52 protein-coding genes, 1 tRNA gene and 1 pseudogene (1 of these 54 running past the window's edge) are annotated in these 55,172 nt (G+C 65.4%); 23 read left to right on the top strand and 31 right to left on the bottom strand.

Translation table 11 applies throughout. The annotated features are described in order from the left end of the window. On the top strand, positions 1 to 1,147 hold the 3' portion of the coding sequence (locus B5D38_RS20355) for a sensor domain-containing phosphodiesterase (RefSeq protein ID WP_078710292.1). It extends 104 nt beyond the left edge of the window; 1,147 of the gene's 1,251 nt are visible here — the last part of the coding sequence; its start codon lies beyond the left edge, outside the window; it ends in the stop codon at positions 1,145 to 1,147. A 14-nt stretch (positions 1,148 to 1,161) separates the two neighbouring features. Here the strand turns inward: B5D38_RS20355 and B5D38_RS20350 are convergent, their stop codons facing one another. Next, positions 1,162 to 2,328, bottom strand: a complete 1,167-nt coding sequence (locus B5D38_RS20350) for an amidohydrolase (protein WP_078710291.1) — start codon at positions 2,326 to 2,328, stop codon at positions 1,162 to 1,164. Between the two features lie 146 nt (positions 2,329 to 2,474). Between B5D38_RS20350 and B5D38_RS20345 the strand changes: the two genes are divergently transcribed. After that, complete coding sequence (locus B5D38_RS20345; protein ID WP_116002875.1) at positions 2,475 to 3,755, top strand: D-alanyl-D-alanine carboxypeptidase family protein; 1,281 nt, start codon at positions 2,475 to 2,477, stop codon at positions 3,753 to 3,755. A gap of 84 nt (positions 3,756 to 3,839) precedes the next feature. On the opposite strand, the gene B5D38_RS20340 is transcribed toward B5D38_RS20345, so the two are convergent. Beyond that, positions 3,840 to 4,079, bottom strand: a complete 240-nt coding sequence (locus B5D38_RS20340) for a hypothetical protein (RefSeq protein ID WP_078710290.1) — start codon at positions 4,077 to 4,079, stop codon at positions 3,840 to 3,842. A gap of 418 nt (positions 4,080 to 4,497) precedes the next feature. Between B5D38_RS20340 and B5D38_RS20335 the strand changes: the two genes are divergently transcribed. Further along, positions 4,498 to 5,019 (top strand): GNAT family N-acetyltransferase, encoded by a 522-nt coding sequence (locus B5D38_RS20335; protein ID WP_078710289.1) that lies wholly within the window; start codon positions 4,498 to 4,500, stop codon positions 5,017 to 5,019. Between the two features lie 91 nt (positions 5,020 to 5,110). Here the strand turns inward: B5D38_RS20335 and B5D38_RS22290 are convergent, their stop codons facing one another. Next, positions 5,111 to 5,260, bottom strand: a complete 150-nt coding sequence (locus B5D38_RS22290; RefSeq protein WP_165690930.1) for a hypothetical protein — start codon at positions 5,258 to 5,260, stop codon at positions 5,111 to 5,113. Positions 5,261 to 5,529: 269 nt separating this feature from the next. Between B5D38_RS22290 and ppa the strand changes: the two genes are divergently transcribed. Together ppa and B5D38_RS21915 are read left to right on the top strand one after the other, a co-directional pair. Next, positions 5,530 to 6,081, top strand: a complete 552-nt coding sequence (gene ppa, locus B5D38_RS20330) for an inorganic diphosphatase (RefSeq protein ID WP_078710288.1) — start codon at positions 5,530 to 5,532, stop codon at positions 6,079 to 6,081. Positions 6,082 to 6,232: 151 nt separating this feature from the next. Next, the gene (locus B5D38_RS21915) at positions 6,233 to 6,379 is read left to right on the top strand and encodes a DUF1127 domain-containing protein (protein WP_245319424.1); all 147 of its coding nucleotides are present in this window, start codon (positions 6,233 to 6,235) and stop codon (positions 6,377 to 6,379) included. Positions 6,380 to 6,568: 189 nt separating this feature from the next. Here B5D38_RS21915 and B5D38_RS20320 read toward each other — a convergent pair whose 3' ends face one another. Both B5D38_RS20320 and B5D38_RS20315 read right to left on the bottom strand, forming a co-directional pair. After that, a complete protein-coding gene (locus B5D38_RS20320; RefSeq protein WP_078710286.1) occupies positions 6,569 to 6,880 on the bottom strand; it encodes a DUF167 family protein in 312 nt (103 codons plus the stop codon). 3 nt (positions 6,881 to 6,883) lie between these two features. Continuing rightward, entirely contained in the window at positions 6,884 to 7,186 is a 303-nt protein-coding gene (locus B5D38_RS20315; RefSeq protein WP_078710285.1) for a YggT family protein, read from the bottom strand. A 163-nt stretch (positions 7,187 to 7,349) separates the two neighbouring features. Between B5D38_RS20315 and B5D38_RS20310 the strand changes: the two genes are divergently transcribed. Further along, positions 7,350 to 7,425: transfer RNA gene (locus B5D38_RS20310), tRNA-Ala, on the top strand. 102 nt (positions 7,426 to 7,527) lie between these two features. Here the strand turns inward: B5D38_RS20310 and B5D38_RS20305 are convergent. After that, on the bottom strand, positions 7,528 to 8,316 hold the full coding sequence (locus B5D38_RS20305; RefSeq protein WP_078710284.1) for an AraC family transcriptional regulator: 789 nt from the start codon (positions 8,314 to 8,316) through the stop codon (positions 7,528 to 7,530). A 93-nt stretch (positions 8,317 to 8,409) separates the two neighbouring features. Here B5D38_RS20305 and B5D38_RS20300 point away from each other — a divergent pair, with 93 nt between their 5' ends. The 4 genes from B5D38_RS20300 to B5D38_RS20285 are packed head-to-tail and all read left to right on the top strand — an operon-like array spanning position 8,410 to position 11,916. Continuing rightward, positions 8,410 to 8,796 (top strand): hypothetical protein, encoded by a 387-nt coding sequence (locus B5D38_RS20300; protein WP_131829979.1) that lies wholly within the window; start codon positions 8,410 to 8,412, stop codon positions 8,794 to 8,796. Next, complete coding sequence (locus tag B5D38_RS20295; RefSeq protein ID WP_078710306.1) at positions 8,793 to 10,835, top strand: FUSC family protein; 2,043 nt, start codon at positions 8,793 to 8,795, stop codon at positions 10,833 to 10,835. Before B5D38_RS20300 ends, B5D38_RS20295 begins: the two co-directional genes overlap by 4 nt. Then, positions 10,832 to 11,041 (top strand): DUF1656 domain-containing protein, encoded by a 210-nt coding sequence (locus B5D38_RS20290; protein WP_078710282.1) that lies wholly within the window; start codon positions 10,832 to 10,834, stop codon positions 11,039 to 11,041. The genes B5D38_RS20295 and B5D38_RS20290 overlap by 4 nt, the downstream gene beginning before the upstream one ends. After that, a complete protein-coding gene (locus B5D38_RS20285; RefSeq protein ID WP_078710281.1) occupies positions 11,038 to 11,916 on the top strand; it encodes an efflux RND transporter periplasmic adaptor subunit in 879 nt (292 codons plus the stop codon). The genes B5D38_RS20290 and B5D38_RS20285 overlap by 4 nt, the downstream gene beginning before the upstream one ends. Before the next feature lie 29 nt (positions 11,917 to 11,945). Here B5D38_RS20285 and truA read toward each other — a convergent pair whose 3' ends face one another. The 3 genes from truA to def are packed head-to-tail and all read right to left on the bottom strand — an operon-like array spanning position 11,946 to position 14,183. After that, positions 11,946 to 12,689 carry a tRNA pseudouridine(38-40) synthase TruA gene (truA, locus tag B5D38_RS20280; protein WP_078710280.1) on the bottom strand — a complete coding sequence of 248 codons (744 nt, stop codon included), beginning with the start codon at positions 12,687 to 12,689 and terminating at the stop codon, positions 11,946 to 11,948. Between the two features lie 3 nt (positions 12,690 to 12,692). Beyond that, complete coding sequence (gene fmt, locus B5D38_RS20275) at positions 12,693 to 13,655, bottom strand: methionyl-tRNA formyltransferase (protein ID WP_078710279.1); 963 nt, start codon at positions 13,653 to 13,655, stop codon at positions 12,693 to 12,695. Between the two features lie 15 nt (positions 13,656 to 13,670). After that, complete coding sequence (def, locus tag B5D38_RS20270) at positions 13,671 to 14,183, bottom strand: peptide deformylase (RefSeq protein WP_078710278.1); 513 nt, start codon at positions 14,181 to 14,183, stop codon at positions 13,671 to 13,673. Positions 14,184 to 14,314: 131 nt separating this feature from the next. Between def and B5D38_RS20265 the strand changes: the two genes are divergently transcribed. Both B5D38_RS20265 and B5D38_RS20260 read left to right on the top strand, forming a co-directional pair. After that, the gene (locus tag B5D38_RS20265; protein WP_078710277.1) at positions 14,315 to 15,508 is read left to right on the top strand and encodes a DNA recombination protein RmuC; all 1,194 of its coding nucleotides are present in this window, start codon (positions 14,315 to 14,317) and stop codon (positions 15,506 to 15,508) included. A 323-nt stretch (positions 15,509 to 15,831) separates the two neighbouring features. Beyond that, complete coding sequence (locus B5D38_RS20260) at positions 15,832 to 17,298, top strand: trypsin-like peptidase domain-containing protein (RefSeq protein WP_078710305.1); 1,467 nt, start codon at positions 15,832 to 15,834, stop codon at positions 17,296 to 17,298. Between the two features lie 211 nt (positions 17,299 to 17,509). Here the strand turns inward: B5D38_RS20260 and B5D38_RS20255 are convergent, their stop codons facing one another. Continuing rightward, on the bottom strand, positions 17,510 to 18,760 hold the full coding sequence (locus tag B5D38_RS20255; RefSeq protein WP_078710276.1) for a lytic murein transglycosylase: 1,251 nt from the start codon (positions 18,758 to 18,760) through the stop codon (positions 17,510 to 17,512). A 230-nt stretch (positions 18,761 to 18,990) separates the two neighbouring features. On the opposite strand from B5D38_RS20255, the gene B5D38_RS20250 reads away from it, so the two are divergent. Further along, entirely contained in the window at positions 18,991 to 19,818 is an 828-nt protein-coding gene (locus B5D38_RS20250) for a lytic murein transglycosylase (protein WP_078710275.1), read from the top strand. Between the two features lie 27 nt (positions 19,819 to 19,845). On the opposite strand, the gene B5D38_RS20245 is transcribed toward B5D38_RS20250, so the two are convergent. Beyond that, positions 19,846 to 20,577 (bottom strand): glutathione S-transferase, encoded by a 732-nt coding sequence (locus B5D38_RS20245; protein WP_078710274.1) that lies wholly within the window; start codon positions 20,575 to 20,577, stop codon positions 19,846 to 19,848. Between the two features lie 279 nt (positions 20,578 to 20,856). Here B5D38_RS20245 and B5D38_RS20240 point away from each other — a divergent pair, with 279 nt between their 5' ends. After that, on the top strand, positions 20,857 to 22,380 hold the full coding sequence (locus B5D38_RS20240) for a globin-coupled sensor protein (RefSeq protein WP_078710273.1): 1,524 nt from the start codon (positions 20,857 to 20,859) through the stop codon (positions 22,378 to 22,380). Between the two features lie 40 nt (positions 22,381 to 22,420). Here B5D38_RS20240 and B5D38_RS20235 read toward each other — a convergent pair whose 3' ends face one another. The 4 genes from B5D38_RS20235 to B5D38_RS20220 form a co-directional block, all read right to left on the bottom strand. Further along, positions 22,421 to 23,209 (bottom strand): ATP-binding cassette domain-containing protein, encoded by a 789-nt coding sequence (locus B5D38_RS20235; RefSeq protein ID WP_165690929.1) that lies wholly within the window; start codon positions 23,207 to 23,209, stop codon positions 22,421 to 22,423. Next, positions 23,206 to 24,252, bottom strand: coding sequence for an ABC transporter permease (locus B5D38_RS20230; RefSeq protein WP_165690928.1), 1,047 nt, complete (start codon positions 24,250 to 24,252; stop codon positions 23,206 to 23,208). The genes B5D38_RS20235 and B5D38_RS20230 overlap by 4 nt, the downstream gene beginning before the upstream one ends. A gap of 60 nt (positions 24,253 to 24,312) precedes the next feature. Then, positions 24,313 to 26,493 carry a malate synthase G gene (locus B5D38_RS20225; protein ID WP_078710304.1) on the bottom strand — a complete coding sequence of 727 codons (2,181 nt, stop codon included), beginning with the start codon at positions 26,491 to 26,493 and terminating at the stop codon, positions 24,313 to 24,315. A 115-nt stretch (positions 26,494 to 26,608) separates the two neighbouring features. Beyond that, a complete protein-coding gene (locus B5D38_RS20220; RefSeq protein WP_078710270.1) occupies positions 26,609 to 27,316 on the bottom strand; it encodes an HAD family hydrolase in 708 nt (235 codons plus the stop codon). A gap of 188 nt (positions 27,317 to 27,504) precedes the next feature. On the opposite strand from B5D38_RS20220, the gene B5D38_RS20215 reads away from it, so the two are divergent. Then, a complete protein-coding gene (locus B5D38_RS20215) occupies positions 27,505 to 29,109 on the top strand; it encodes a bifunctional metallophosphatase/5'-nucleotidase (protein ID WP_078710269.1) in 1,605 nt (534 codons plus the stop codon). 221 nt (positions 29,110 to 29,330) lie between these two features. On the opposite strand, the gene B5D38_RS20210 is transcribed toward B5D38_RS20215, so the two are convergent. Then, on the bottom strand, positions 29,331 to 30,134 hold the full coding sequence (locus B5D38_RS20210; RefSeq protein ID WP_078710268.1) for a L,D-transpeptidase: 804 nt from the start codon (positions 30,132 to 30,134) through the stop codon (positions 29,331 to 29,333). A 228-nt stretch (positions 30,135 to 30,362) separates the two neighbouring features. On the opposite strand from B5D38_RS20210, the gene cueR reads away from it, so the two are divergent. After that, positions 30,363 to 30,758 (top strand): Cu(I)-responsive transcriptional regulator, encoded by a 396-nt coding sequence (gene cueR, locus B5D38_RS20205; protein WP_078710267.1) that lies wholly within the window; start codon positions 30,363 to 30,365, stop codon positions 30,756 to 30,758. A gap of 43 nt (positions 30,759 to 30,801) precedes the next feature. Beyond that, positions 30,802 to 31,293 carry an MmcB family DNA repair protein gene (locus B5D38_RS20200; RefSeq protein ID WP_078710266.1) on the top strand — a complete coding sequence of 164 codons (492 nt, stop codon included), beginning with the start codon at positions 30,802 to 30,804 and terminating at the stop codon, positions 31,291 to 31,293. 40 nt (positions 31,294 to 31,333) lie between these two features. Here B5D38_RS20200 and B5D38_RS20195 read toward each other — a convergent pair whose 3' ends face one another. The 6 genes from B5D38_RS20195 to B5D38_RS20170 form a co-directional block, all read right to left on the bottom strand. After that, positions 31,334 to 31,906 carry an ActR/PrrA/RegA family redox response regulator transcription factor gene (locus B5D38_RS20195; protein WP_078710265.1) on the bottom strand — a complete coding sequence of 191 codons (573 nt, stop codon included), beginning with the start codon at positions 31,904 to 31,906 and terminating at the stop codon, positions 31,334 to 31,336. 63 nt (positions 31,907 to 31,969) lie between these two features. Continuing rightward, on the bottom strand, positions 31,970 to 33,340 hold the full coding sequence (locus B5D38_RS20190; RefSeq protein ID WP_116002873.1) for an ActS/PrrB/RegB family redox-sensitive histidine kinase: 1,371 nt from the start codon (positions 33,338 to 33,340) through the stop codon (positions 31,970 to 31,972). Between the two features lie 77 nt (positions 33,341 to 33,417). Continuing rightward, the gene (gene hrpB, locus B5D38_RS20185) at positions 33,418 to 35,880 is read right to left on the bottom strand and encodes an ATP-dependent helicase HrpB (protein ID WP_078710264.1); all 2,463 of its coding nucleotides are present in this window, start codon (positions 35,878 to 35,880) and stop codon (positions 33,418 to 33,420) included. Then, positions 35,877 to 36,527, bottom strand: a complete 651-nt coding sequence (locus B5D38_RS20180; protein WP_078710263.1) for an ATP-binding cassette domain-containing protein — start codon at positions 36,525 to 36,527, stop codon at positions 35,877 to 35,879. The genes hrpB and B5D38_RS20180 overlap by 4 nt, the downstream gene beginning before the upstream one ends. Continuing rightward, positions 36,524 to 38,233 (bottom strand): ABC transporter permease, encoded by a 1,710-nt coding sequence (locus B5D38_RS20175; RefSeq protein ID WP_116002877.1) that lies wholly within the window; start codon positions 38,231 to 38,233, stop codon positions 36,524 to 36,526. The genes B5D38_RS20180 and B5D38_RS20175 overlap by 4 nt, the downstream gene beginning before the upstream one ends. Then, the gene (locus tag B5D38_RS20170; RefSeq protein WP_078710261.1) at positions 38,230 to 39,453 is read right to left on the bottom strand and encodes an ABC transporter substrate-binding protein; all 1,224 of its coding nucleotides are present in this window, start codon (positions 39,451 to 39,453) and stop codon (positions 38,230 to 38,232) included. The genes B5D38_RS20175 and B5D38_RS20170 overlap by 4 nt, the downstream gene beginning before the upstream one ends. 188 nt (positions 39,454 to 39,641) lie before the next feature. On the opposite strand from B5D38_RS20170, the gene B5D38_RS20165 reads away from it, so the two are divergent. Next, positions 39,642 to 40,397 carry an SDR family NAD(P)-dependent oxidoreductase gene (locus B5D38_RS20165; protein ID WP_078710260.1) on the top strand — a complete coding sequence of 252 codons (756 nt, stop codon included), beginning with the start codon at positions 39,642 to 39,644 and terminating at the stop codon, positions 40,395 to 40,397. A gap of 4 nt (positions 40,398 to 40,401) precedes the next feature. Here B5D38_RS20165 and B5D38_RS20160 read toward each other — a convergent pair whose 3' ends face one another. The 7 genes from B5D38_RS20160 to dnaK all read right to left on the bottom strand — a co-directional run bounded on the left by B5D38_RS20160 (position 40,402) and on the right by dnaK (position 47,231). Further along, positions 40,402 to 41,043, bottom strand: a complete 642-nt coding sequence (locus B5D38_RS20160) for a hypothetical protein (RefSeq protein ID WP_078710259.1) — start codon at positions 41,041 to 41,043, stop codon at positions 40,402 to 40,404. 23 nt (positions 41,044 to 41,066) lie between these two features. Beyond that, positions 41,067 to 41,639, bottom strand: coding sequence for an HdeD family acid-resistance protein (locus tag B5D38_RS20155; protein ID WP_078710302.1), 573 nt, complete (start codon positions 41,637 to 41,639; stop codon positions 41,067 to 41,069). Between the two features lie 199 nt (positions 41,640 to 41,838). Further along, on the bottom strand, positions 41,839 to 42,423 hold the full coding sequence (locus B5D38_RS20150) for an NADPH-dependent FMN reductase (RefSeq protein WP_078710258.1): 585 nt from the start codon (positions 42,421 to 42,423) through the stop codon (positions 41,839 to 41,841). Between the two features lies 1 nt (position 42,424). After that, entirely contained in the window at positions 42,425 to 43,045 is a 621-nt protein-coding gene (locus B5D38_RS20145) for a class I SAM-dependent methyltransferase (protein ID WP_078710257.1), read from the bottom strand. A 43-nt stretch (positions 43,046 to 43,088) separates the two neighbouring features. Then, positions 43,089 to 43,736: a class I SAM-dependent methyltransferase gene (locus B5D38_RS20140; RefSeq protein ID WP_245319422.1), complete on the bottom strand. Its 648-nt coding sequence runs from the start codon at positions 43,734 to 43,736 to the stop codon at positions 43,089 to 43,091. A gap of 202 nt (positions 43,737 to 43,938) precedes the next feature. Continuing rightward, on the bottom strand, positions 43,939 to 45,078 hold the full coding sequence (dnaJ, locus tag B5D38_RS20135; RefSeq protein WP_078710256.1) for a molecular chaperone DnaJ: 1,140 nt from the start codon (positions 45,076 to 45,078) through the stop codon (positions 43,939 to 43,941). A gap of 227 nt (positions 45,079 to 45,305) precedes the next feature. Next, positions 45,306 to 47,231 carry a molecular chaperone DnaK gene (gene dnaK, locus B5D38_RS20130; RefSeq protein WP_078710255.1) on the bottom strand — a complete coding sequence of 642 codons (1,926 nt, stop codon included), beginning with the start codon at positions 47,229 to 47,231 and terminating at the stop codon, positions 45,306 to 45,308. A gap of 245 nt (positions 47,232 to 47,476) precedes the next feature. Between dnaK and B5D38_RS22285 the strand changes: the two genes are divergently transcribed. Genes B5D38_RS22285 through B5D38_RS20115 form a run of 4 tightly spaced genes read left to right on the top strand, consistent with a single transcriptional unit; the run spans position 47,477 to position 50,016 of the window. Further along, on the top strand, positions 47,477 to 47,650 hold the full coding sequence (locus B5D38_RS22285) for a hypothetical protein (protein ID WP_165690926.1): 174 nt from the start codon (positions 47,477 to 47,479) through the stop codon (positions 47,648 to 47,650). 11 nt (positions 47,651 to 47,661) lie between these two features. Further along, positions 47,662 to 48,375, top strand: coding sequence for a hypothetical protein (locus B5D38_RS20125; protein WP_078710254.1), 714 nt, complete (start codon positions 47,662 to 47,664; stop codon positions 48,373 to 48,375). After that, positions 48,365 to 48,784 carry a phage holin family protein gene (locus B5D38_RS20120; RefSeq protein ID WP_078710253.1) on the top strand — a complete coding sequence of 140 codons (420 nt, stop codon included), beginning with the start codon at positions 48,365 to 48,367 and terminating at the stop codon, positions 48,782 to 48,784. Before B5D38_RS20125 ends, B5D38_RS20120 begins: the two co-directional genes overlap by 11 nt. Continuing rightward, positions 48,781 to 50,016 (top strand): hypothetical protein, encoded by a 1,236-nt coding sequence (locus tag B5D38_RS20115; protein ID WP_078710252.1) that lies wholly within the window; start codon positions 48,781 to 48,783, stop codon positions 50,014 to 50,016. Before B5D38_RS20120 ends, B5D38_RS20115 begins: the two co-directional genes overlap by 4 nt. Positions 50,017 to 50,098: 82 nt before the next feature. Here the strand turns inward: B5D38_RS20115 and B5D38_RS20110 are convergent, their stop codons facing one another. Further along, positions 50,099 to 52,393: a transglycosylase domain-containing protein gene (locus tag B5D38_RS20110; RefSeq protein ID WP_165690927.1), complete on the bottom strand. Its 2,295-nt coding sequence runs from the start codon at positions 52,391 to 52,393 to the stop codon at positions 50,099 to 50,101. A 288-nt stretch (positions 52,394 to 52,681) separates the two neighbouring features. After that, a complete protein-coding gene (locus B5D38_RS20105) occupies positions 52,682 to 54,643 on the bottom strand; it encodes a methyl-accepting chemotaxis protein (protein ID WP_245319421.1) in 1,962 nt (653 codons plus the stop codon). Positions 54,644 to 54,980: 337 nt separating this feature from the next. Here B5D38_RS20105 and B5D38_RS20100 point away from each other — a divergent pair. Continuing rightward, a pseudogene (locus B5D38_RS20100) lies at positions 54,981 to 55,172 on the top strand (hypothetical protein); the annotation flags it as partial.

Genomic DNA, 55,172 nt, shown 5'->3' with positions numbered 1-55,172 from the left:
GCGTGCCGTGCGGGCGCATCTGGGAATGGACGTCGCCTTCATCTCCGAGTTCATCGACAACGAGCGCATCTTTCGGCATGTCGACTCAGCGACCTCCCGAACACCCATCCACGCTGGCGACAAGCTCTCCCTCGACGAGGGCTACTGCAAGAAGATCGTGGAAGGGCTAATCCCCTCGCTGATCCCCGACACGTCTCAGCTTCCCCAGGCGCTCGCCATCGCCGCCACCCACGCCATCCCCATCGGCGCCCATCTCTCCGTTCCCCTGATCCTCCAGGATGGCCGCCTCTTCGGCACCTTCTGCTGCTTCAGCTTCGCCGCCGATCCCTCGCTCAACGAGCGCGACCTCCACTTCATGCGCGTTTTCGCCGAGCTCGTCGCCCATCAGCTCGATCGGGAGCTGAACGCCCTCAGGCGAACGGAGGAGAGCCGGCGCAACATACAGGCGCTCCTTGAGGAGAAGCAGCCATCCATCGTCTTCCAGCCGGTTGTCACCTTCCCTGATTTGAGGATCCGGGGTGCGGAGGCGCTTTCGCGCTTCCACACGACGCCGCCGAGATCGCCTGATCGCTGGTTCGGCGAGGCACGAGACGTTGGGTTGCGCGTCGAACTGGAAGTGCAGGCGATCCGTAACGCGTTCGACGCCTTCGCGCCGGTCTGGGCTCGTCGCCCGCTGCACCTCGCCTTAAACGCCTCGCCGCAGACGATCATTGAGGGCAATCTCCCGGCCCTCTTCGCAAGCGTGCCGCAACACCGCCTGATCCTCGAGATCACCGAGCATGAGCACGTGGAAGATTACGACAGGCTGCGGGCGGCCCTTGAGCCGCTCAGACGGCACGGAGTGAAGGTCGCGATCGACGACGCCGGGTCGGGCTACGCCTCAATGCGGCACATTCTCAATATTGTTCCCGACTTCATCAAGCTCGACGTCAGCCTGACCCGCTCCATCGATCGCGACCAGATGCGCCAGGCGCTTGCGAGCGCCCTTATTGCGTTTGGCAGCCAGACCGGCAGCGAGATCATCGCCGAGGGGGTGGAAACGAAGGCCGAACTCCAGACGCTCTCTTCTCTGGGCGTGCCAGCGGGACAAGGCTATTTCATGCATCGGCCGATGCCGGCGGCCGATCTCCTCTCCTGCCTCGGCTGAAGGCGGCGATCACCTTATTCAGCAGCAAGCACTATTTCGGCGAGCCTCGTCCAATAGGACGCGCCAAAGGAAATCGCCTCGTCGGAAAATTCGTAGCGCGGGTGATGCAGGCCGGCGCTCGGTCCGTTGCCGACGAAGATGAAGGCGCCGGGCCGGGCCTCCAGCATGTAGGAAAAGTCCTCTCCCACCATCAGCGGCGCCATGGCGGTGTCGACGCCCGCCGCGCCCACGACGTCCATGGCCGCACGGATGCACAGATCCACCTCCGCGTCGTGATTGCGCGTCACCGGATAATTGCGGTCGTAGGCGACGGTCGCGACCGCGCCATGGGCTGTGGCGGTGCCTGCCGCGATCTCGCCGATCCTGCGCTCGGCGAGATCGCGCATTTCGGACGTGAGAGAGCGCACGGTGCCTGAGATTGTGGCGCTCTCGGCGATGATGTTGTGGGTTTCGCCGGCGTGGATCTGCGTGATGGAGAGAACCAGCGGCTGAAGCGGATCGGCATTGCGCGCGACGATCAGCTGAAGCCCCTGGACGATCTGGATAGCGACGGCCACAGGGTCCACCGTGCGGTGTGGCATGGCGGCGTGCCCGCCGCGTCCTTTCACCGTGATCGCGAATTCGTCGGTCGAGGCCATGGTCGCGCCATGACGAATGGCGAAGCGGCCGACATCGAGCCCCGGCAGGTTGTGCATGCCGAAGACCTGGCTGATGGAAAATCGCTCCATCAGCCCATCCTCCACCATCGTCTTACCACCGGCTCCCCCCTCTTCGGCGGGCTGGAAGATGACGGCAACGCGACCGCGAAAGCGCCGCGTCGCGGCAAGGGCCCGCGCCGCGCCGAGGAGCATCGCCATGTGACCGTCGTGCCCGCAGGCATGCATTCGGCCGGGTATGAGCGAGGCGTGCGCAAGCCCAGTCTCCTCGACGATGGGAAGGGCATCCATGTCGGCCCTGAGGCCGATCGTGGGCCCCTCGCCCAGCGTTCCGGCGATGACACCGACGACCCCGGTTCGCCCGATGCCGGTCACGACTTCGTCACAGCCGAAATCGGCGAGGCGCTCGGCAATGAAGGCGGCCGTCTCCTCGACGGCGTAGCCGAGTTCCGGGCGCGAATGGAGATGCCGGCGCCAGCGGGCGACTTCGGGAAGGTGACTGGCGATGAGCTCTGGGATCAGCATGGCGAAACCTGAACGAATGCGGACAAATCGGTATCGGCTCTTTGACGGCCAAGCGGAAGAGGGTATCTTGCCATGAGCCGGCCACAAGCCGCGAATAGGGGGCTCCGGCAACGGCCATTTTTCAACCATTAGGTGATTCTGTGACGATGAGCGCGCTGCGACCCTCGTGCCTGCCGGCGGTTTCCTGCGTTTTGACACTGTTTCTTTCGGCTCTGGCGGCTCCGGCGCACGCCGAGGTTTCGATCGCCGTCGATGCGGCCACCGGCAAGGTGCTGGAGGAAAAGGATGCCAGCGCCCATTGGTATCCGGCATCGACGACCAAGCTGATGACCGCCTATGTGACGCTGCGGGCGCTCAAGGAAGGCAGGGTCGCGCTCGACACGCCGGTCGTGATGACCCACCGGGCGGCCACCGAGGCGCCCTCCAAGATGGGCTTCGAGCCGGGCTCCGTCATGCGCCTCGACATGGCGCTGCGCATGATGCTGGTGAAATCGGCCAACGACGTCGCCTATGCCATCGGCCAGACCATCGGCGGCGGTTCCATGGAGGAGTTCGTCGCCATGATGAATTCGCAGGCCGACCGCCTCGGCATGCGCGATTCCAACTTCGTCAATCCGAACGGCCTTCCCGAGGCCGGCCAATATTCCAGCGCCCGCGACCTCGCCCTTCTGGCGATGACGATCCGCCGCGAATTCCCCGATTACCAGGATTATTTCGGTACGGAGGCCATCTCCTTCGGCGGCAAGGTGATGAAGAACGGCAACAAGCTGCTCGGCCGCTTCGAGGGCGCCGACGGCATGAAGACCGGGTACATCTGCGCCTCAGGCTTCAACCTCGTGTCCTCGGCAACGCGCGACGGGCGGACGATCATCGCCGTGGTGCTGGGCGCCTCGGGTCCGATCGTGCGCGAGCGCAAGAGCGCCGAGATCCTCGCCAAGGCGTTCGAGACCGATCCCGCCACGGTGACGCGAACGCTCAACGACATTCCGCCCACCATCGGCGACGCCGCCGACATCAGCCAGGAGATTTGCTCGTCCAAGGGTCGCACGGAGAGGGCCAACGAACGCGAGGCCGAGGCCGACCGCGACGAACCCTTCGGCTCCCCTTACATGCACGACATGGCGCGCCCCGCGCAGGCGTTTCCCGTGGCGCTGGGCGGCGCGGCGGGAACCGATAAGATTGAGCCCGGCGTCTCACTGATCGCGGCCTACGGCATCCCCGTTCCCCGTCAGCGGCCCTTCCGTCCCGAGGACCTCATCGCGACGCCACCGTCCTTCCCTGGCCAGCAAGCAGCGCCCGCAGCCGTTGCCAGCGCCGAGGCAGCCACGGCAGGCAAGCGCATGGGCACCAGCGACGCCCGGGCGAACGCGCGCCTGCCAAAGAGCGATGTTCCGATTCCGCGCTTTGCGCAGCGGGCCGCCGACTGATCCTCGCGATCCGACCGCCTTTCTTGCGACCTTCAAGGGCCGCATGGTGCCGTCGCGCATCGTGCGGCCCTATTGCATCTGTCGTTAGCCGACTTCCTTTTCGCGCACGACCATTGCCATGAGGCTCGCCGGAGCGCCGCCTCGTTGCGGAAAGGCGATGTTGATCCTGGCGTGCAGCGCGGCCTCCGTCAGGTAACGCTCGACATACTCCACCGGCTCACCCGTCTCTACCGCGATCCTTTCGGCCTCCTGCTCGACTTGAAGAAGCCCACGCGATTCAATGACTCGCGCGACTGCGGCGCGGACCTGATCATCCACGGTCATGGATACCTCATTTCCCCTCCCCGGGCGCTTCGGCCACGGGCGATGCTTGCCGGGAGAGATGATCCCTGAAGGTGGCTAACGCAAGGAGATGAAATGGCCGCGACGCGAAATTCCGTTGTCGCCCAACGGCGCATCGCCGCATTTCCCGCAAGACCCGAATCGCTTCGCCGCGCTCGCGGGAAGGCCACCGCAGCCTATTGTTTGAATTGATCTTTTCAAGAAATCGCGACAAGCAAGTCGCAGCTGCTCGTCCAGCGCGGGCGCTCGGAATGGTTATGAAACGGTGGAAAACCGCCCCCCGCGCCGATCGGCGGTTGCGCAGATTCGCCGCATGGGCGACACACGATCCGACGATTGCGGCGCACCAATTTTTCGTGATGGGCAAGGATCGGTTTTGCGCATTCAGGGTTAATGGAAGATGAAGACGACCGTCGCCGACATCCGCCTTGCCGAACCTGAAGATGCGTCAGATCTTGCCGCGGTTCACGATGCGGCGTGGCGCAATGCCTACTCCGGGATCATCCCCAACAGAACGTTGAACGCGATGGTGGCGCGCCGGGGCTCGTCCTGGTGGAGCCGGGCGCTGAAGCGCGGCGCGGCGATCCTGGTTCTCGATTTCGACGGGACCGTTGCCGGCTACGCCACGCTCGGCCGCAACCGCGCCGAGGCGCTGCCCGTAGAGGGGGAGATCTACGAGCTGTATCTTCAACCGGAATTTCAGGGGATAGGATTTGGTCGGCGCCTCTTCGGCGCGGCGCGCCAGTTTCTCGCCCAGCGCGGCTTTCATGGCCTGGCGGTTTGGTCGCTAACGGAAAACGACCGGGCCATGGCCTTCTACTCGTCGCTCGGCGGCTACGATATCGCCGAGGGCGAGGAGCGTTTCGAAGATCGGAAGATGCGCAAGATCGCCTTCATCTGGCCGGAAACCGATCGGGCCTAACAGGCGGGGAAAGAAGCGTCAGATCCGATAGAGTATCTCTGACGCGATGCCGAGGATCAAAAAGAAGGCCGGGAGATCGACTCCCCAGGCCTTATTTCCAAGCCTGGAAACGCGAAGGATCGATGCCGAGTTCGCGAAGGTCGCGGGCATCCGGGTTGCGGCGGCACTCGATATCGCTGCTGACGCGGCGCGCGGCACCGAGGATGCGGCCGAAGCTGGCGATGCGGCTCATGGCACTCATGGAACTGATCCTTCTTGAAGCGGTGAACTTTCGCTGGAGAAGGTGGTTCTTTTGGTTGCATCGAGCAATACTTCAGGATGCAAGGCAGCCGTCGCGCTGGAGCATGGCATAGCTGCCCAGCGTTGCGACACCCTCAATCATGAAAGACTACGTCCAGATTGCGTCCTGCCGGCCTCTTGGCTAGAGCATCGGGCGGTCAATGCGGTTTTGTACCGTCCGATGCCTTTATTCTGGCCCGGATCATCCGATTCAATCGAAAGGGTTTCCTCATGCGTATCGATGCCATCCAGCGCGGAAAGAACCCGCCTGACGACGTCAACGTGATCATCGAGGTGCCGATCGGCGGACAGCCGATCAAGTACGAGTTGGACAAGGAGGCCGGCGCCCTGGTCGTCGACCGCTTCATCTATACACCCATGTCCTATCCGGGAAATTACGGCTTCGTGCCGCACACGCTGTCCGACGACGGCGACCCCGTGGACGTGCTGGTATGCAATCACCGCGCACTCTTTCCGGGCTGCGTCATCAACTGTCGCCCGATCGGTGTTCTCGTCATGGAGGACAACAGCGGCCAGGACGAGAAGATCATCGCGGTCCCCTCGCCCCACCTGACGCCGCGCTTTTCCGAGATTTACGAATACAAGGATCTCGCGCCGATCTCGCTGCAGCAGATCGAACACTTCTTCGAGCACTACAAGGATCTGGAACCCGGCAAATGGGTGAAGATCGGCGACTGGGGCGATGCCGCCACGGCCAAGCGCTACATCCGCGAGGCCATCGCTCGCTGGGAACGCCACCAGGGCGAGAAGAAACAGGGTTGAGGACTCACGAGAGCACGCGCAAAAAGAGCAGAACAAACGCAGTGGTTGCGTCATAACGTCGCGAACTAGCGTTTCTGCCGCTTCCTGCGTCAGATGGTGCCTTTATTTTAACCAGAATGCCTCATACATGGGCGCCAGAGAGAACTTTCTGGTGCCCACGATCATGCTCAACTTCATCATGCAGCGCATTCGCGCATACCGCCTCCACCGCCGAACGCTGGAGATCCTTCGTCACCTCGAAGATTGGGAACTGACCGACATCGGCGTTCATCGCGGCGATATCGGCCGCACGATCTGACGCTCTTTCAGGGGGCATCACGCGGCGTCTCCGGCCACACTGGGCCGGGAATGCGCATCCGGCCCTTCGGCGCGAGCATTGAAGACCGACGCTGATCACGCACGCTCGGCGTCGGTCTTTTCGTTTCCAGTGCATAAAGCAGCATGGGAAACCGCTCGCCGGCAAGCGCGGCAGCTCGACCACGCAGTCCTAGGCCGAAAAGCGTTCGAGCGTTGCGCCGATCGTGTCAGGGTCGCCCTCGAGGCTGACCGTCTTCAGCCGCGCCGTCTGGCCGCCGACCACCGTCACCGCCGAACGCGGCAGGTTCAGGGCCTTGGCGAGCAGCGCCTCGAGCGCGGCGTTTGCCTTCCCCTTTTCGGGAACGGCGCGAACCCGCGCCTTGAGGAAGACCTTCCCCTCCGCATCGGTCCCGATACCGTCGATGGCGTCGCTCGCGGCCTTGGGGGTTAGGCGAACGCGCAGCGTCACGCCCGTCCCGCTCACCGCGAAGAACGCCGCCATAGCTCAGAGGCCGGCGCGCATGATCGCCGGATTGACATAGGCGGAGATGAAGACCTGCAGGAACATGATCGCGAACAGAACCACCAGCGGCGAAAGATCAAGGCCGCCGAATGTCGGAATGACGCGCCTGATCTGGCGATAGACCGGCTCGGTCAGCTGCCACAGGAAGCGGCTGATCGCGTTCACGACCGGGTTGCCATAGTTGATGATGTTGAAGGCAAACAGCCAGGAGAGCACGGCAGACAGGATCACGATCCACCAATAAAGATCGAGCGCCCGTTGAAGGACGTACGTTACTGCGAGCATGGCCTCGGTTTTACCTTCTGCAGAGCGTTCATCGAACCTCCTGCCATGTAGCGAGAGCGTTTCGCCCGTGCAAGGCGAGAAGGGCGTCTTGTCGCGATTGGCGTTAAGAGCCCGCTTGACAGAGGACGGGCGGGCGACGTAAATGCGCCCCGTTCAGGTGGACGGGGCTGTAGCTCAGCTGGGAGAGCGCATCGTTCGCAATGATGAGGTCAGGGGTTCGATCCCCCTCAGCTCCACCATTCCACCGTCAAGAACAACCTGCCCCCTTGTAAGTCTGGAATATCAGCTCCTTGCCATCCGCTCTGCGGGACGCGGGGCGTGAAGCGGATCGCCTGTGCGCGTCACGGCTCGCCCAAGCGCCTCATATACTTCGCTGGCGACATGCCGAGGGCCTTCTTGAACATGGTGATGAACGCGGACACCGACTCGTAGCCGAGGTCGGCCGACACCTTCTGCACCGTCGCGCCTGTCGCCAGGCTCCTCAGCGAAACGATCAGCTGAAGCTGCTGGCGCCAGCGCCCGAACGTCAGCCCGGTTTCCTGCCGCACGAGGCGAGCCAGCGAGTTTTCGCTGAGCGCGACCCGCGCCGCCCATTCGGCCATCGTGCTGCGATCGGCAGGATTTTCCGCCAGCGATGAAGCGATCCGCCGAAGTCGCGGTTCGTCCGTCAAGGGCAGGTAAAGCTCCTGAACCGGCATGCGCGAGAGGACCGACAGCAGGAGTTGCGTCAACAAGGCGGCATCGGGCGCCGTATCTGCCGATCGGTCTGCCATCGCGACGATCATCTCCCGCACCAAAGGGGTCAGGGACAGGGTGCAGCACCGGTCGGGAAGGTCGGACGCTCCAGGCTCTACGAAAAGAAAAAACAGGCGGGCGTTGGCCGTCGCGACATTGCTGTGTGGCAGGCCGCCCGGCACCCAGACCCCGCAGTTTGGCGGCACCACCCACATCCCGTCGGAAACGCTGCACGTGACGCCGCCGCGCAACGCCATGACGAGCTGTCCCTTCCGGTGATGATGCACCGGCGCCTCCCGCTCGTTCTGCGACACGTCGATCCTGACCGCGGTGGCGGGCGCGGTGGAGCTGTCGAGATCCTGGGCGGCCAGGGGCCATGAGAGAGAAGGCGACATGAGGTGGAATATAGTGATTGATTGATTGTATATCTAAATTCATCGGCCGGGATTGTCGATAAGTAGTCTCCAAAACTCATGTTGGAGATGACGATGGCCGTTCGATTTCACGACCGCCTCGACGCCGAGATCATGGCAGACGGACATTCCGGGGCAGACTGCCAGCAGGGCGGAAGGTTGCCCGCAAGTCGGATGCTGAAACGCGTCGGCGCATCGGTCTATCAAGCCTGCTCGGCCATGGTTCGGCGGCCGTGCTCGCTGGCGCATCGCGTGGCTGGGCACATGCGGGCGCCCGCGCCCGCTGCGCCGGACGCTTCGAGGGTTCCGCCCGAGGAGGCTTATCTCAACGCCTGCCAGGCATCGCCCTTCTACGGCTATGTCTTCCCCGGCGTGTTCGGCCTTCCGGGAGTGTTCGGCCTTGGCGAGAATGCCGGGTGGATGCAGCCGGAGCCACCCTCGCGGACGGACGGCGAGGCGTGAGCGCCCGGTCCATCGTCACGGTCGACACGGTCCTCTTCTCGCTGAAGACGTTTTGCGCGGCGATGCTCGCCTACTTCATCGCGATCCGCTTCGATCTGCCTCGCCCGTTCTGGGCGGTGGCAACGGTTTATATCGTCGCTCATCCGCTGTCGGGTGCCATCGCCTCGAAGGCCACCTACCGTCTGCTCGGCACGATCATCGGCGGCATCGCGACGCTTGTTCTCATACCCAACCTCGTCAACGAGCCGATCCTGCTCTCGGCCGCGATCGTGGCATGGGTATCGGCGTGCACCTTCATCAGCCTTCTCGACCGCACGCCGCGCAGCTACGTTTTCCTTCTGGCCGGGTACACTGTGCTCCTGGCCGGCTTGCCGCTGGTCACGGCGCCGGCGAACACGTTCGACACGGTCGTCTCGCGCGTCGAGGAGATCGGTTTGGCGATCGTCTGCGCCTCGCTCGTCAGCCATATCGTCTTTCCGGTCCATGTCGGCAGCATTCTGGTCAGCCGCATCGACGCCTGGATGGTGAGAGCGCGGGCCCTTCTCGCCGCAACGACGGCCGGCGACGCCGGCCAAGCCACCGCATTACAGGAACGGCAGGCCCTGGCCGCGGACGCCGCCGATCTCAGGGCCTTCACGACCCATCTTCGTTATGACGGCTCGCGCTATCGATCGACGGTGGGGCTGCTATGGAGCCTACAGCACCGCATGGTCACGTTCCTTCCCATCCTGTCGGAGCTGGAGGACCTCCGCCACGCCCTGGCCAGGCTGGATACGGTTCGCTCCAGGCGGGCGCTTTGCCTGATGGAGGAGGCAGGCGCCTCGATCCGCGCCGGCGCGCCGAACACCGCCCTTCGCTTCCGTAAGGAAATCGACGCTCTCGCCCCCTTCGATGCGCCCGTCTCATGGGAGGAGGCGCTTCTCGCCAACACCGCAAAGAACCTGCGGGAGATCACCAAACTCTTCGATGCCTGCGTCGCTCTCCGTCAGGGCGTTGAAAAAGGACGAGTGCCGAAGAGGCTTCGGTCCCTGGTCTCGCGCGATCAGACGCCGGCCCCTCACCGCGATTTTGGCATGGCGGCCCTGTCCGCCGCCACCGTGGCGATCTGCCTGTCCTCCTCGATCTTGTTCTGGATTGCGACCGGCTGGACCGAGGGCATGACGCTGGCTCAAATCTCAGGGGTCCTGTGCTGCCTGCTTGCGACGATGGACGATCCTGTTCCCGCGATGCGTAAGTTTCTCGAGGTGACGCTGTGGGTGATCGTCGCGGCCTTCGCTTATGGCTTTGCCGTGCTTCCCATGATCGATGGCTTCGTGCCGCTCGCGGCCGCGCTCGGGCTGTTCCTGATACCCGCCGGCATCTGCCTCGCCGTTCCCTCGCTCGCCTCCGTCGGCATGGGGCTGTGCATCAACTTTCCGCTTCTCCTGACGCTTCAGGCGCGCTCCGAAATGAACTTCCTGACTTTTGCGAACACGGGCATCGCGACCCTGCTGGGCATGGCCTGGGCCATCGTGATCTGCAGCCTGTTCCGCTCCGTTAGGGCGGAGACCAACGTTCGAAGGCTCCTCGCCGTCGTGCACGAGCAGGTTGCGGCGATGGCTGGGGGCCGGCACTCGGATGCGATCGCCGCCCACCACCGCGTCATCGATCTCGCGGGCCTCGTGGCGCCGAGGCTCGGCAAGGTCTCCGAGGCGTCCGACGCGGCGAAGGCCGACCCGCTTCGTGATCTTCGCACGGGTTTGCACCTGATGTCGCTTCAGGACCTCTCCGGCGATCTGCCGGCCCCCTTGCGCGCCAGGATCGACAGCCTCTTGGAAGCCGTCGAGGGGCGATATCTCGCCGGGCCAAACGAGCGCGGCGCATCGGTAGATCCCATCCTTGCCGTCTTGGATCACCTGCCTTCGGCGGTAAGTGGCACCGTCTCGCGAGTCCCGGGAGAACTCCTGGTGAACTTGGCGGCGCTCCGCCTGAGTCTTTCGCCCGCCTCCACACCTTCGACCTTGGGACGAGGGAACTCACGGACAGGAGTGGCCGCATGACCGGTCAGGTCGATCTTTACGGTGTCTTCGTCCCTGCCTTCGGACTTCTGATCCTGTCAGCCTATGGCGCTTTCCGCCTCGCCGGCTGGGCGCTCCACAGTATCGGTTTCTACCGTCTGGTCTGGCACCGTCCCCTCTTCAACCTCGCCCTGTTTCTCGCGCTCCTCGCCGGGCTTTCTCTCACCATGCAGTGGTATCAAAGATGAAGACGATCAAGGCCGGTTTCGGACGCGTTCTGCTGACCCTCGCGATGGGCGTCTGCGCGGTCGTGCTGGGGCAGCATCTCTGGTCGTTCTACATGGACGCGCCGTGGACCCGCGACGCCCATGTCCGCGCCGATATCGTGCGCGTAGCTCCGGATGTTTCCGGGCTCGTCAAGGACGTCCTGGTCGCCGACAACGAGGCAGTCGAGGCCGGAGCCGTGCTGTTTCGCATCGACCCCCAGCGCTTCAAGCTCGCCGTGCGGGAGGCCGAGGCCCAGGTCGTCAATGCGCGGGTGTCCCTGGGACTCGCCCAGACGGAGTTCGAGCGTTACCGCAAGCTGGTGTCCAAGGAGGTCGCGAGCGTCCAGCAGCGCGACGAGGCTCAGAGCCGGGTTCAGCAGGCCGCCGCCGAGTATCAGTCCGCACTGGCGGCGCGAGACCTCGCAAAGCTCAATCTGGAACGGACGGACGTGAGGGCCCCGGTCGCGGGAACGATCACGAACTTTTCCCTGCGCGCCGGAAATTATGCGACGGCGGGCGGCGCCGTCGGGGCTCTCGTCGACAAGACATCCCTTTACGTTGCGGGATATTTCGAGGAAACGAAACTGCCCCGGATCCATCCGAACGCCCCGGTCCGGATCGAGATCATGGGCGAGCAGCAGCCGATCGAGGGTCACGTCGCGAGCATCGCCGCGGGCATCGAGGACCGGGAGCGGAGTGACACAGCCGGGTACCTCGCCAATGTCGCGCCGACCTTCTCCTGGGTTCGCCTGGCCCAGAGGATCCCGGTCAGGATCGCGATCGACAGGATTCCCGCCGGGGTGAAGCTGATCGCCGGCCGCACCGCGACTGTTTTGATCAAAACGGCCGATGATTAACGCGCCGAGCGAAAGGCGAAGCCCGCCGGTTACTCGTAGTCGACCCGAGTGAGATAGAGCCCGTCCGGCGGAGCGACCGGGCCGCAGCGCTTGCGATCGCGCGCCTCGAGGGCGGCGACGAGATCATCCTCGCTCCACCGCCCCTCGCCGATCAGCTTCAACGATCCGGCAAAGGAGCGGATCTGATTGTGAAGGAAGCTCTGCGCCGAGGCATGGATATGCACCTCCTCGCCCGGCGCGGCGACGACGTCCAGCCGCTCCATGGTGCGCACCGGGCTTTTGGCCTGGCACTGGCTGGCGCGGAAGGTGGAAAAGTCGTGGGTGCCCAACAGGCGCTTGGCCGCCCGGTCCATCGCCGCGACATCCAGCGGCTTTGCCACCCACCAGACCTTGCCCGCCAGGAGCGCCGGCGGCGGCCGGCGATTGAGGATGCGGTAAAGGTAGTGGCGCTTGCGCGCCGAAAAGCGGGCATCGAAGGTTTCGTCCGTCCTCTCAGCCAAGAGGATCGACACCCCTTCCTGGCGAAGATGGGCGTTGAGCGCGTCGCGCACCGTCTCCGTGTCCCAGTCGCGGGCGAGATCGACGTGGGCGACCTGTCCGGTGGCATGCACCCCGGCGTCCGTGCGTCCCGCGCCCTTCAGGGCGATGCTCTCACCGCAGAAGCCGAGGATCGCGCCCTCGATCGCCGCCTGCACCGACCAGCCGTTCTCCTGGCGCTGCCAGCCCACATAGGGCCGACCGTCATATTCGATGGTAAGTTTGAATCGTGGCATGGCTCAGGCAGGCGCGCCAAGGCGGGCGCCGGCAGGGAGCTTGGTTCCGCGCAGAAAGTCCTCGGCCGACACCGGCCGCCCTCCGGCGCGCTGCAGCTCCAGGACGCGCACGGCGCCTTCGCCGCAGGCAATGAGCAGGCGATCGTCGAGAAGCGTTCCCGGCGCGCCCGCGCCCGTCTCGACGCAGGCCCGGAGCAGCTTCAGCCGCTCCGGTCCGGCGCCGAAGTCGGCGCTGGTATAGGCGCCCGGCGCCGGTGAGAAGCCGTTGATGCGTCCTTTGACCGCCGCGGCGGGGGCCGAGAAGTCGATCTCCGCCTCGGCCTTCTCGATCTTCTTGGCATAGGTCGTCGTGCGGCCGGTGCGCGCCGCGATCGCCTCCTGGTCCTCGAAGGCAAGCGTACCGGCTTCCAGGCGGGAGAGCGCTTCCACCATCAGCCGTGCCGAGATCAGGGACAGCCGGTCGTGAAGGTCCCCGGCGGTTTCCGCCGCGCCGATGGCGGTCTCCTCGGCCAAGGCGACCGGGCCGGTGTCGAGCCCGGCCTCCATGCGCATCACCATCATGCCGGTCTTGCCGTCGCCCGCCTCGACGGCGCGCTGGATGGGCGCGGCGCCGCGCCAGCGCGGAAGCAGCGAGGCATGACCGTTGAGGCAGCCGAGACGCGGGGCGGCTAGGATCGGGCGTGGCAGCAGTAGGCCGTAGGCCACGACGACCGCGACATCGGCGCCAAGCTCGGCAAAGGCAGCCTGGTCGGCGGGGTCCTTCAGCTTTTCCGGGTGGCGGACGGTAAGCCCGAGACGCTCGGCCTCACGATGAACAGGCGAAGGCGTCAACGTCAGCCCGCGCCGGCCGCCCGGACGCGGCGGCTGGGTATAGACGGACGCGATCCGATGGCCCGCCTCGGCGAGCGCGGCGAGGGTCGGCACCGAGAAGGCCGGCGTTCCCATGAAGACAACAGTGAGCGCCATGCCACCCCTCCCCGGCTAGATCGCCCGCTTGGAGGCCTTGGTGAACTTCTTGACGACCATCTGGCGCTTGAGCTTCGACAGATAGTCGATGAAGAGCACGCCATCGAGATGGTCGATCTCGTGCTGAAGGCATGTCGCCATCAGCCCCTCGGCCTCCATCTCGTGCATCTCGCCGTCAAGCCCGAGATAGCGCACCCTCACCTTCGCCGGGCGCTCGACCTCCGCATAGTAATCGGGGATCGACAGGCACCCCTCCTCGTAGACGGAGCGCTCGTCCGAGGACGAGAGGATCTCCGGGTTGAGGAAGACGTGCGGCGCCTTCTCCTGCCCCTCGCCCGAGACGTCGATGGTGAGCATGCGCAGCGGCTCGCCCACCTGGATCGCGGCGAGGCCGATGCCCGGCGCGTCGTACATCGTTTCGAGCATGTCGTCGGCAAGCCGGCGCACCGCCTCGTCGAGATTCGCGACAGGCTTGGAGTGCTGGCGCAGCACCGGGTCCGGTAGAATGATGAGTGGCTTGATCGTCATGGCGCGGAGGTAGTCCTTGCCGTTTCGCCGGTCAATCCGGCGAGAGCCGCTTTCCGCGAGAGACAGCGTCGCGCCGTAGATGTTCTTGTTTTGATCTGGCCAAGCGGCGTGGTTTCGCCTATAGCTCGGCCATGGATCCCGCCGCCCTCACCACCTTTCTCGACCGGCCCCTCTTTCTGCTGGGTTCCGCGGCAGTCAGCATCGGCACGGCCCTCTTCATCCTGTGCGCGTTCGTCATCGTGCTGCTCTTGCGCCGGTTGTCGGCCGTCCGGAGAGAGCTTGAGGCGGAGCGGGCCGAGGCAGAGATGCGAAAGGGCGAAAGCGAGCGCCGCATCGAGGCGATCCTCAAGTCCCAGACCGAGATGACGGGGCGCATGCAGACGATGGCGGAAATCTTCGGCGCGCGTCAGGCCGATCTGACGCGCTCGCTCTCGGAGCGGATGGACGGGCTGACCAACCGGCTCGGCCAGTCGATCCTGGAGACGACGAAGGAGACGAAGACCTCGCTCTCCGCCCTGGCCGAGCGCCTCGCCGTCATCGACAGGGCGCAGGGCGAGATCGCCGGGCTCGCGGGAGAGGTGGTCCGTCTTCAGGACATCCTCGCCAACAAGCAGACGCGCGGCGCCTTCGGCCAGGCGCGGATGGAGGCGATCATCATGGACGCCCTGCCGCGCGGCGCCTATTCCTTTCAGGCGACGCTTTCCAACGGCAAGCGCCCCGACTGCCTGATCTTCATGCCCAACGGGGCGCCGTCCCTGGCCATCGACGCGAAGTTTCCGCTGGAAGCCTGGACGGCCCTTGGCGAGGCCGGCAGCGACAAGGAGGGACGCGCCTTCGCCCTTCAGCGCCTGAAGCGCGACATGGACACCCATATCCGCGCCATCGCCGAAAAGTACCTGATCCCGGGAGAGACACAGGACACCGCCTTCCTGTTCGTTCCGTCGGAATCAATCTTCGCCGGCCTCCATGAGGAGCATTCGGAAATCGTCCAGAAAGCCCATAGGGCGCGGGTCGTCATCGTATCGCCCTCGCTTCTGATGCTGTCGATCCAGGTCGTTCAGGCGATCCTCAAGGATGCGCGCATGAAGGCGGAGGCCGGTCGCATCCAGAAGGAGGTGCGCCTGCTCATGGAGGATGTCGGCCGACTGGACGCCCGGGTCGCGGCCTTGAAAAACCATTTCGGCCAGACAGGCCGGGACATCGATCAGATCCTCGTCTCCACCGGAAAGCTCATGGCGCGCGGCGAGCGCATCGAGGGCATCGACCTCTCCGAAGAGGAAAGGCAGGGGCGCGGCGGCGCGCAGGGCCTCATCGCCGGAATCTGAGGGGGAGCGCGCAAGAGGTGTCGCATCGGCTCTGTTGCGTCGAATGCGAACGATGCGCCCAAGGGATTCACAATTGCCTCTGCGTCATAGTTTCAAAGGCTGGAGACGGACAGGGCGCGCCCCGCGCATTCACCGCCAAAGGCCGAGAAGCAACGGCTTTTAACGGCTGGCGCAAGAATTCGTGAAGAAACAATTAACGCTGATTGGATCGATTCCGGTTTTACCGCGTTGATGAGCAGGTTTCGCGACTTCGATGGGGGCTCGACATGCGTGGGGGTATCGCAGCATTCCTGACATGCTTGGCAGTTCTGACGGCCCCGGTCATGACGACGGGCCGTGCCCAAGCCGCGAATACGCTATCGGATACGTACAACAGCCAGACCGAGCTTGATTTTCGCCAGGGTCTTCAGATGCGCCTCGCCTGGACCGGCGACTATGCCGGCCAGTTCGACGGCGATATCGGGCCGTCCACCCTGCGCGCCATCCGGGACTTTCAGGCACGTCACGGCATGACCGCCGATGGCGTCATGACACAGCCCTTCCTGCGCCTTCTTCTCGTCGAGAGCGACCGCCGCCAGAATGCCACCGGCTTTGCGCTGGTTCAGGACGAAGTGACAGGTGTTCGCGTCGGTCTACCGCTGGCAATGGTGCGTGACCTCGGCCAGACCGAGATCGGCCGCCTGTGGCGCGCGCCCGACAATAGTGTCGAGATCGAGACGGCCCGGTTCACCGATGGTCTGCGCACTCTGGCGGGCCTCTACGACACCGTTTCGCAGCCCACCGCCAGCCGCAGCGTGACATACAGAAAGTTCGGTGGCGATTGGTTCGCCGTCGCGGGCGAGGAGGATGGCCGCTCCTACTACCTTCGCTTCGCCGGACGCGACGGCGAGATGCGCGGCTTCTCGGTTTCCTACGACGCGCGCATCGAAAGCGAAATGAAGCCGTTCGTCGTCGTCGCCTCCAACACTTTCGATGGCTTCGCCTCCGCGCCCGCCGTCGCCTCCCTGCCCGCGCCTTCGGACAGGCTTGAGGCGACCGCTGGCACCTCTGGCCTCGGCATCGACGGAAGCGGAGCGACCGAACTTCGTCTCGGCCGATTCGATCAGCCGTCGGTTCCCGGCCAGAGTGACGCGCAGAAGGGCGTCGAATCGTCCGGCACGGGTTTTGTCGTCGCCGATGGGTGGCTCCTCACCAACGCCCACGTCGCCCGCGCCTGCAAGACCATCGTGGTCGGCGAGCACGGCTCGGCTGACAGCAAGATCATCGATGAGAACGCCGATCTCGCCCTTCTCCATGTCTCCGGTGAAAAGCTCGGCGCCCCGCTGGCCTTGGCGACCGGCGATCCTCGCCTTGGCGAAGATGTCCTTGCACTGGGATTTCCGCTGCGCTCGATTCTCGCCGACAGCCTCAACGTGACGCGCGGCAACGTCTCTTCCCTGAAGGGCCTGATGAACGACGCGCGCTACCTGCAGATCTCGGCGCCGATCCAGCCGGGCAATTCGGGCGGTCCTTTGGTCGATCTCGCCGGGCGCGTCGTCGGGGTCGTGACCGCCAAGCTCAATGCCGTCGCTGTCGCGGATATGACCGGCGACATTCCTCAGGCGATCAACTTCGCCATCCGGCCTGACGCGGCGGTCCGTTTCCTGCGTCAGGAGGGCGTCGCCTTCAAGGCCGCCGACACATCCTCGCCCCTCGGCTCCGTTCCGGACGCCACAGCGAAGGTCAAGGATTCCATCCTGACCGTCCTCTGCCTAGGTGCAAGAGAAGGCGTGGAGGCTGGAACCAACTGAAGTATTAGCAAGAATAAAATGAAAGACGTTCCGTGCACCGTCATGGTGCCGGAACGTCTGGACGCCTCCCGGCGCAATCCTGTGGCCGCCTGTCATTGGCTGCTATAGCAGCAGGATCGATTTTTCTTTTACAACGAACGCGGCGAATCTGGAAGAGGTCAGATCCTGCCATCCATATTAACCGTAAATAAAGTATTAATAGATGTTTAGCTTAGCGCATTAAATTCTTGAGGTCCGCGCTCGGCCAGCATGTGGCGGCGCGGCCGTTCTTCTCCTGCCAGGCTCCGATGGACCGACGCGTCTTGAACCCGGCGAGGCCGTCGGCGCCGCCAACGTCATAGCCCTGCTTTTGTAAGGCCGTCTGCAAGCGCGCCACGTCACCGCGCGTCAGGCCCTTATTGGCGACCCATCCGCCCTCGAAAGCCCTGCCCCCGCGCATCCGGTCGGCCGCATGGCCAACGAACAGAGCGTAGAGATCGGAATTGTTGTAGGCCTTGATGACGTAGAAGTTCGGCGTGGCTATGAAGGCCGGCCCATACCGTCCCGCCGGCATCAGAATGTTTCCCGGCTTTGAAAGCTCGTTCGGCGGGAAGTCTCGGCCACTGACGCGCGTCACGCCTTGCGCCACGAAGCGCGAAATCTCGCGGCGCCGGTCCGGTCCCTCCTCGGCACAGGAGATGCGGCTGGGAACATTCGCCTCGAAGCCCCAGTCTCGCCCCCGCTCCCAACCCGCATCCGCAAGATAGCGTCCGATGGAGGCAAGCGTATCGGGGGCGGAACTCCAGATGTCGCGGCGCCCGTCGCCGTCGAAATCCGTCGCGTATTTCAGGAACTTCGTCGGCATGAACTGCGGCTGGCCCAGCGCCCCGGCCCAGGACGAGCGCATCTCGCCGACCTTGAGGTGGCCGTCGGCAACGATCTGGAGTGCCGCGACGAGTTCGTCGAAGAAGAAGTCCTTGCGGCGTGAGAGATAGGCCTTGGTGCCAAGAACCTCGAAGGCATTGTAGGGAATCTTCGCCGCGCCGAAGCCCGACTCGCGCCCCCATATGGCGACAATGATCGCGCCCGGCACGCCGGTCTCGCGTTCGATGCGGTCGAGCACGCCGCTGTACTGCGCCATCATCTGCCGGCCACGCGTGACCACCGGCGCCAGCTTGCTCTCCGCGAAATAGGCCGCGGGGCTCTGGAACTCGGCCTGGAAATTGGTCTCCGGAACCGGCGCCGCCTCGCCCGGCAGAGCCAGATCGGGCAGGTCGAGATTGGGCTTCACGCCCGAGAAGGCAGCCTCGAAGACACCCCGCGGAACCCCCTTCGCTCTGGCGGCCGGCCAGACACTCTTTTCCAGGAACTCGCGAAAGCCGCTGTCGATGGCCGCGCGGTTGCTCGCCGCAAGGCTATCGGTCGCGGCAAGTCCCGAAAAAGCGAGAAGGCTGAGAAGGAGGGCGGCGAAGAAGCGTCGCATGGCAACCGGAGCTCTTATGGTGGACAATGCCCCTCTCTATCACGGCCGCCCATGAGGCGCGAAGGCGGCGCCGGTTAGACTGTTGCCCTGAAAGCTCTATAGTGTTGCTTGTCTGCGCTACGCAGCATTGCGCCGATCAGCTAGCACGATCGGCAGGCTGGAACGACAGGGCATCCTGGACCAAGCGATCGCCGGCAGGCGAACCCAGCGAACAACGCAAGAGGAGAGACATGACGCATTTTGCGCCCGCCGTGAGGGCCACCCTTCTCGCGGCCATACTGGCCGTCGGCCTTGGCACCGGATCGGCCACCGCCGCGTCATGCGGCAACACGTCGGCGGGTTTCGACGCCTGGCTCTCCGATTTCAAGCAGGACGCGATGCGCGCCGGTATCTCGAAGCGCGCCGTCAGCACCGCGCTTGACGGCGTATCCTATGACAGGAAGGTGATCAGCCTCGACCGCAACCAGCACAGCATGAATCTGAGCCTGGAGCAGTTCATGGCTCGCCGCGCGCCGGCGTCCTATGTCGCCAAGGGCAAGCGCGTGATGCAGCAAAACGCCTCGCTGCTCAACCGGATCGAGAAGCAGTACGGCGTCCAGAAGGAAGTCCTCGTCGCCATTTGGGGCATGGAAACCGGCTTCGGCGCCAATTCGGGCAACATGCCCGTCTTCCGCTCGCTGGCGACGCTCTCCTATGACTGCCGGCGCTCCGACTTCTTCAAGGAAGAGCTCATGGCCGCATTGCAGATCGTCGATCGCGGTGACATGAGCCCCTCGCAGATGCGCGGAGCCTGGGCCGGAGAATTGGGCCAGACCCAGTTCATGGCCAAGAACTACGTGCGCTATGCTGTCGATGGCGATGGCGACGGAAAGCGCGATCTCATTCGATCGAAGGCCGATGTCTTGGCCTCCACGGCCAATTTCCTGCGTTCGAAGGGCTGGCGCCCTGGAGCGGGCTATAGGGAAGGCCAACCCAACTTTTCGGTGTTCTACGAATGGAACAGGGCAGGCGTCTATCAGAAGGCCCTGGCGCTTTTCGCCTCTCAGCTCGCCTCCTAGCGGCCGATATCCATGAAGCTCGGCGGCTCAGGCGCCGTCGAGCTCGGGATAATGGCGGAAGATCCCGTCCTCGTTGAAGGGCTGGCGCCGCTCGCTCTCGAGATAGCGCTTCACCATCGGTTCCGCCGCGATCCGGCGGCAGAGCGAGACGACCCGAGGCACCGTCTTGCCGAGCGTCTCCATGCGCCGGGGAAAGGCATAGTTGAGGCCCTCGACGGTCTGAAACAGGCCGAGGTCGGCATAGCTCATTCGCCCGCCCACCAGAAACCCCGCACCGGCCGGGTTGGCGGTGATCAGCCGCTCGTACCAGCCGAGAAATTTCGGCATCCGCTCGGCGCGGAACTGCTCGGCGTTGCGCCGAGCCTCCTCCTTCTGGTCGTCATAGTAGAGCCCGGTCGCGATGGGGTGGTGGACGTTGTGGACTTCGGCGACGAAGTCCGCCGTCGTCAGCGCCACCGAGCGCGCGAAATGGCGCTCCGCCTCGTTCTGGGGCGCGAGGCCCAACTTTTCGCCCAGATAGGCCGCGATCAATCCTGCTTGGGAGACCACAACCTCGCCATCCTTGAGAAAGGGCGGCGCGAACGGAATGAACGGCCCCTGCCGACCGTCGAGCCAACCCATCATCGCGTCCATGCCGCCACCTTCCTCGGAGGAAAGCTGCGCCATCTCGCGATAGGGGGCGCCCGCGGCCTCCAAAACGAGACGCGCATATTCGCCACGCCCCGGAAGGCCCAGCCAATAATAGAGCTCGATCGTCATAGCCATCTCCTGGGTTGAAGCAGAATGCTGCCTTCGCCTTTCCGAACGCGCTGAACCCCTACCGGGTTCGCCACGTGTCACCGCAGCTTGGCGCCGCAAAAAGATCCAGATGCAATAATTTCAGGATGACGTAGTTTGAATTGAAACCACATCAACAGTCTTTGAAGACCGCCCGCCGATTAATTCTTCCGAAAAATATCTCGTCTAATTTGCATGCAGTATTACTGACCATGCCCGAAAGTCATTCGGCGCGCTGACATTTGAAGGACCGTGACGACCATGACCAGCCCAACCGTCAGCCCGACCGCCGGATCGCACCTCGTCACGGATCTGGACCCAGAGGCCCGACGCGCACTGAAGCGGATCCAGCCGATGCTGGAGGAAATCCTTCAACCGGCATTGGACGAGTTCTATGGCGTGGTGGCGAACCAGCCGGAGATGAGCCGCTTCTTCCCGAGCGCCAACCACATGGCCAGCGCCAAGTCGAAGCAGAAGGAGCACTGGCAGGGGGTCGCGGCGGGCGACCTCGGCCCGGCCTACCTTGCCCGCGCGCGGATGATCGGCGAAACCCATGCGCGCATTGGGCTGGAGCCGAAATACTATATCTCCGGCTATGGTCATCTTCTGGGCTCGATGGTTCGCCGGATCGTCCACAAGGTCTGGCCGCACTCGCTGCTGAAGCGCGGCAGCGCTGACGAGGCGGCGGCCTCGCTGGAAGCCTTGGTGCGCATCGCGCTGATCGACATGGAGATGGCGGTCTCCAACTATCTGGAAACGCTGGCCCGCCGATCCGCCGAGCAAAGCGTCGAGGATGAAAAGAAGCGTGCCGGCGAAGCCCGCGCCCAGGCGATGAGGGAAGTCGCCAACGGCCTTCAGCGGCTGGCGAGCGGCGATCTTTCCGTGCCGATTACGGCAGAGTTCGCTCCCGAGTTCCATCAGATTCGCGACGACTTCAACAACGCCATGCTGGCCTTCGCGGAAATGGTCTCCACGGTGTCGACCTCTGCCCACACGCTGGAGACGAGCGCCAAGGAGATCGCCACCGCCTCGCGCGACTTGGCAGGCCGCACCGAACGCCAGGCTGCCAACCTTGAGGAAAGCGCGGCCGCGCTCCACGAACTGACCGATGGCGTACGCACCGCCTCCAAGCGCGCCCATCACGCGGCCTCGACCGTCACCGCCTCGACTAACGAGGCAGAGGCGGCGGAAACGGTGATGCACCGCGCCGTTACGGCCATGGGCGAGATCGAGAAGAGCTCACAGGAAATCGGCAAGATCATCGGCGTCATCGACGAGATCGCCTTCCAGACCAACCTTCTGGCGCTCAACGCGGGGGTCGAGGCGGCGCGCGCCGGAGAAGCCGGCAAGGGCTTTGCGGTGGTGGCGCAGGAGGTGCGCGCGCTGGCACAGCGTTCCGCCGACGCCGCCAAGGAGATCAAGGGCCTGATCTCCAAGAGCTCGTCACAGATTCACGCGGGCGTCGGGCTCGTGACCGAGACCGGAGACGCCCTCCAGAAGATCGTCAGACGCTCCAACGACATTCGTCAGGAAGTGGCAGCCATCGCCGAGACAGCCGATAACCAGGCGAATTCGGTGTCAGAGGTCAACAACGCCATCGGCCAGATCGATCAGACGACACAACAAAACGCCGCCATGGTGGAACAGGCAACCGCCGTTGCCCACACGCTCAACGACGAGGCGGGCAACCTTCTGGCGCTGATGAGCGCGATCCGATTGCCGGCAAGTTGCTCAGCCCAGAAATCCAGCGTGGGCAAGGTGACACCGATGCGCCGGGCGGGATGACGCGGCGGCATGATGCGGAAGGATCAGAGACTGTCCGCCATCACACCAAGATCTCAGCGCCGGCCCATAGGCCACCGCGCCGCCCGGCCATCAGCTCCATGAGAGCCGCAGGACCGGTCGAGGTCGGATCGACGACGGCGTAGCGCCGGCCGCGCCTCTGGATATGAATCCGGTCGGCGATGCTCCACACCGCAGGCGCTTCGCCGGATGCGACGGCGATAGCGAGGCCCCGCGCCTTCACCTCCAAAATCAGGTCGACAACGCAACGGGCCTGCGCCTCGTCCAGTCCGACCGTCGGCTCGTCCAGCAACACGGCTTGCGAAGCGAAGGCGACAGCACGGGCGATTTCGAGGATGCGGCGGTCAAAGAGCGGCAGGCAGGCCACCGCCTGATCAAGATTTGAAGGAAAATCAGGGGCGGTATCGAGGAGCATCGCCTCCGCGATCCGCTTCATCGCCGCGCGGTCGAGCATCCTGAACGCGCGGCCAAAAACATCCCGACGCCTGACCTCGCGGCCAAGGAAGAAGTTGTCGAGAACCGACAGACGGCCGATCAGGGCCGGCCGGAGCCCCACGCTTTCCAGACCCGCGAGAAGCGCCTCGCGAGGCTCGCGAAATCGCGCGGGCTCTCCCCACACACGGATTTCGCCCGCCTCCGGCTCCACTGCGCCTGAAAGAGCAGACAGGAGCGTCGAGCAGCCTGATCCAGCCTCGCCGGCAATCACCAGGATTTCACCGGGGTAAAGGTCGAAATCCGCTCCGTCGAGCGCGAGCGCTTCGCCGTAGCGCTTGACGAGACCGCGCGCCGACAAAACGGGTATGGACTTCACGGCTGGCGTTCCCTTTTCCACTCCCGCCGCAGCGAGGCGTCGAGGACCACCATCAGAAGGATCACAACGGCAAGAACGAGACGCGCCAGATGCGGCTCGACGTCCCCGATCCTGAGCGACACGACGAGAAACGTTACCGACACCGCCGCTATGAGGACGCCAAGGACCGACGGCCGGCCGGCCGATGGCGTCGCGCCACCGACAAGGGCCGCGGCCAAGGCGGGCAGCATGATATCAAGGCTCGATGTCGTGACGACGCGCTCCAGCCGCCCCACGATAGCCCAGGCGGCGAGCGCGGCCAGAACGCCGGCGGCGACGAACGCGCCAAGACGAAGCAATGCAGGACTGAGGCCGGCGAGCCGCGCCGCTTCGCCATCCTCCCCGACAGCGGTCAGATGCTTGCCCCAGGCCGTGAGATTCAAGGCATAGGCGAGAAAGAGCGCAACCAGCACGGCGACGACGACCGCATAGCTGAAGACCGCCTCGCCGAGCCCGAATGTCCGCCCGATCGAGGAGAGCAGCGGCGCCTTCGCCTCCACAGATACCGTCTCGCCGGCAGATTCCCTTGGATAGATGAAGGTGAGCGCGTCGAAGACGATGAAGCTGGCGAGCGTCACCACCACGGACGGCAAACGGAGAAATCCGCTCGCCGCGCCGTTGAGAAAGCCGCACGCCGCGCCGACGGAAATCCCGGCTCCCAGCGCCAGCGCCGACGCCATGCCGTATTCGCCGGACAGCTGCGCCATGACCACTGCGGACAGGATGGCGATGGCGCCGAGCGAAAGGTCGAGCCCTCCAACGAGCAGCACCATCATCTCGCCCAGCGCGAGAATGGAAATGATGGAGGCCTGCGGAAGAACCGCCGAGAGTGTAATGGCCGCAAAGAGCCGGGCGCCGATCAGCGACCACCCGACGCCGAGCGCGAGAACGAGGCCGCCGAGCGGCAAGGCAAGGGGTGCCCTCGCCCGCCAGTCCCGATCAGTGCCAGCCGACACGGCGGAAAGGCCGGCGCCTTGGTGCTCACCGTCAAACGTCTGCCTCATCGCGTTCCCCATCCCCCTTGCGGATCAAGGGCCGCCGCGCTCCCCGTCAAGGGCGGGCGTTCAGCCGGCGCGCTGCTCGCGGGCCTTCTTTTCCAGCCGCCGCTTGTGAAGCACAGGCTCCGTGTAGCCGCTCGGCTGCTCGCGCCCCTTCAGCACTAGATCGACCGCCGCCTGGAACGCCACCGATTTCTCGAAATCGGGAGCCATCGGCTCATAGGCCGGATCATCCGCGTTCTGGCGGTCGACCACCTTCGCCATGCGCTTCATGGTTTCGACCACCTGGTCACGCGTGACGACGCCATGATGCAGCCAGTTGGCGATATGTTGGGAGGAGATACGGCACGTGGCCCGGTCCTCCATCAAACCGACATTGTTGATGTCCGGCACCTTGGAGCAACCGACGCCCGCGTTGATCCAGCGCACGACATAGCCGAGAATGCCCTGCGCGTTATTGTCGATCTCGGCCTGGACGTCCTCCGGCGCCCAGTTGGGGCGCGACGCGACGGGGATCGTCAGGATGTCGGCGATGGTCGCCCGCTTTTCGCCCGTCAGTTCCTTCTGGCGCTCGGCCACCGAGATGGCGTGGTAGTGCGTCGCGTGCAGCGTCGCCGCCGTCGGCGAAGGCACCCAGGCCGTGTTGGCGCCGGCCTTGGGATGGCCGATCTTCTGCTCCAGCATTGCGGCCATCAGATCCGGCATCGCCCACATGCCCTTGCCGATCTGCGCATGGCCCTGGAGGCCGCAGGAAAGGCCCGTGTCGACGTTCCAATCCTCGTAGGACTTGATCCAGGTGGCGTTCTTCATGTCGCCCTTGCGGATCATCGGCCCGAGTTCCATCGAAGTGTGAATCTCGTCGCCGGTGCGATCGAGGAAGCCCGTGTTGATGAAGCACACGCGCGCCTTGGCCCGGCGGATCGATTCCTTGAGGTTCACCGTGGTGCGGCGCTCCTCGTCCATGATGCCCATCTTGATGGTGTTGGTCTCAAGACCCAGCACCTCCTCGACGCGCGAGAAGATCTCGTCCGCGAAGGCGACCTCGTCCGGCCCGTGCATCTTCGGCTTGACGATGTAGATCGAGCCCTTGCGCGAATTGCGCGGCCCCTCGCTTTTCCTGAGGTCGTGGAGTGCGATAAGCGAGGTGAACATCGCGTCCATGATGCCCTCGGGCGCCTCCGAACCATCCTCGAGCAGGATGGCCGGATTGGTCATGAGGTGGCCGACATTGCGCACGAAGAGCAGCGCGCGGCCGGGAACGACGAGGGTGCCGCCGTCGGGCGTCGTGTATTCGCGATCCGGATTGAGAGTGCGCGTCATCGTCTTTCCGCCCTTCTCGAAGGTGTCGGAAAGGTCGCCCTTCATGAGGCCGAGCCAGTTGCGATACGCGGCCACCTTGTCGGCGGCATCGACGGCGGCCACCGAATCCTCGCAGTCCTGGATGGTCGTCACCGCGCTTTCGAGGATGAGGTCGGCAATTCCGGCCGGATCGTCCTTGCCGATGAGGTTGTCCCGGTCGATGACGATCTCGACGTGCAGGCCGTTCTGCTCGAGAAGCACCGCCGAGGGAGCCTCGGGCGCCCCGCGATAGCCGGCAAAGCAGGCCGGGTCGGCAAGTCCCGTCTCGCCGCTCGGCCCCTCGATCGCCAGCATCTCGCCCTTGACCGACAGCTTGGTCACGTCCGCCCAGGAACCGGAGGCCAGATGCGCCGTGCGGTCGAGGAAGGCGCGGGCCCAGGCGATCACTTTGGCTCCCCGAGCCGGGTTGTAGCCCCTGCCCTTTTCGGCCCCGTCGGCCTCCGAAATCGCGTCGGTGCCGTAAAGCGCGTCATAGAGCGAGCCCCAGCGCGCATTGGCGGCATTCAGCGCGTAGCGCGCGTTCATCACGGGAACGACGAGCTGCGGCCCGGCGATCTCCGCAATCTCCGGATCGACATTCGTCGTCTCCACAGAGAAGGGCTCTCCCTCAGGCAGGAGATAGCCGATCTCTCGCAGGAACGACTCGTATTCGGCCCCGTCGACGGCACCGCCTTTGTGTTCGCGGCACCAGGCGTCGACCTTCTCCTGCATGTCGTCGCGAATCTTGAGAAGCTCGCGGTTCTTCGGGGCAAGGTCACGATAGATCGCTCCGAGACCCTGCCATATCCGGTCGGGATCGAGCCCGGTGCCTGGGATCGCGACCTCATCGATGAAATGCTTGAGCTCGGCCGCGACCTTCAGTCCCGCGATCTCGATCCTGTCCGACATGCCTGTCTCCTCTTGCGCGCCCGCGCGGCGACGATTCGTCATCACATTTGAATCTTGTGGGGCGCGAGGCAAGCCAAGAACCGCATCGCGCCGATGAAGCCGTCGCAGCGTTGTATCAACGCAGGCGTTCAACGAGCGTTTGAAGCTCGCCCAGGTGGTCGATCTCGAAGAAGCGCGGACTGTCCTGCGGCGCCGTCTCGTGCTCCAGAACCCAGGTGAGTTCGTGCGGCACATGGACGGCAAAGGCGCCGGCCTCGATCGCCGGGCAGATGTCCGATTTCAGCGAGTTGCCCACCATCATCGCCCGCTGGGCCCCTTCGCCATGGCGCGAGAAGACCTTGCGGTACGTGTCGGCCGTCTTGGCGGAAACGATCTCCACCCCGTCGAAGAAGGCGCCGAGCCCCGAGGCGGCGAGCTTGCGCTCCTGATCGAAAAGGTCGCCCTTGGTGACGAGGACGAGGGTGAAATCCTCCGACAGGCGCTCCAGCGTCTCATGAACGTGGGGAAGCGTCTCCACAGGGTGGCGCATCATCTCGCGGCCGGCGCCGAGAATCTCGCCGATGACGCGCGCCGGCACCGCCCCATCAGTCACCTCGATCGCCGTTTCGATCATCGACAGGACGAAGCCCTTGATGCCGAAGCCATAGGCGGAGAGGTTGCGCCGCTCGGCCGCGAGAAGCCGCTGCGGCAAGTCCTCGTCCGGCGCATGAGGCGCCAGAAGCGCGGTGAAGCGCTCCTCCGTCAGGCGAAAGAAGCGCTCGTTCTGCCAGAGCGTGTCGTCGGCGTCGAAACCGATGGTCGAAAGGCGCGTGGAGCGGGTCATAGGCCTCCCGAGGCTGAGGAGCAGTCTTCATCGCCCGGCCTGGCGAGGGATGAAGACGGCGGATCGCTCATGAAACTGTCCAGGATTCAGCCTATAGTCGCTCGCGAGCGGTCAGGCGAGTCACGGCGATCGACGCCTCTCCTCTGGCTGCCGCGACCTGTTTCATCCCCGGCGAAAGGGCATGAGCCATGAAATCGCTTTATCTCACCACCGCGGCCCTTGCCTTCGGCGCGGCCCTTGCCGGCCCGGCGGCGGCCGAATGGAAGCTGACGATCCTCCACAGCAACGACTTCCATAGCCGGATCGAGCCGATCAACAAATACGACTCCACCTGCAGCGGCGACGACATCACCGAGAACAAGTGCTTCGGCGGGTCGGCGCGGATGGTGAAGGCGATCGCCGACGAGAAGGCGAAGTTCGAGAACGTTCTGGTGCTCGATGCCGGCGACCAGTTCCAGGGCTCGCTCTTCTACACCCACTATCGCGGCAAGGCGGCAGCGGAGTTCATGAAGGATGCCGGCTACGAGGCCATGGCCGTCGGCAATCACGAGTTCGACAATGGCCCCGAAACGCTTGCCGATTTCGCGAAGGAACTGCCCTTTCCCCTGCTGATGGCCAACGCCGACACGAGCCGCGAACCGGCGATCCACGACCTCGTCAAAGCGTCCGCCGTGATTGAGAAGAACGGGCAGAAGATCGGCGTCATCGGCCTGACGCCCCAGGACAACGCCGAGCTGACCTCGGCCGGCAAGTCCATCGACTTCACCGATCCCGTGCCGGCGGTGAAGGCCGAGGTGGAACGGCTCTCCAAGGACGGCGTCGACAAGATCATCCTCCTCAGCCATTCGGGCTATGACGCCGACCAGCGGATCGCCGCCGCCGTCGACGGCCTCGACGTCATCGTCGGAGGCCACTCCCACACGCTGCTCTCCAACTCCGACGAGCACGCCGCCGGCCCCTATCCGACCATGGTGAAGTCGCCGGACGGCACCGAGGTGCCGATCGTCCAGGCCTACGCCTACGGCAAGTATCTCGGCGAGATCGAGGTGACGTTCGACGATGCCGGCAAGGTGACGGAAGCCAAGGGAGATCCCATCCTGCTCGATGCCTCACGCCCGGAGGACGAGGCGGTGAAGGCGCGAGTCGCCGAGCTGGCGAAGCCCCTGGACGAGATCCGTCAGAAGGTCGTCGGCCACGCGGCGGCGGCGATCGACGGCTCGCGCGAGGTGTGCCGCGCCAGGGAATGCCCGATGGGAGATCTCGTCGCCGATGCGATGCTCGACCACGTCAAGGGACAGGGCGCCTCCATCGCCATCGTCAATGGCGGCGGGCTCAGGGCCTCCATCGATGCCGGCGACATCACCATGGGCGAAGTGCTGACCGTGCTGCCCTTCCAGAACACGCTGTCGACCTTCGAGATCAAGGGCGATGCCCTGGTCGAGGCCCTCGAGAACGGCGTCAGCCAGGTGGAGGACGGCGCCGGGCGCTTCCCCCAGGTCGCGGGGCTGAAGTTCTCCTGGTCAAGGTCGGGAAAGCCCGGCGAGTACCGCATTCGGCAGGTCGAGGCGATGGAGGATGGCGCCTGGAAGCCCATCGATCCCGACAAGACCTATCTCGTCGTCTCCAACAACTTCATGCGCGCCGGCGGCGACGGCTATCACGTCTTCACCGACAAGGGCGAGAAGGCCTACGATTTCGGGCCGGCGCTGGAAGACGTCGTGGTCGAATATCTGCAGAAGTCCAACGAGCCGTATGAGCCGGGCACGGACGGGCGAATCACCGAGCTGAACTGACCGTCCGAGGAGCGGGCGCGCCGAAAAGTCAGCGCGCGGCGGTCGGGCGGTTCTCTCTTGGGCCAAAACGCCCAAAGATGGGGTCAGCCGCTGCGCGCGACCGCCGAGCCCGCACCATCGGTCTATCAAAAGAAAGAGCCGGACACTTCCCCCGAAGTATCCGGCTCCACTGGCGGTCCCCCGCCCGATAGACTTGGATCAAGCCTCGTCAGGCCGACCCCTTAGCTCTTCTTGCTCTTTGTCTTTATTGCGGCGGACTTTGCCGATGCCGACTTTTTCGCCGGCTTGTTGAGGTCCACCATGCGCTCCTTGCCCTGGAGCACGACCACTCGCGCCCCCGGCGGTACGCGTTCGTAAAGGTCGATGATGTCCTGATTGATCAGACGAATGCAGCCCGACGACATGGCCTTGCCGATCGACCACCATTCCGGCGAGCCGTGGAGGCGATAGAGCGTGTCGCGGCCGTTCTGGTGCAGATAAAGGGCGCGCGCGCCGAGGGGGTTCGTCAGGCCTGGATCCATGCCGACGCCGCGATACGGCTCGAGGTCGGGGCGGCGATCGATCATCTCGTTGGGCGGAAACCACTTCGGCCAATGCTGCTTGTCGCCGATCTTCGCCTCGCCGGACCAGGAGAAGCCGTCCTTGCCGACGCCGATGCCATAGCGCATGGCGGTGCCGCCGCGCTCGACGACATAGAGGAAGCGATGCGGCGTATCGACCACGACGGTTCCCGGCTCGTAGTCGCTCGCGTAGATCACGCGCTGGCGCAGGAACTTGGGATCGATCTTGGCGGTGGGCACCGCCGGCAACTTCAGGCCGTCGTCCTCCATGGCCGCATAGGCCGTGGCGGGCACCGCGCCGAACGTGCCGCCATCAGGAGGCGTCGGATTGGCATAGGCCGAGGTCACGCGCGCGATGGCTCGCGAAGCGTTCGACGCCGACTGGTCGGTTGAAGCGCAGCCGCTCAATGTGACAACCAGAGCCGCCGCAAAGGCGGCCCCAAGGAAAATCGATGATTTGGTCATGTACACCCTGGTCCGAGGCTGCGACGCGTGATGGCGAACGGGAGCGCAGGCAGCAACAGGTACGGATTAGCCGTTCCTGTGGTACGCTGCGGCCCCTTGACTGACAACGCACCAAACTAAAACCAAATATGGTTAACAAACCTTTGTTGCGGGCGGGTCACAGTTGACGGCGTCAATGCTTGCGACATTTGGGTTCAATCGACGATCCAGGAGAGGCGAGAGCATTCGATGAATATCGGGGAGGCATCCCGCCGGTCGGGGCTGCCGCCGAAAACAATCCGCTACTACGAGGAAGTCGGCCTGGTGACACCGGGAAGGGCCGCCAATGGATATCGCGACTATCAGGAGCGCGACATCCACCTCCTGCGCTTTCTGCAGCGTTCGCGCTCCCTTGGCTTCTCCATCGAAGAAGCGAGAAGGCTCCTCGCGCTCTACAAGGACGACAACCGCCATTCGGAGGACGTGCGCCGCCTGGCGCGGCGCCGCATGGCCGAGATCGACCGGAAGATCGAGGAACTGAACTCCCTGAAGCGGGCGCTTGGCACCCTCACCGAACGATGCCACGGCGGCGAAGGCCCCGACTGCCCGATCCTGGAGGAAATCGCCGGCGAGAGCATCGCCTGACGGCGCTTGCCCCGGCGTCGTCGGCCGAGCTATCACTCGGCCCATGCCTTTGGTTTCCGCCCACCGAATCGATCCCCTTGTCGACGGTCGCCAGTCGGATCGCGCGATGATGGTGCGCCGCGGCGTTCAGCGCCTGATGGCCGAACACCGCGTCTCGCTTCTCGCCGAAGTGCCTCTGGCTTCCGGCAGACGCGCCGATCTGCTTTGCCTGACCTCCAAGGGCGACTTTTTGATCATTGAGATCAAGACCTCGATCGAGGACTTCCGCGTCGACCGAAAATGGCCCGATTACCGGCGCGACAGCGACCAGCTGTTCTTCGCCACCCATCCCGGCGTACCGCTGGACATCTTCCCGGAAAGCTGCGGCCTGATTCTGTCGGACGGCTACGGCGCGGAGATTCTTCGGGAGGCGCCGGAGCATCGCCTCGCGCCGGCGACGCGCAAGGCTCTCATGCTCCGCTTTTCCCGGCTCGCCGCCGATCGCCTGCTTCAGGCGGAATGGGCCGCCAATCCGCTGGAGTTCGACGCCTCCTGAGCATCCACCGCCATAAAGAGCGGCGGCTTTTCCGGCAGGATCAGCGCGGGGCGCGCTTGGCGAGGATGCGCTGCAGTGTGCGGCGGTGCATGGAAAGGCGCCGGGCCGTCTCGGAGACGTTACGGTCGCATAGCTCGTAGACGCGCTGGATGTGCTCCCACCGCACGCGGTCGGCCGACATCGGGTTTTCCGGCGGCTCCGCCTTGGCGTCGGGCCCATGCATCAGCGCCGCGATGACCTCGTCGGCGTCCGCCGGCTTGGCGAGATAGTCCACGGCGCCCAGCTTGACCGCCGTGACAGCCGTCGCAATGTTGCCGTAGCCCGTCAGCACCACGACCCGGACGTCCTCGCGGGCCTTCTGGAGCGCCTGGACCACCTCGAGGCCGTTGCCGTCGCCGAGCCGCATGTCGACCACGGCATAGGCCGGCGTGCCGTTGGCGGCCGCGGCCAGACCTTCCGCCACGCTCGCCGCCATGGTGACGCTGAAGCCGCGTTGTTCCATGGCGCGGCCAAGCCGCGTCAGGAACGGACGATCGTCATCCACCAAGAGAATCGAACGTTCGTCCGAGACGCCAGGCCGCGCCGCAATTGAAACGCCCTCATCCACCAGCATGACTGAACCTCCTTCGGCCTGTTTCACTTTGGCGCAGCGTCATCTTGTCTTGAAGCACGAAGATCACGTCCTTTCAACCAATAGAGACTGCTCTGAAAAATCTTCTTTGGCGCTGATCGCGAAAGTCTCGCGCGGCCACACAACTTTTACGATAGCACCGGTGCGCCCCTTATCGCGCCGGTTGGTGAAGGCGATCGCGGCGCCCGAGCGCTCGATCAGGATTTTCGCGATGAAGAGCCCGAGCCCGAGCCCCCCGCCGGCATTTCTCTGCGGCCGCTCGCGATCGGCCATATAGGGGTCGCCGATCCGCGTCAGCGCCTCCGGGCTGAAGCCGGGGCCGTCGTCTGTGATGGTGATCCTCACCTCGTCCCGCGACCATTCGACGGTGACGAGCACCTCGCTTTCGGCGAAGTCGACCGCGTTTTCGACGAGGTTGCCAAGACCGTAGAGAACGCCCGCGTTGCGCCGCGTCACCGGCTCCGGCCCGTCGCGCTCTCCTCCGGCCACGTGAATGGTGATGCCGAAGTTGCGATGCGGCGCCACCACGTCCTCGACCAGCGAGAGAAGCTGGAGCCGCGCCATGTGCTCCTCGGAGTCGGCGGCAAGGCTCGCCAGCCGCTTGAGAATTTCCCGGCAGCGACGCGACTGGGTGATCAGGAGTTCGACATCCTCGCGCCGGGGATCGTCCGCGGGCACGCTGGCGCCCATGTCCTTGGCGATGAGGGCGATGGTGGAAAGCGGCGTGCCCAGCTCGTGCGCGGCGGCGGCGGCCAAGCCATCGAGTGCCGAGAGATGCTGCTCGCGCTGGAGCACCAGCTCGGTCGCGGCCAATGCGTCGGAAAGCGCGCGCGCCTCGCTCGCCTGCCAGTGAATGACGATGGAGGCGAAGGCGACGGAAACGGCGACGGCGAACCACAGCCCCGCGAGGTAGAAGCCGGGCAGCGCCAGCCCTGTACCGTTCGGCCAGGGCAGCGGCAGATGAAAGAAGGCGAGAAACGTGGTGGAAGCCACGGCGAGCGCGCCCAGTGCCACCGTGGTCGAGGTCGGTTGCGTTGCCGAGGCGATGACCGCCGGAACGATGAGGAGAATGACGAAGGGATTTTCCAGCCCACCCGTCAAATAGAGCAGGCCCGACAGCTGCACGATGTCGAAGGCGAGCACTGCCGTCGTCTCCCGCAGCGAAAGACGCCAGCTCGCGGAGTTGGAGGCCCACAGCAGCATGGTCAGCGCCGCAGATGCGACGATCAGGACGAGGCACCAGCCGAGCGGCAGAGGATAGCCGAGACCGAAGGCGACGAGGAAGCAGGTCGCCGTCTGGCCGGCAACCGCCAGCCAGCGCAAGCGCACGAGAGTTGCCAGACGGAGACGCTGGCTTTCACGCATCGTCGTGGATGCGAAACCGAAACCGAGATTGGTGCGGGCGGGCTGGTCCATGGATCGCGTTTTGCGATTCGTGCGACGATCGGTCAACGGAACAGCTCATTGACAGAGCTTTTTTTATATGCAGCTCGTCATCTTTTCTCCACTTTTGGCTTGGCGCGTGCCGTCGGCGCGGCACTTGCGGGGTCTTCCGGCCAAAAGTGCTTGGGATAGCGGCCCCTGAGATCGGCCCGGACGTCCCTCCACGAGCCGCGCCAGAAGCCGGGAATGTCGCGGGTGATCTGGATCGGCCGGTGCGCGGGCGACAGAAGCTCCACGGTCAGCGGAAAGCGGCCATCGGCGATGGCGGGATGCTCGGCCATGCCGAAAAGCTCCTGGACCCGCACCGCCAGCACCGCGCCATCCTCCTCGTAGCGGATGGGCACGTTCGAGCCCGACGGCGCGAGAAAGTGCGAGGGGGCGAGCGCATCGAGCCGGCGCTGGTATTCGGCGGGCACAAGGGCGCGCAGCGCCTCGCACAGAAGCCCCGGCGAGAAATCCGACAGCCGCACCGCCCCCGGCGCGAAGGGAAGAAGCCAATCCTCGACGCCGGCAAGAAGGGCCTCGTCGGACAAGTCTGGCCAGGGCGATCCGAAGGCGCGGGCGAGAAACCGCAGCCGCGCGAGAAGCCGCTCGCCTTCCTTGCCAAAGGGCAGGGCCGAAAGCCCGAGTTCGCGGATGCCCTCCGCAAGTGCCCTTGTCGTCGCTTCGCCGCTCGGCACGGCGAGCCGCGCCTCCTGAAGAACCACGCGGCCGAGCCGGCGCGCCTGCCGCGCCCTGACACCGCCGCTGGCCCTGTCGAAGCTGACGTGCTCCTCCACGACGATACGGGTCTCGAGAACCGCCTCGATGGCACTGCGCGAGATGGCGGCGGCGGAGAGAATGCGCCCCGCCCGCGCCTGGCCCTGGAGTTCGGCGACCACGACGAAGGGCTCGGCGGCAAGCGGCGAAGCCTGATCGAGCGTTCCGCCTCGCCCGTTGGCGAGGACGAACTCGCCGCGCGCTCCGCGCCCTGCCGCCACACGGTCGGGATAGGCCAGCGCCAAAAGCGCCCCCGGCTCCCCGGTTTCGGGTGTGTCAGCGCACCCGCCGGTTCCGGCGAGCCGGCTTGCCAGACCCGCGGCGGCTTTCGCCCTTGGCGAGCGATCGCCACGAAATCGCCGCAGCCGCTCGCCGAGGTCGATGTCGTTGCCACCCAGCCCGCGTTCGGTGAGAAGCACCGCCAGTTCGGCCGCCGTCCGCCGCTCTGCCGGCGGTGCCGCAGCAACCATGTGGGCGAGGCGCGGCGGCAGCGGCAGCGCGCGCATCTCCTCGCCGATCTCCGTCAGGCGCCCGTCCCCATCGAGAGCACCGAGGTCGAGGAGCAGCGCCCGCGCCTCGGCAAGGGCGGGAGCCGGCGGCGCATCGAGGAAGGCGAGCGTCGTCGGATCGCTCGCCCCCCAGGCGGCACAGTCGAGAACGAGGCCAGAAAGGTCGCTGGACAGGATTTCCGGCCGGTCGAAGCGCTCCAGCGCCGCCGTCTGCTCCTCGCGCCACAGGCGAATCGCGACGCCAGGGGCCGTGCGGCCGGCGCGCCCGGCCCGTTGCGTTGCCGCCGCCTGGCTGACGCGGGCGGTCTCGAGCCGCGTGAGCCCCGTCGCCGGCTCGAACACCGGAACGCGCTTCAGGCCGCTGTCGATGACGACCGTCACCCCGTCGATGGTCAGCGAGGTCTCGGCGATGGAAGTGGCGAGCACCACCTTGCGCGTTCCCTCGGGCGCCGGCCGGATCGCCCGGTCCTGCGCCGCCCCGTCCATTGCGCCATAGAGCGGCGCGACCAGCACGCCCCCGGCGACGCGCGACGCAAGCGCCTCGGCAACGCGCTCGATCTCGCGCTGTCCCGGCAGGAAGACCAGGATCGAGCCCCTCTCCTCGGCGAGCGCGGCGAGCACCGCCTCGACCACGGCATCCTCGACGGATTTCGTGCCCGGCCGGTCGCGATGGCCGATGGTGACAGGAAAGGAGCGCCCCGCGCTCTCGATCACCGGCGCATCGCCGAGGAGGCTGGCGACACGCGCGCCATCGAGCGTCGCCGACATCGCCACGATCCTGAGATCCTCGCGCAGTGCCGAGCGCACGTCGAGCGCCAGCGCCAACCCGAAATCGCCGTCGAGCGAGCGCTCGTGGAATTCGTCGAACAGGACGGCGGCGACCCCGGCAAGCTCCGGGTCGGTCAGGATCATGCGCGTGAACACGCCCTCCGTCACCACCTCTATGCGCGTCTTGCGCGACACGCGGGTGTCGAGGCGCATGCGCCATCCGACGGTCTCGCCCACCGCCTCACCGAGAAGTTCGGCCATGCGGCGGGCAGCGGCGCGCGCGGCGAGCCGACGCGGCTCCACCAGAATCAGCCGGCGCCTCTCCATGAAAGGCGCGTCGAGGAGTGCGAGCGGAGCGAGCGTCGTCTTGCCGGCGCCGGGCGGGGCGACGAGGACGGCGCCCGTTCCCGAGCCGAGCGCCTCGAGGAGGCGCGGCAGGACGGCGCTGACCGGCAGTGTCGGCAGTGGGAGGTTCAAGCGTCTGTTCCGATTTCGATGATGGGGCCGCCGGCTGCGGCGGCGTCCTCGGGATCGTGGGTGACGAGCACGGCCGGGATGGTCCGTTCGCGCGCGAGGCCGAAGACGAGATGGCGCATATCCGCGCGCCGCTCCTGATCTAGACGCGAAAAGGGCTCGTCCAGGAGCAGAGCGCGCGGCTCGGAAAGCAGCGTGCGGGCAAGGGCGACCCGCGCCTGCTGCCCGCCCGAAAGCGTCGCCGGATCGCGGTGGTAGAGCCCTGAGAGACCCATTCGCTCCAGCATGGCGAGCGCGGCCCGGCGCCGGGCCTGCCGCCCGGAGACATCCTCGGCGAGCCCGAACAGCAGGTTCTCGCCGACGGAAAGGTGGGGGAAGAGCAGCGCGTCCTGAAAGAGCAGGCCCATGCGCCGGCGCTCCGCCGGCACCGTCGTCATGTCCTCACCATTGAGAAAGACACAGCCCTCCGCCTCGAAGGCCGGGGCCAGGAACCCGCCGAGAAAGGCGAGGAGGCTGGATTTTCCAACGCCCGATGGCCCCATCACGGTCAGCACCGTTCCCGGCGCGACCGCATGGTCGACGGCAAGGAGCATGCGCCCGTTGAGACGAAGCGCGATGCGCGACAGCATCAGGCCCGGCGAACTGGTCATGACGATCTCATGGCGCGACGGTTTCGGTAAAGCAAGACGGGCAGCGCAGTTGCGAGGCCAAAGGCGATCAGCGGCAAGACGGTTTGCAGCAGCGCCATCGCGCCGACGAGGCGGCGATCGCCGCCGGAGGCAAGCGCCACCGCCTCGGTGGTGACGGTCGGCAGACGGCCCGCGCCAATGATCACGGTCGGCAGATATTGGCCGACGGAGACGGAAAAGCCGATGGCAAAGGCGGCGAGCACCGGCGCCAGAAGCAGCGGCAGGCGCAGGCGGAAGAAGAGCGCGGCGCGGCCGCGCCCCAGCGAGGCGCCGATCCGCTCATAGCGCGGGTCAAGCGCGGCCCATGGTCCCGAAAGCGACAGCGCGACATAGGGCAGGACGAAGAGGAGATGGGCGGCGACGAGCGTGCCGAGCGACGGAGACAGGCCGAAGGAGAGCGCGGCCACGCGCAGCCCGAAGAGGAAGGCGATCTGCGGGACCAGGAGCGGCAGGTAGACGACAGCAGAGACCGTGGTCGGCAAGGCGCTGTCGCCCGGGCGCACCGGGTACGCTCTGCGATGCGCTTCGAGAAGGACCACGACGACGATAAGCGCGATCGCCGCCGCGAGAAGGCCCGCCTCGGCCGTCGTCCACAAGGGGCCGCGGGCGGCGCGAAGCGTCCGCTCCCAGGCGGTGAGGCTGAAGTTCGGCGGCAGGAGGTCGGGAAAGCGCCAGAAGCCGGCGAAGGACCAGAGCGCCAGCAGAACCAGGCTGAGAAGCACGGTGGCCGCCGCGAGCATCATCGGAAGGAGCGAGAGCGCCGGCAGCGCCCCCTCCCCCGCCATGCGCCGGCCCCGCGCGACGAACGCGCGCGAAAGAACGCGCCCCAGGCGCTCGATGCCGAGCCAGGCGAGGAGAACGATGAGCGTTACGCCAAGCTGAAGCAGCGCACCGGCCGAGGCCGCCAGCCGCAGCGAAAGATCGGCGTCGTTCATCCATTCCAGAATGCGCACGGCAAGCGGGGCGGGCGTCGATGGGCCGAGGATCAGCGCGACATCCACCACCGAAGAGGCATAGGCCGCGACGGCGAGAACCGGCAGGCGGATCTGGCGGTAGAGCGACGGCCACACGCCAAGCATAAAAGCCGACAGGCGCCCATAGCCGAGGGACCGGGCGAGATGCAGCTGCCGCCGCGCATCCAGCTGGGGCAACGCGGCCAGGGCGACGAGCAGGAGAAACGGCATCTCCTTGACGATCAGGCCCGCCATCATCGCAAGGCCTAACGGGTCGCCGACGATGAGAAGGTCGGGCGGTCGATCCCAACCGAGGATAACCGCAAGCAAGCGGAAGATGAGGCCCGAGGGCGCGATCAGGAAGGCGAGCCCGAAGGCGGCTGCCGCATGGGGCACAGCGAGAAGCGGTCCGAGGGCGCGCCCGCCGGCCCTCATCGCGCGCGTATCGAAAGCCCCGGCAACGAAGGCGGCGACAGCAAGAACGGAGAGGAGCGTGGTCGCAAGGCCGGCGGCCAGCGAGAGTGCAACCGAGGCGGCAAGGCCCGGCATGGCGGCGAGGCGCCGGAACGGTTCCACCGACCAGCCCTCATAGCCGAGCACGGGCAGATGACCGAAGGCTGGCAGGGCGACGCCGACAAGGCCCGCCGCGACCGGCGCGCTAAAGAGAAGCGCGAAGGCAAGCCCAACGCCCCGCGAGAATGCCCTTTGCGTCACTGGCCGTAGCGCTTTGCCCATTCCGCTTCGATGCGCGGCACCCAGGACGGATGCGGCTCGGCGAGGACCGGACCGAGCTCGTCAGGCGCGAGAGTTGCCGGGCCGCGATCGATACTCTGGAAGAGCTTGCGCTCCTCGTCCGACAGCTTGTCCATCGCCAGCACCGTTGGGTCGCCCCAAATCTTGGGATCGGCCTTGCGCGCCTGAGCTTCCGGGGAAAGCAGGAAATTGGCGACGACCATCGCCGCCGCCTTGGCGCTGGAATTGAACGGGATGGCGACGAAGTGGGTGTTGCCGAGCGTTCCGCCCGGAAAGGTGAAGGAGCGCACGGTATCGGGAAGCTCGCCCGCCGAGATCGCCGCCGACGCCTCAGAAGGGTTGAAGGCGAAGATGATGTCGAGTTCGCCGTCGGCGAGAAGCTGCTTCATCTCGGGATAGTTCTGCGGATAGGCCCGCCCGTCGCGCCACAAGGCCGGCCGGAGGGCGTCGAGATAGGCCCAGAGCGGCGCCGTCACCTTGTCGAACGTCTCCTCGTCCACCGGCTTCTGAAGAACGGAAGGATCGGCAACGGTCTCCGACAGGACCTGCTTCAGGAAGGTCGTTCCCATGAAGTCCGGCGGCGCGGGATAGGAGAAGCGGCCGGGATGAGCCTTCGCCCACTCCAGGAGCTCGGCGGTCGATTTCGGCATCGCCGCGACGTCTCCTGTTCGCGCCGTGTCGGTGAAGAAGACGAGCTTGGCCCCGCCCCAAGGCGATTCCATGCCGTCCGTCGGCACGGTGAAGTCGACGAGGATCGTCGGCTGGTTCTCAGTGTCGACCAGACGCCAGTTGGGGAGCTTCGTGGCGAAGGGAGCGGCGAGAAGCCCTGCCTCCTTCATGGCGGCGAAGTTCTCGCCATTGATCCAGATGAGATCGACGGAGCCGCCCTCCGTCACCCCCGCCGCCTTCTCGGCCAAGATCTGGGAAACCGCGTTCGCGGCATCGCCAAGCTTCACTTCGGTGAGGTCGATGCCGTATTCGGCCGCGACTCTTTCGCCGACCCACGCGACATAATCGTTGATCTGCGGCGAGCCGCCCCAGGCATTGAAATAAAGATGCTCTCCCCGTGCCGCCGCCGTCACGGCCGGCCAGTCCGAGGGATCGGGGTCAGCCGCAAGCGCCGAGCCGGCAAGGCCTGACGCCAGGCTGGCACACAGAAGAAGCACGCGAAGCGATCGCATTGGCGGGTCTCCATCAGCGGCGAGCGGGGCGGCGCGCCGCTCGCCTTCGCCTGTCGGGCATGTCATGGCAGAGGACGGGCGAGCGATCCAGCCGCTTGACGGATCGTTGGGATTTGTTGAGCGTCCGTGAGAACACACCTATAGGCCGAACCTCGAATGACGAGGCCGGCCACCAAAGGAAACAAAACATGGCTGAGGACGCGATAGACCCGCGCAAGACCCTGGTGCTGACCGGCGCCTCTCGTGGCATCGGCCACGCCGCCGTCAAGCGCTTTTCCCACGCCGGCTGGCGCGTGATCACCTGTTCGCGCCAGGCCTTCACCGCCGACTGCCCCTGGCCGGCGGGCGCCGAGGATCACATCCAGGTGGACCTCGCGGACCAGGAGGATATCGGCTTCGCGATCTCCGAAATCCGCCGGAGGCTGGAGAAGAACGGCTCGCGGCTCAACGCCCTGGTCAACAACGCGGCAATCTCCCCCAAGGAGGAAGGCGGGGCGCGCATGGATTCCATCCACACCCCCATGCAGATGTGGCGCGACGTCTTCCAGGTGAACTTCTTCGCCCCGATCATGCTGGCGCGCGGGCTGTTCAAGGAGCTGTCGAACGTCAAGGGCTCGATCGTCAACGTCACGTCCATTGCCGGCGGCCGCGTCCATCCCTTCGCCGGAACCGCCTATGCGACGTCGAAGGCGGCCCTTGCCTCGCTGACCCGCGAGATGGCGCACGATTTCGGCCCCGCCGGCATCCGCGTCAACGCGATCGCGCCGGGCGAGATCGAGACGGCGATCCTATCGCCGGGAACGGATGCGCTTATCGAGGACATTCCCCTGCGCCGCCTCGGCCAGACGTCGGAAGTGGCCGAGACCATCTTCTTCCTGTGCTCCGAGCAGGCATCCTACATCAACGGCGCCGAGATCCACATCAACGGCGGCCAGCACGTCTGATTACTCAGGCCTTGCCGATCTCCTCAAGGCCGTCGTGAAGGTCTGCCTTGACCAGCGCCGAGAGCAGGCGCGGCAGGTCCTTCTTCGAAACCAGCTTGGCGAGCGCTCGCGCATCCTCGCCAAGCCCGATCTTCTCGGCCGCCGCCAGAGCCTTCTTGTCGGCGAACGGGTGGTTTTCGTCCCAGACCGGCTGCATCTCACGCAGAAAGATGTCGGCGCCGACCTCGCCGATGCCCTTGAACGCCTTCAGACGCTTACGCTCCTCGGCCGGGTCGCGCCCCGCCTCCTCGCGCAGGCGCCTCAGATCGCCGCCATAGGCCTCCAGGCACATCGCGGCGTCCTCTCCGAGATAGCGTGATGTCGACTCGTCGTAGCGCGCATAGCCGTTCTGATTGAGGATGCGCGTGCGCTCCTCCCAGCTGGCCTGGCCCATCTTCTCGGCACTCGTCAGCCCCGCGTCGAAAAGCGCCCGGGCGGCACGCGCGGCCTGATCGGCCGAGATGCGCGCGGAGAAGAGAACCGAGACGACAAGCCACTGGAAAAGCGGCTGCGGCTCGCCGGTTGAAAGGTCGAGGCCGACGTCGGCGCTGTAGGACGTGCCGAACCGCTCCAGGAGAAGCGCGACCTTTTCTTCTCTTTTGGACATCGCTTTTTCCCTTGTCGAATGGATCAGTCCGCCGAGGGCGCGGCGAGCGCCGCCAGGATCAGACCGACGCCCGAGGAGAGGAAGGAGAGGCCAAGGAACAGCCCGACCGCCCACATCGCCGTTTCCGGCAGGCCGAGCAGCAGGATCAACGCCAGGACCACGTCGATGCCGCCCGAGAGGAGGATCAGCCAGAAGCGCGCGGAATAGCTGCGCATTGCCATCGCCACCGCAATGTTCATCGCGCCGGAGAACAAGAGGAAGAAGGCGAGCAGCCAGGTGAGCGTGATGCCGCCGACGAGAGGATCGAGCAACATGATGCCGCCCAGGATGACGGCCAGAACGGCGAGGAGGATGTTCGCCCAGAACCCCGGCGCAGCCTTGGCCCGGAAGGCGTTGGCCATGCCGGCGATGCCGCCGATGATCAGGAGCCAGGCAAAGAAGACGGTGGAGGCCAGCGTCGCCGCCAGCGGCGCGGCGATGGCGATGATGCCCATGATCGCGAGCAGCACGCCCTGAAAGACGTAAAAGCCCCGGTGCTCGCCGAGATGGCGCCCCAGCCGGCCGGGAAGCGTCTTGTTTTCGTTGAGGGACGACATGAAAGCGAACTCCGAACCGGCGCCGGCCACCCTCCGGTGCTATCGGCGGAGACGTTCCGGCGACAGCGCTGGCATCGACCGCTCGGCCGACGTTCAGAGAGCGGCAGCAATTGAACTCTTGCCGCCCGGAAGAACGGCCCGCCGGCACAGGTGTTCCGTCCGGCGTGGCGTGGCGGCGGCAGATCGGTGTTTCGATCGATCAGCCGTGACGGCCGACAGCGCGAACGTGGTCGAGCAGGGACGATGTGAGGGTGTCGAGCGCCATGCTCGCGTGGTCGTCGAGCAGTCCGCCCTCATCGTCGAACGCCGCGCCGGCATTGGCGAGCGTCACCTGCGCCGTGACGACTTCAGCGCCGAGCGCCATGAGGGAAAGGCGCCACGCCGCCAGCGAGCGCATGCTGCCGAGGCGGCCGGGCGAGGCAGAGGCAAGGCCGACGACCAGCTTGGAGAAGGGCTGAACGGGGCGTCCGCGAACCTTCTTGACCCGGCTCGCCCAATCGATGGCGTTCTTCAGCAGCGGCGGAACGCCGGCGTTGTATTCCGGGCTGACGAGGAGAAGGCCGTCCTGCGCGGCAATGCGCTGGGCCAGAAGCAGGGCATTTTCGGGAATACCCTTCTCGGCTTCCAGATCCGCGTCGTAGATCGGCAGAGGATAATCGGCGAGACTGAGAAGGGTGACATTCGCGTCGGTGAGGGCAAGCCGCCGCACGGCCTCTGCCGCAAGCTTGCGGTTGAAGGAGCCATGCCTCAGCGACCCCGGAAGAACGAGAATGTCGAGCGCCATGTCAGGCCCTCGGCGAGGGACTCTGCGCCGGGTCCTGCGAGAAGATCCAGACTCGCGCCGGCGGAATGTTTGCCCAAACAATCGGCGAGCCGCGCACGGAGAAGACGCCGGGAACCGGCTTCACCGGCGACGACCATGCATAGGATAGCTCGGTCAGATTTCCCCCCGGCATGAGGCGCGAGAAGTAGTCGCAGAAAAGCGCCTGGCGCCGCTCCTGCGGGAAATTGAGGATCGGGATCGCAAAAAGGATCGCGGCGAACTTCTCGCCGGCGCGCGCACCGAGCGTCTTGTCGAGATCGAAGCCGTCCCCGCAGATGACGTTCACCTTCGGGAAGCGCTCCTTCAGGATGCGCGCGAAGTCGCGATCGTACTCGATGGAGGTGATGCGTTCGGGCGCCACGCCCTTTTCGAGAAGGGTGCGGGTGACGACCCCAAGGCCGGGGCCGAGCTCGAGGATCGGCCCGTCGAGGCCGATCGTGGCATTGTCCACCATCATCGAGCAGTAGGCGCGCGACGACGGAGCGACGGCGCCCATTTTCAGGGGATGACGCGCCCAGGTGGCGAAGAAGCGCGCCCAATCGCCGCCGGCCGCATCGGTTGAAGCCTGATCGGATCGTTCCATGAAGGTCGCTGCCTTTTGCTTCGGCGGTAAGGGTGGGCGAGGATCAGCGGCGATAGACGAGGACGCGGGCGGGCGGCAGGTTGCGCTTGATCCAGGATCTGGTGAAGAGGCTGGCGCCGATCCGCTCCGGCTTCACGGGCTGCGTGAAGGCATAGGAGAACTGGATGAAGGGAAGGCCGGATTCGAGGCGCGTGAGTGCCATGTCGACCAGGGTCTCGCGCTGGCGCTCCGGCCGGGTGAAAAGCGGCAGGCTGGAGACGACGGCCGCCAGACCCTTTCCCTTCACGACCTCGTCGAGCGCCTTGCCGGGATTGTAGGCGTCGCCCTCGATAATATGCGCCTTGGGAAAGCGTGCCCGCAGGAGAACGCAGAACTCGCGGGAATATTCGATGAGAACCAGCTGGTCCTCAGGGATGCCGCGCTCGATGAGACAGGCCGTGACGACGCCGGTGCCCGGTCCGAGCTCCAGTACGTAGCCTCCCTCGGCGACTTTCTCCATCGGCACGAAGGAGGACATCCGCCGGCCGAGTGTGCGCGAGGAGGGAGAGACGGCGCCGATCTGCAGCGGCTTTTGCAGCCAGCCGCGAAAAAATCGCGCCTCGTCCAGCATCTTCCGTCGCATTTCCTCGGACTTGAGGCGCGGGGGGCGCTGAAGATGGATACGCTTGAGGTGCGATTCGACTTGCCCCATCACCTGACCTCTCCCTCGAGATGCAGTCCGATCGACGCGCAGCGCGGCCCGGATTCGTCATGCATGTCGAATGTCACACTTCCATGACGTTTGGAAGAGAATCGGCCGCAACGAACCCGCCGCCATGCCATGCGAGGCGCCACAGTGGCGCGGCGGTCGCACAGGCGGGGCCATGAGTCGCATGGACGAAGGCATGAAAGCCTCAACTCTCTCCGAGTCCCTCGAAGAACTCCTTCATGCGCGAGAAGAAGCCATTGGATTGAGGCGAATTCTCGGAGGAAGAGATTTCTTCAAACTCCTCCAGGAGCTCGCGCTGCCGGCGCGAGAGATTTTGCGGCGTCTCCACCGTCACCTGAATGAAGAGATCGCCGTTCTGGGTCGAGCGCAGCACCGGCATGCCCTTGCTCTTGACGCGGAACTGCTTGCCCGTCTGCGTGCCTTCGGGAACCTTGACCCGCGTCGTCGAGCCATCGAGCGTCGTCACCTCGAAGGCGCCGCCGAGAGCGGCGGTGGTCATGGAGATGGGGATCTTGCAGAAGAGGTCCGAGCCGTCGCGCTGGAAGAGCTCGTGGGGCTTGACCGACAGAAAGATGTAGAGGTCACCCGAAGGTCCGCCGCGAAGACCCGCCTCGCCCTCGCCGGCAAGGCGGATGCGCGTGCCGTCCTCGATGCCGGCCGGAATGCTGACCGAAAGCGTGCGCTCCTCGGGCAGACGGCCATTGCCGCCGCACTTGCCGCAAGGATCGGCGATCACCTCGCCCCGGCCCTGACAGGTCGGACAGGTGCGCTCGATGGAAAAGAAGCCCTGCGCCGCCCTCACGCGCCCCGCGCCGCCGCACGTCGGGCATGGCCGTGGGCTCGTGCCGGGCTTGGCGCCCGTGCCGGAGCATTCGTCGCACTGAATGGTGGTGGGAACGCCGATCTCGGCGGTCTTGCCGGAGAATGCCTCCTCCAGCGAGATTTCCATGTTGTAGCGCAGGTCCGAGCCGCGCTCGCGTCCCGACGTGGCGGAAGTTCGGCCGCGCCGCTGGCCCATCATCTCGCCGAAGATATCGTCGAAGATGTCGGCCATGGAGGAGGAGAAGTCGGCCCTGAACCCTCCGGCGCCGGCTCCGCCGTTCTGGAAAGCGGCATGGCCGAAGCGGTCGTAGGCGGCGCGCTTCTGGGGGTCCTTCAGGACCTCGTAGGCCTCGTTGATCTCCTTGAACTTCACCTCCGCCGTATCGTCGCCGGGGTTTCGGTCGGGGTGATACTTCATCGCCAGCTTGCGAAACGACGACTTGAGAGTCTTCTCGTCACATCCCTTCGAGACGCCGAGTATCTCGTAATAGTCGACCTTCATCGAGACTGATCCATCGTCTGTGGCATGGGAGATCGCCGCTTGGCGGGCACTTCGCCGGAACTATCCCCGACAGAAGCGAGATGTAGGAATGCTTTGTGCTGGTTGCCATAGCACAGCCAGCCAAGCAAGACCGGAACCGTTCCAGAAAAGCGCGGGAACAGCATCCGTCTAATCAAAAGCCCCCGGCAATCGCTCGCCGAGGGCTTTCGCGTCACAAGCCTGCGCGATCAGGCCGATTTCTTCGCGTCGTCCACTTCCTCGAAGTCGGCGTCGACCACGTCGTCCTTGGCGCCACCGGCCTCGCCAGCGCCCGCATCACCCTGGCCGGCCGCCTCGTTCGCCTGGGCCGACTCGTACATGGCCTGGCCAAGCTTCATCGAGGCCTCGGCGAGCTGCTCGCTCTTGGCCTTGATGGACTCCGCGTCCGCGTCGCTGTTCTCGAGCTCGGCCTTGAGCGCGGCGATGGCGTCCTCGATGGCCTGACGGTCGGCCGCCGAAACCTTGTCGCCATATTCCTTGAGCGACTTCTCGGCCGAGTGGACCAGCGACTCGCCGTGGTTCCTCGCCTCGACGGCGGCACGGCGCTTCTTGTCCTCCTCGGCGTGGGACTCCGCCTCCTTGACCATCTTGTCGATGTCCGTGTCGGACAGGCCGCCGGAAGCCTGGATGGTGATCCGCTGCTCCTTGTTGGTGCCCTTGTCCTTGGCCGACACGTTGACGATGCCGTTCGCGTCGATGTCGAACGTCACCTCGATCTGCGGGATGCCGCGCGGTGCCGGCGGAATGCCCTCGAGGTTGAAGCGCCCGAGCATCTTGTTGTCGGCCGCCATCTCGCGCTCACCCTGGAAAACCTGGATGGTCACGGCGTTCTGGTTGTCCTCGGCCGTCGAGAAGACCTGACTCTTCTTGGTCGGGATGGTGGTGTTGCGGTCGATGAGCCGGGTGAAGACGCCGCCCAGCGTCTCGATGCCCAACGACAGCGGGGTCACGTCGAGAAGCAGAACGTCCTTGACGTCGCCCTGGAGCACGCCCGCCTGAATGGCGGCGCCCATGGCCACGACCTCGTCCGGGTTGACGCCCTTGTGGGGCTCCTTGCCGAAGAGGTTCTTCACCGTCTCCTGGACCTTGGGCATGCGGGTCATGCCGCCGACCAGCACCACCTCGTCGATGTCGGAAGCCGAAAGGCCGGCGTCCTTGATCGCCTTCTTGCAGGGCTCCACGGTGCGCTGCACGAGGTCGTCCACCAGCGCCTCGAACTTGGCGCGGGTGAGCTTCATCGTCAGGTGCTTCGGGCCAGACTGGTCCGCCGTGATGAAGGGCAGGTTGATTTCGGTCTGGCTCGATGACGACAGCTCGATCTTCGCCTTCTCCGCGGCTTCCTTGAGGCGCTGAAGCGCGAGCTTGTCGTTCTTCAGGTCGATGCCCTGGTCCTTCTTGAACTCCGAAGCGAGATAGTCGACGAGGCGCATGTCGAAATCTTCGCCGCCGAGGAAGGTGTCGCCGTTGGTCGACTTCACCTCGAACACGCCGTCGCCGATCTCCAGGACGGAGATATCGAACGTGCCGCCGCCGAGGTCGTAGACCGCGATGGTCTTGCCGTCGTTCTTGTCGAGGCCGTAGGCGAGCGCGGCCGCCGTCGGCTCGTTGATGATGCGCAGCACGTCGAGACCGGCGATCCGGCCGGCATCCTTGGTCGCCTGGCGCTGGGCGTCGTTGAAGTAGGCGGGGACGGTGATGACCGCCTTCTCGACCGTCTCGCCAAGATAGGATTCGGCCGTTTCCTTCATCTTCTGGAGGATGAAGGCGGAAATCTGCGAGGGCGAATACTTCTGCCCGTGCGCCTCCACCCAGGCGTCGCCATTGTCGGCGCGCACGATGTTGTAGGAGACGAGGCCCTTGTCCTTCGACACCATCGGATCGTCGTAGCGGCGGCCGATGAGGCGCTTCACCGCGAAGAAGGTGTTTTCCGGATTGGTGACCGCCTGGCGCTTGGCCGGCTGGCCGACAAGCCGCTCGCTGTCGTCGGTGAAGGCGACCATGGACGGCGTCGTGCGGGCGCCTTCAGCGTTTTCGATGACTTTTGCGCTTTTACCGTCCATGACGGAGACGCAGGAATTCGTGGTGCCAAGGTCGATACCGATCACCTTCGCCATATGATCTCTCCTTTTCTAGCGAGCCACCAGGACCCTCTTGAGAGGCATTCCGCTGTGGTAGCCCCCGGATGCTTTGGAAGAATGATGTTCCGCGTCGCGCCCGGCGGGGAGCCGAGCGGGCGGGCTGGCGGCTATATATGAACGGCGACGGGAGGCCGCAAGGCGGTTTGGCGAGTTGTTGCTGCCTCCGACTCCGACGTTCTGCTTCGCGACCAACGTTCTGGTGCGAAAGATCAACGGAACTGATGAAGGCCCTTCTGCCTTATGACCGCAAGCATCGTCGTCTCGCGTTGAACGGCGAAGAATCGCTGACGCCAGCGGGTGTAAGACAAGGAGTGAGCTTCGTGAACAGCATCATTTATCTGATTGGGCTGATTGTCGTGGTCCTCGCCATTCTTTCCTTCTTCGGCCTGCGTTGACGGAGAACATCATGTCAGATCAAACCAGAGATCCGGGCGCAAAGCGCTACGAACAGGATGCCAGCAGGGTCCGCGAGACCGCCGAGCGCGAGGCCCGTTCGGCTGCCGACAATCTTTCCGAAGGTGCGGCGACCTTGAAGCAGGAAGCTTCCGCCATGGCCGCGAACGTCGCCGGCAAGGCGAAGACTCAGGCCTATGAATCGGCCGAGAGCGGCAAGGATTTCGCCGCCGGCAACATGGAGGACTTCGCCGCCGCGATCCGCAAGGCGTCGGACGAGCTTGGCGAGCGCGACCAGTCGATGTCGGCGAGCCTTCTGCGGGAGGCCGCGCGCAGCCTCGAAAGCGCATCGCGCGAGGTCAAGGGCAAGAGCGTCGAGGATATGATGCGCTCCGTCGCCGGCTTCGCCCGCCGCCAGCCTGGCGCCTTCCTCATCGGCGCGACCCTTGCGGGCGTCGCCCTCGGGCGCTTCGCGCGGGCCTCCGGCGACCACGATCATCCGGGTCATTCCGGCGACCATGGACGAGGCAGGGATTACCGCCCCGGCGAGGGCCAGCGCGAACCGTTCGGCTATCGCCCCGAGGGCCCGTCGCGGCAACCGGCGGCCGCAAGCACCGCCGTCGGCGGCCGGCCCGCCACAGTAAATCCCACGAGCGCGACCACGAGTCCCGCGGGGGCCACCCCTTCCTTCCCTCGAACGACGGAGAACGAGCAGCATGGCCGTTGATCCCCAGGACACCCGTCCCCTCGATCCCCAGGCAGCCCGGTCGATTCCCGATCTGATCAGCGACCTGCTGCGTGAGACGACGGACCTCTTTCGCACCGAGGGACAGCTGATCCGAGCCGAGATCGGCGACAAGATCCGCCAGGTCGAGATCGCCGGCGGCTCGCTCGTCGCGGGCGCCATCTGCCTCCTCGTTTCCCTGATCGTGCTGGCCATGGCGCTCGTCACCGCGCTGGCCGAGTTCATGCATCCGGGCTGGGCCGCCCTCATTGTCGGCGTCGTCATCGCCGTCGTCGGCGTGGCGCTGCTGATGAAGGGCCGCAAGGATCTCGAGCCCTCCAATCTGACGCCCGACAGGACGGCGCACCAGCTGCGCCAGGATACCCGCCTTGCCAAGGAGCAGGTACGATGAGCAACTCCACCGACCGCCTCGAGCGCGAGGCCGAAGGCCATCGCGCCGGTGTCGAAACCACCCTGAACCAATTGCGTGACCGCTTCTCTCTCGGCCAGATGGTCGATGAAGTGACCTCCTATGCCCGCGAGGGCCAGGGAGCCGAGTTCGTCGGCAACCTGAAGAACCAGGCGCGCGACAATCCTCTGGCGCTCGGCCTCATCGGCGCCGGTATCGCCTGGCTCGTTTTTGGCGAGCCGGCGCGCCGGGAGAGCGGAAGGCTGCGCCGCCGCTATGACGATTGGCGCGACGACGACCACGAGAGGGAAGCCTACGCGCGGCGCTACCCGGCGGCAGTCGCGGGCCGCCCCGGAACGCCGCCGCCCTACCCGGTCGGCTATCCCGGACCCGCCGGTCACGGCACGGACAGCTCAACCTATGGCGAGCGCGCCAGCCATGCAGCAAGCTCGGCGTCGGGTGCTGTAAGAGGTGCCGCATCGAGTGCCGGCCACACCGCATCGAGCGCGGCGTCCGGCGCGCGCGACACGGCGACCAGCGCGGCCTCCGGCGTGCGCCATGCGGCATCGAGCGCGGCGTCCGGCGTTTCCTCGACCGCCAGCCACATCGCCGACGGCGCTTCGGCCGCCGCGGCGCAGGCCGGCGAGAGCCTGTCGAATATGACCGACTCGGCGAGGCGCGCCGCCCACGATGCTTCGGACGCCGCCTATCGGGCAGGCGATCGCGCCTATCGCCGTGCCAACGAGGCCGGCCATGCCGTCTACGGCTGGGGCGACCGTGCCCGTCGCGGCATTCTCGACACGCTCTATGAGGAGCCGCTGGTCATGGGTGCGGTGGCCGTCGCCATCGGTGCCGCGATCGGCGCGGCCATGCCCTCGACCCGCCGCGAGGACGAATGGATGGGCGAGGCGCGCGATCGTCTTCGAGACGATGCGCTCGACTACGCCAAGGACACCGCCGACCGCGCCACCCATGTCGCGGAGGAGGCCTACAAGGCGGCAAGCGAGGAAGCCGACAAGCAGGGCCTGAAGCCTTCGCCCGAGGGCGAGACCGTGGCCGACAAGGTTTCCTCCGTCGCCAAGGCCGCGACCGACAAGGCAAAGGACGAGGCCCAAAAGGAAGGCCTTGCTCCCTCTTCGGGCTCAGGCTCTTCCGGGTCGGCCTCCGTTGGATCGGGTCCTTCGACCACCGGAAACCCGGCGTCGCAGGCTGGCGGAAAGCAGGCGCTTTACTGATCGCGGTCCGGCGCGACGCACCTATGCAGAAAAGCCGCGACGCCAGGCGTCGCGGCTTTTTCATTAGACGGCATCAGCGGTATCAGTTGCCGAAGAGCCTGCGGAAGAGCGAGCGGTCGCTCGGGCGCCCGCCGCCCACCGGACCTTCCAGGAGATCACCCGGCGAAGGTTGCGCGCGTCGCTCCAGCCGGCTGGCCGGCACCATTCCAGGTGGCGTGGGATCCGCGCCGTAGATCGGGTTGCCGTACTCGTCGACACCCGCCGGCTGCTGCCCGTCGCCCCAGCTGTTTGCGTCGTCATAGCCGGTGCCTCCGGTGCCGTCGGCCACAAGCGGCGCCTGCGGCTCGCCGATCGTGTAGTTGCCCGGCAGCGGCATGGGCGGCAGGCCCTCATGGGCAGCGGTCATGAACTTCTGCCAGGCCTCGGCCGGCAGCGTGCCGCCGGTTACGGCCTTCATCTTGGCGCCGTTGTCGTTGCCGAGCCAGACGCCGGTGGTCAAATTGGAGGTGTAGCCGACGAACCAGGCGTCCTTGAAGTCCTGGGTCGTGCCGGTCTTGCCGGCCACTTGCCAGCCGTCGAGGGCGGCCTTGTGGCCTGTGCCGGCCGCGACCACCCGCGTCAGCATTGCGTTCATCATGCCAACGATATCGCTGGAGACGACCACCGGCGGCACCTCGGCGCCGCGCTCGTAGAGCACCTTGCCCGACAGCGTCGTGATCCGGTTCACCAGATGGGGCTTCGCCAGATAGCCGCCATTGGCGAAAGGCGCATAGGCACTCGTCAGTTCCAGAAGGGAAACCTCGGAGGTGCCGAGCGCGATCGACGCGTTGTCGGCAAGGGCCGTCTGGATGCCGAGGCGCTGCGCCGTCTGGATCACCGCCTCGGGGCCGACGGCGGCCGTCAGCTGCGCGGCGATGGTGTTGAGCGAGTGTTGGAGCGCCGTCGCCAGCATGACGGGACCGCGATACTTGCGGTCATAGTTTTCCGGCGACCAGTTGCCGATCTTCGTCGGCGCGTCGTTGACCATCGTCTCCGGCCGCCAGCCGAACTCCAGCGCGGTCTCATAGACGAAGGGCTTGAAGGCCGAGCCGGGCTGGCGCTTGGCGTCGACAGCCCGGTTGTACTGGCTTTCCGCATAGTCGCGCCCGCCCACCATGGCGCGGATGGCGCCGGTGCCGTCGATGGCCACGAGCGCGCCCTGACTGACATTGCGGGTGGCGCCGTTGACCGTGTCGCGAATGGCCTTTTCGGCTTCCTTTTCCAAACCGAGGTCGAGCGTGGTCTCCACCACCACGTCCTCATGGACCTCGCCGACGAGGTCCTTGAGGTCCTTCATCACCAGGTCGGCGGCATAGTTCTCCGCGCCCGACCAATAGCTCTTGGCGCGGGTCGGCTGCATCTTCAGCGCCGCCTCGTAGTCGTCCTTGTTGATGAAGCCCTCGTCGAGCATGGCCGCCAAAACGACGTCCGCCCGGTCCTTGGCGGCCTCTGGATCGCGCGCCGGCGAGAGGCGCGAGGGCGCCTTGAGCAGGCCCGCCAGGAGCGCCGACTCGCCAAGGCTGAGGTCGGCGGGCGACTTGCCGAAGTAGCGATGCGCGGCTGCGTCGACGCCTGTCGCTCCGGAGCCGAAATAGACCCGGTTGAGATACATTTCGAGAATCTGATCCTTGGTGAACTTGTGTTCGAGCCAAAGGGCCAGAATCGCTTCCTGGATCTTGCGCTGGATCGTCTGCTCGGGGTTGAGGAAGATGTTCTTGGCCAGCTGCTGCGTCAGGGTCGAGCCGCCCTGAACGGTCGAGCCAGCAGCCATGTTCTCAACGAAGGCGCGCACGATCCCCAGCGGATCGACGCCGTAATGGGAATAGAACCGCCGGTCCTCGATGGCGATGACCGCCTCGGGAAGATACGGGCTCATCTCGTTGAGCGAAACCGCCTCGCCGCCGGTGATGCCCCGGTTGGCGAGCAATTCTCCCGACACCGAGACGATCTTGACGTTGGGCGGCCTCTCGGGAATGACCCAGGCCTCCTGGGGCAGCGTGACCGCGACGTAGGCGACGAGCGCCGCGACGGCGACGGCGCCCCACACGCCGAGAGCAAAGAACAGACGAAAGAGATGGCCGAGAAAGCTGCGCCGACGCCGCCCTTTGCCTGAGCCGGAGCCCGAGCCTCCCGAGGAGGAGGAGGAGCCGCGACGGCTTGTCTCGCCGGATCCAGACGATTTCCCCTGCTGCCGAGAGCGCCCCTTGGCGGCGCGACGACCACCCATTTCGGGAACCGCCCTATCGTCGATAGAGAAACGGATTTCCTCGTCCGTCGAAGGCTCGTCCGCCCCGAATGTGGGTTCGATCCGTTCGCGCCTGCGCCCTTCGGCCATCAAGTCGATCCCCGCTCCAGCCTCTCGTGATCATGCCCGCAAGCCGCCTCGTCCCCTTAAGGCAGCCCGCCTCGTCGCTCAGGAGACCCGAATTTCATGAAGATGATCGAAACATCCAGACGAGCGGAAGCACTTTAACGTGCGATGAACCTTAAATGCGGCGATTTCGCGAGTCCTGACAAGGCTTCCGATGGCCGCACCGGTTTATCTCTCGCCAGACAAACAACGACCGGCCGCATCGCTGCGGCCGGTCCTTTCGATTGAAAGTCGAGTTGCAGGAGCGGCGGGGGGCTAGAATTCTTCCCATCCCTCGTTGGCCGGGGTGGCCTTGGGCGCCGCGCCGCCGGCGCCCGCCGTCCTCATCTGCGGAACCGGGCGCGGCGCGGGCCTGGATGCCGGCATGGGAGCCGGGGCGGCCGCCTGACGGCGAACCGTGCGCTGCTGCTGCGAGGCATGACCCGCGCTCGAAGCCGTGCGGAACTGGGAGATGAGCTGGGCGAGGTGATCCGTCTCGTTCGCCAGCGTCTGCGCCGCCGCCGTCGTCTCCTCCACCATCGCCGCGTTCTGCTGCGTGACCTTGTCCATCTGGTCGGCGGCCGAGGAGACTTCCTTGAGGTTGGCGGCCTGCTCGCGGGTGCTCTTGGCGGCCTGTGCGGCCTCTGCCGCCATTTCGGCGACCTGCGCCACGATCTCTTCCAGGCTCTTGCCCGAGGCCGTCACCAGCTCAACGCCGCGCCCGACCTGCTCGCCGGACTTGGAGATCAGCTCCTTGATCTCCTTGGCGGCCTCGGCCGAGCGCTGGGCCAGCGCGCGAACCTCCTGCGCCACCACCGCGAAGCCCTTGCCGGCTTCGCCGGCGCGCGCCGCCTCGACGCCCGCGTTCAAGGCGAGAAGGTTGGTCTGGAAGGCGATTTCGTCGATGACGCCGATGATCTTGCCGATCTCCTCCGACGACTTCTCGATCTCGGCCATCGCCTCGACGGCCTGACCGACGATGGTGCCGCCCCTTTCCGCATTCTTGCGGGCTGTTTGCCCGAGAGACTGGGTGCGTTCTGCGCCTTCGGCGATGGCCTGGATGCCGCGCGTCACCTCGGTCAGCGCCGCCGTTGTCTCCTCAAGGCCCGTCGCCTGCTGTTCGGTGCGGTGGGCGAGGTCGTTGGAGGCCGTGTTGATCTCGTCGAGCCCCGAGCGGATCGAGCCGATGGAGCTCACCACCGAGCCCAGCGTCGTCTCGAGCTTCTCCACCGAGCCGTTGAACTGGCCGCGGATCGTCTCGAACTCCGCCGCGACCGCCTTGTTCATGCGAACCGTCAGGTCGCCATCCGACAGGCGCTCGAAACCGGCGCCGATGTCGGCCACGAAGCTCTGCAGACGCTCCGCCTTCTCGTGCTCGATCGCTGCTTGACGCGCCTTCTCCGCATCCTGGCTGGCGCGAAGATGTTCCGACTCCTCCTCGAGACGTTTCCGCTCAATCACCGCCTGCCGCAGCTTCTCCACCGAGCGCGCCATGACTCCGATCTCGTCGTGGCGGTCTGTTCCACTGACGACAATGTCGGTGCGACGCTGGCTGACGTCGGAGATGGTTCCGGCGAGAACGCCCAGCGGCCGGAACATGCGGCGCAAGACGATGAACAGTCCGGCGGCGACGAGAACTGTCACAACCACAGCAACGACCGCGAACTGACGCTCCAAAAGACTGATGGTTTCGAAGAACTCAGCCCTCGGTATTCCGACATAAAGAATGCCGATGGTCTTTCCTGCGCTGTCCTTGATGGGGTCGTACGCCGTGAAATACGGCGTGCCGAGAATGTCGGCCTCTCCGCGATAGGGGACGCCCTTGCCGAGGACCGCGTCGTAGACCGGCCCCTTCGCCAGCCTTGTTCCTGTGGCGCGCCCGCCTCCCGGCTTCTGAACGTTGGTGGCGACGCGAAGGTCGCCCATGAAGATCGTCGCCGTTCCGCCAACCAGTTCCTTGATGCGGTCGACCGGCTCAACGGCGTCGTTGAGAAGAGTATCTCCGGCAAAAAGCTTATCGTTTTCCAGCCGGAATGTATCGCCAAGTTCGTGAAGGACTTCCCAGGCGACGCCCATGTTCACTTTCTGCCGTTCGTTGGCGCGACCGTTGCCTTCCCGGTCGAGCATGACGGTGGCGGCGGCGATGAAACAGACCGCGAGCAGGGATAATCCTGTGACGACAAGGATTGTGATCTTTCCGGGAAGAGACATCGACCGGAACAGGGAGAAATTCTTCATACTACCTCTGATCGGAACGCACGAAGGCTTCCGCGAGCCCGGCTACAGCGTCCACGTCCGACGATAGGCCGGCTTACTGATGAAAGCGTAAAAGGCACCGCGCGCGTGAGAGCCTGCGCCAACCTGCCGCGTCGTTACAATTTTCTGAAAGCATTCGTTAGGAACGATACCAAGATAAACCACGCTTTACAGAATATAAAGCATCCAGATCAGGCGTATCGAAAAAGAGAATTAAGAAAGTTCCGGTAGAGCAGATAGAGGACGGCGATAGATCGCAGCCAGCCAACGGCCGCGCCACAGCGACGATCGTCATTGATGAAGGATGGGAAGAATTCTGATGGCGAGAAAGAAGCGGGTTGAGACGCCGGAAGCAGCGGTTGAAGCGGTCTCGCAGGAAGAGAGCATGACGGTGGAGCTTCCGGCCCATCTTGGACTGAACGCGGCGGCGCCGTTGGTGGAGCAGCTTCTTTCGCTGCGCGGCAAGGCGATCGTTCTGGACGCCTCGAAGGTGGAGAGCGTGGGCGGCCAG

This window comes from Consotaella salsifontis (assembly GCF_900167365.1).
Lineage (GTDB): Bacteria > Pseudomonadota > Alphaproteobacteria > Rhizobiales > Rhizobiaceae > Consotaella > Consotaella salsifontis.
Note: the sequence above shows the minus strand (reverse complement) of the source record. Positions and strands in the feature narration are given on the sequence as shown.

What these genes read in the sequence shown, in the direction of transcription:
- B5D38_RS20350 (WP_078710291.1), bottom strand. Translation starts at nt 2,328, where the DNA reads ATGCTGATCCCAGAGCTCATCGCCAGTCACCTTCCCGAAGTCGCCCGC.
- B5D38_RS20345 (WP_116002875.1), top strand. Translation starts at nt 2,475, where the DNA reads ATGAGCGCGCTGCGACCCTCGTGCCTGCCGGCGGTTTCCTGCGTTTTG.
- B5D38_RS20340 (WP_078710290.1), bottom strand. Translation starts at nt 4,079, where the DNA reads ATGACCGTGGATGATCAGGTCCGCGCCGCAGTCGCGCGAGTCATTGAA.
- B5D38_RS20335 (WP_078710289.1), top strand. Translation starts at nt 4,498, where the DNA reads ATGAAGACGACCGTCGCCGACATCCGCCTTGCCGAACCTGAAGATGCG.
- B5D38_RS22290 (WP_165690930.1), bottom strand. Translation starts at nt 5,260, where the DNA reads ATGAGTGCCATGAGCCGCATCGCCAGCTTCGGCCGCATCCTCGGTGCC.
- ppa (WP_078710288.1), top strand. Translation starts at nt 5,530, where the DNA reads ATGCGTATCGATGCCATCCAGCGCGGAAAGAACCCGCCTGACGACGTC.
- B5D38_RS20320 (WP_078710286.1), bottom strand. Translation starts at nt 6,880, where the DNA reads ATGGCGGCGTTCTTCGCGGTGAGCGGGACGGGCGTGACGCTGCGCGTT.
- B5D38_RS20315 (WP_078710285.1), bottom strand. Translation starts at nt 7,186, where the DNA reads ATGCTCGCAGTAACGTACGTCCTTCAACGGGCGCTCGATCTTTATTGG.
- B5D38_RS20305 (WP_078710284.1), bottom strand. Translation starts at nt 8,316, where the DNA reads ATGTCGCCTTCTCTCTCATGGCCCCTGGCCGCCCAGGATCTCGACAGC.
- B5D38_RS20300 (WP_131829979.1), top strand. Translation starts at nt 8,410, where the DNA reads ATGGCCGTTCGATTTCACGACCGCCTCGACGCCGAGATCATGGCAGAC.
- B5D38_RS20290 (WP_078710282.1), top strand. Translation starts at nt 10,832, where the DNA reads ATGACCGGTCAGGTCGATCTTTACGGTGTCTTCGTCCCTGCCTTCGGA.
- B5D38_RS20285 (WP_078710281.1), top strand. Translation starts at nt 11,038, where the DNA reads ATGAAGACGATCAAGGCCGGTTTCGGACGCGTTCTGCTGACCCTCGCG.
- truA (WP_078710280.1), bottom strand. Translation starts at nt 12,689, where the DNA reads ATGCCACGATTCAAACTTACCATCGAATATGACGGTCGGCCCTATGTG.
- fmt (WP_078710279.1), bottom strand. Translation starts at nt 13,655, where the DNA reads ATGGCGCTCACTGTTGTCTTCATGGGAACGCCGGCCTTCTCGGTGCCG.
- def (WP_078710278.1), bottom strand. Translation starts at nt 14,183, where the DNA reads ATGACGATCAAGCCACTCATCATTCTACCGGACCCGGTGCTGCGCCAG.
- B5D38_RS20265 (WP_078710277.1), top strand. Translation starts at nt 14,315, where the DNA reads ATGGATCCCGCCGCCCTCACCACCTTTCTCGACCGGCCCCTCTTTCTG.
- B5D38_RS20260 (WP_078710305.1), top strand. Translation starts at nt 15,832, where the DNA reads ATGACGACGGGCCGTGCCCAAGCCGCGAATACGCTATCGGATACGTAC.
- B5D38_RS20255 (WP_078710276.1), bottom strand. Translation starts at nt 18,760, where the DNA reads ATGCGACGCTTCTTCGCCGCCCTCCTTCTCAGCCTTCTCGCTTTTTCG.
- B5D38_RS20250 (WP_078710275.1), top strand. Translation starts at nt 18,991, where the DNA reads ATGACGCATTTTGCGCCCGCCGTGAGGGCCACCCTTCTCGCGGCCATA.
- B5D38_RS20245 (WP_078710274.1), bottom strand. Translation starts at nt 20,577, where the DNA reads ATGACGATCGAGCTCTATTATTGGCTGGGCCTTCCGGGGCGTGGCGAA.
- B5D38_RS20240 (WP_078710273.1), top strand. Translation starts at nt 20,857, where the DNA reads ATGACCAGCCCAACCGTCAGCCCGACCGCCGGATCGCACCTCGTCACG.
- B5D38_RS20230 (WP_165690928.1), bottom strand. Translation starts at nt 24,252, where the DNA reads ATGAGGCAGACGTTTGACGGTGAGCACCAAGGCGCCGGCCTTTCCGCC.
- B5D38_RS20225 (WP_078710304.1), bottom strand. Translation starts at nt 26,493, where the DNA reads ATGTCGGACAGGATCGAGATCGCGGGACTGAAGGTCGCGGCCGAGCTC.
- B5D38_RS20220 (WP_078710270.1), bottom strand. Translation starts at nt 27,316, where the DNA reads ATGACCCGCTCCACGCGCCTTTCGACCATCGGTTTCGACGCCGACGAC.
- B5D38_RS20215 (WP_078710269.1), top strand. Translation starts at nt 27,505, where the DNA reads ATGAAATCGCTTTATCTCACCACCGCGGCCCTTGCCTTCGGCGCGGCC.
- B5D38_RS20210 (WP_078710268.1), bottom strand. Translation starts at nt 30,134, where the DNA reads ATGACCAAATCATCGATTTTCCTTGGGGCCGCCTTTGCGGCGGCTCTG.
- cueR (WP_078710267.1), top strand. Translation starts at nt 30,363, where the DNA reads ATGAATATCGGGGAGGCATCCCGCCGGTCGGGGCTGCCGCCGAAAACA.
- B5D38_RS20200 (WP_078710266.1), top strand. Translation starts at nt 30,802, where the DNA reads ATGCCTTTGGTTTCCGCCCACCGAATCGATCCCCTTGTCGACGGTCGC.
- B5D38_RS20195 (WP_078710265.1), bottom strand. Translation starts at nt 31,906, where the DNA reads ATGCTGGTGGATGAGGGCGTTTCAATTGCGGCGCGGCCTGGCGTCTCG.
- B5D38_RS20190 (WP_116002873.1), bottom strand. Translation starts at nt 33,340, where the DNA reads ATGGACCAGCCCGCCCGCACCAATCTCGGTTTCGGTTTCGCATCCACG.
- B5D38_RS20180 (WP_078710263.1), bottom strand. Translation starts at nt 36,527, where the DNA reads ATGACCAGTTCGCCGGGCCTGATGCTGTCGCGCATCGCGCTTCGTCTC.
- B5D38_RS20170 (WP_078710261.1), bottom strand. Translation starts at nt 39,453, where the DNA reads ATGCGATCGCTTCGCGTGCTTCTTCTGTGTGCCAGCCTGGCGTCAGGC.
- B5D38_RS20165 (WP_078710260.1), top strand. Translation starts at nt 39,642, where the DNA reads ATGGCTGAGGACGCGATAGACCCGCGCAAGACCCTGGTGCTGACCGGC.
- B5D38_RS20160 (WP_078710259.1), bottom strand. Translation starts at nt 41,043, where the DNA reads ATGTCCAAAAGAGAAGAAAAGGTCGCGCTTCTCCTGGAGCGGTTCGGC.
- B5D38_RS20155 (WP_078710302.1), bottom strand. Translation starts at nt 41,639, where the DNA reads ATGTCGTCCCTCAACGAAAACAAGACGCTTCCCGGCCGGCTGGGGCGC.
- B5D38_RS20150 (WP_078710258.1), bottom strand. Translation starts at nt 42,423, where the DNA reads ATGGCGCTCGACATTCTCGTTCTTCCGGGGTCGCTGAGGCATGGCTCC.
- B5D38_RS20145 (WP_078710257.1), bottom strand. Translation starts at nt 43,045, where the DNA reads ATGGAACGATCCGATCAGGCTTCAACCGATGCGGCCGGCGGCGATTGG.
- B5D38_RS20140 (WP_245319422.1), bottom strand. Translation starts at nt 43,736, where the DNA reads ATGGGGCAAGTCGAATCGCACCTCAAGCGTATCCATCTTCAGCGCCCC.
- dnaJ (WP_078710256.1), bottom strand. Translation starts at nt 45,078, where the DNA reads ATGAAGGTCGACTATTACGAGATACTCGGCGTCTCGAAGGGATGTGAC.
- dnaK (WP_078710255.1), bottom strand. Translation starts at nt 47,231, where the DNA reads ATGGCGAAGGTGATCGGTATCGACCTTGGCACCACGAATTCCTGCGTC.
- B5D38_RS22285 (WP_165690926.1), top strand. Translation starts at nt 47,477, where the DNA reads ATGAAGGCCCTTCTGCCTTATGACCGCAAGCATCGTCGTCTCGCGTTG.
- B5D38_RS20125 (WP_078710254.1), top strand. Translation starts at nt 47,662, where the DNA reads ATGTCAGATCAAACCAGAGATCCGGGCGCAAAGCGCTACGAACAGGAT.
- B5D38_RS20120 (WP_078710253.1), top strand. Translation starts at nt 48,365, where the DNA reads ATGGCCGTTGATCCCCAGGACACCCGTCCCCTCGATCCCCAGGCAGCC.
- B5D38_RS20115 (WP_078710252.1), top strand. Translation starts at nt 48,781, where the DNA reads ATGAGCAACTCCACCGACCGCCTCGAGCGCGAGGCCGAAGGCCATCGC.
- B5D38_RS20105 (WP_245319421.1), bottom strand. Translation starts at nt 54,643, where the DNA reads ATGAAGAATTTCTCCCTGTTCCGGTCGATGTCTCTTCCCGGAAAGATC.